The organism is Terasakiispira papahanaumokuakeensis, from assembly GCF_001709345.1.
Classification (GTDB): domain Bacteria; phylum Pseudomonadota; class Gammaproteobacteria; order Pseudomonadales; family Halomonadaceae; genus Terasakiispira; species Terasakiispira papahanaumokuakeensis.
Genome location: NZ_MDTQ01000001.1, coordinates 3,148,769 through 3,206,439 on the forward strand (window position 1 = coordinate 3,148,769; position 57,671 = coordinate 3,206,439).

The following is a 57,671-nucleotide window of genomic DNA, read 5'->3' on the forward strand; positions in this document are numbered from 1 at the left end:
GAGACCAAGATTCGCTCGGGTCTTGTTCGATCCGGTCCGGAGTTTCCCGCCATACTCAATGGCGACGTGGTTGGCATTGTGGATCAAGTCGGTGAAGGCGTCACCCACATCAATGTCGGAGAGGCAGTGATGGGCTGCGCAGGCGGCGTTAAAGGGTATCCGGGCGCACTGGCAGATTATATGATTGCCGATGGACGAACCATTTATGCTGCACCTTCTCGCTTACCCCTCAACGATGTTGCAGCGCTGCCGCTGGTTTTCATGACCGCCTGGACGGCTCTAGTTGAGCGGGCACAGATTCAAGCAGGTGAACACGTGCTGATCCATGCTGGTACGGGCGGTGTCGGGCACGTTGCCATTCAGATTGCCAAAGCGAAAGGCGCTCGTGTCGCGACCACGGTATCGAGCGATGAAAAGGCGGAGCTGGCCCGCTCGCTGGGTGCAGATGACATCATTTTTTACCGCGATGAAGCCGTCTCAGATTATGTTGAACGCCTGACTGAAGGCAAAGGTTTTCATCTAGTCTTTGATACTGTCGGCGGCGATAACTTGGATCGCAGTATTGAAGCCACCGGCGTCTCCGGGCGTCTCTGTTCCATTAATACGCGCTCCACACACGACTTATCACAACTGCATGCCAAAAACCTGACACTGCATGTCATCTTCCGGTCAGTGCCCTTACTACATGGTATCGGGATGGAAGGGCAAATCGATCAACTTCGAGCACTTTATGACCTGGTTGAAACCGGCAAGCTCAAGCCACTGATTGATGCCAAGCGCTTCAGCTACAACGACATTGCCGAAGCACATCGTTATCTCGAATCGGGCCAAGCCATCGGCAAGATCGTGCTCTATAACCCCCATTTTGAAACCTCGACGTCTTAAGTCATCAATGCCTTCGCGTTAACTCGCTGGCGTTGTCACAGCGTCCCCAAAGGCCTGTTGATGCTGCAATCTGCAGTATCAATGGGTCTTTTCATTGTGGAACAAGGTTTCTCCTCCATAAGACCTCATGTATCTAAAATGCGACGATTGGTTTACCTGACTGGACATGATGAGATGACGTCATTGCAGCATCTTATGTCAGCATTTTGGTTTATCAGAGCTTTGGTTTATTAGAGCTTTAGTTTATTAGAACTCTGGTTGAATTAGTAAGACGTCTCGCATATCGAGACGTTATTCATATGAAGTCGTTTGGAGGTCGCATCATGAAAAACATGACATCTACAAAGAAAACCCTGTTAGCTATGTCTCTGGTACTCGGTGGTGCCGCCTTCCTAGGTGGCTGTAGTGACGAAGGCCCTGCAGAAAAAGCAGGTGAAAAGCTCGATAATCAAGCTGAACAGGCGGGCGAAGCCATCGATAACACAATGGATAGCGCGGAAGATGCGCTCACCGATCAAGGCCCTGCTGAAAAAGCGGGTGAGGAAATCGATGAAGCGGCTGACTCAGTCAACGATGCTTTGAGCAACGACAAATAAAGCACGTTAACTTAGGGGACACTGCACATTCAAAGGCATCACAATGATCCTTTATAAGTGCGCTTCATCAGTCATCTCGCAAGCACATCATCACAGCGAGATAACGCGCGACAGCCGTACACGATGGTCGTGCAGAAGTGATAACGCCAAGTCCTCTCACCTGCGGCGCGGTCAGAACACTTATAACGTGTCTGGCCGCCGCCACCCCAGTAACCGAAAAAGATGTTCAATCATCCAAGCGGGCCCAATCAATAGCAGCCGAAGGTCTCTAGGTAATACGGGCTTACGCTTTTCAATCAATAACACACCGCACAAAGCCCCCAGCCAAAAGAGGCTGAATAAGCCTAATGCCCAGCTAACAAAAGCCCCATTCAGCTCTCGCTCAAGCATTAACGTGGCCACCCAAAATAATCCCCACACCATACCAATGCCCAGTGTAATCACATTATCTAAACGCCAATACCACAATAGTGCACAAGCAATCAGCGGCCAGAAAATATGATTCCAAGTGCCCTGAACACCAGGCACAACCGGCAGCCACCAGCTCAACATCGTCACCGTCAGCATAATGCCTGGAATGCAGACCCAATGTAGGGCTTGGTTGACCTTATGGCGATGGCTGGCTTCATACAGCATCAGCCATTTTTTTAATGATCGGGACATGGCGTTGCCCTCCCTGAGCTTATCATCAACAACCGTCATTATTTAAATATGACCGTCAGCTCAGGCCGGAGCAAGCTGCATTGCAGCACGATTCAGTGAAAATCAAGCGAAATCCCTGAGTGGATACTCGTCTGCTGACAGTGAGTCTCTCAGGCCGGTTTTAAAGCCGCGGGTTGGCGAACCCAGTGCTGGCAGAATGCCATAAATTCATCGGCGGGCATCGGTCGCGCATAATAAAAGCCCTGCCCCAATTCACACCCCATTGCCGCTAATAACTGAGCTTGGGCCTCATTTTCAATGCCTTCCGCGACCACTTGGCAACCAAAGTTATGGGCCATGTTCACCACAGTTTGAGCCAACCGCTGATCCTGCGGGTTATGCTCGATTTCCATGATAAAACTACGATCGATCTTCAACACCGAGACGGGCAAATGTTTTAGGTAAGCCAATGAAGAGTAACCTGTGCCGAAATCGTCAATTGCAGAAGTCACCCCGTTATGGTTCAAACGTATCAGTTGATCACGGGCCAACTCGACATCTCCCATCAAAGCCGACTCAGTCACTTCAACCTGTAGACGATGAGCCGGCACTTGAGCCAACTGGAGTGTTTCAAGCAACTGGTCGGAAAAATCAGTCTGCATCAGTTGTTGCCCGGAGACATTAATGGCCAGAACAAATGCATCAGTCAAAGCCCCCATCTCCAACCACTGCGCTAAAGACATAATCGCAGCCTCAACAACCCAATGCCCTAACACATTGATGGCGTCCGTTTGTTCCGCTACAGGAATAAAATCAGAGGGCGACACCGGCCCCATCTCAGGGTGCGTCCAACGTAATAGTGCTTCAGCCCCGACGATAAGACCGGTGCCGAGCTCAATCTTAGGTTGGAAGTACAAGGCGAGTTGACCTTGTTGTGGGGCATCCTTAAGCGCCAAGCGCAAACGATTACGGTACAAAAATTGGGCGGTCATGCTGGATCGGTAACGTAACAGCCGTGGCATGTCACGGCCTAAAGGCAATGCCATCACGGCATGGCGAATCAACGTCTCCGCGCTATCGTGCTCATCACTGCTATGACTAATGCCAATATCGACTAGCACATCCAGCATTAGATCACCCACTGGCATAGGTCCATTCATCAAACGCACAAGCCGTTCACCACAGGATTGCCACCGTTCAAGCGGTAACGGCTTAATCAATAAAAAATCCTCACTACTCCAAGCACCTAGAAAGCCGCCCTGAGCCACAGCACTGGATTCAAGCTGAGCCGCTAAGCCACACATCAGCGCATCGGACACGGCATACCCATGTAAACGTGCGATATCATTGAGCTGACGTACCCGCATAAAGAAAATACCGAGCGATGTTTGCGCCACCAAACGTCGACTTAAGTGATGCAGAATCGCACGCCGATTAGGGAGCCCCGTCACAGGATCTTGTAATGAGCGCGCTTTAAGCTCTGCCGTGCGTGCTTCAACCAGTGTTTGCAGCTCATAACTGCGTTCTCTTTCCTGCTTCCCTCGGTAATGATGCTGCAAAATATTGTGAACACGTTGACACAATTCTCGCTCATTAACCGGCTGGCTCAGCACACCCAAAGCACCGTAGAACAGCGCCTCTTGGCGATAGCGCGGCGTTGATGGATCGACAAGCACCAATACGGGTGGCATGGCGTCATGCCATTGCTGCTGCAATTGCTTCATCAACTTAACACCGCGAGCCCCTAAGACATCTAAGTCCAGCACGATCAAATCCGGTAACGTCTTGGCTAACGTCACCAATGCACTGGCCGTATCCGAAAAGTACGCGATGTTCTGATAGCCCGCTCCCGCTAACAAAGAGGGAAGCCGTTGAGACGTGATTCGGTCATCACCCACAACCACCAAATGAGCATGCGGATAGGCCAGCATCAATGTGAACTCCGGGCGTCCAGGCGCCATAACCAAGTATTCAACATATCCTGTGTTAACGGCCAGGGCAGCGTCTCAAAGCGCCCTTTATGCGCCGCCGAACCGTCATCAGCCACAGAGTCTTGACCACTCACCGAATTTTGATCGGCCATAGCGCTTTTATAAAAAAAGTCTTCTTTCAATGTTTCTTCTAGGCAATCGCTATCCAGTAGCACGCAAGCTTCCAAGCTAGAATAATCAAGGTCAGAAGGCAGTAAACTTTGATCCGCCACACTGACCAATAACACATCTAATGGCGCCACTCGGCGAGCGGTTAATGTCTCGACCGTTAAAAACTCCCATTGCAACTCAGGGAACTCACAAGCCAAATCCTCAATCAACCGACGATGAGCCGGATTGGTACTGAGATACCCCATCACCCGAGTTGTCTTATTCAGCAAGCCATGCGCCATCACCTCAGCGCTCGAAGCCCCCTCGGAGCGGCCATCATCAGAAGAGGTCTCCTCACGGCCAACCGCATCAGGCCCGCGTTCGATGCCCGCCCAGGCTAAACGACCGCCGGCAGAACTCAGCAGTGTCTGTTCATTAAGGCGACTCTGCTCCATCAATAAGGTCGAAGCTTCTTTTGTCGAAGTCTCTTTTAATGTTGCCCCGCCGCCCTGAGGAGCCTGCGTACTTAACTCCACCCAGAAGTCACAGCCTTGACCTGGAAGGCTATCCACACCGATATCGCCCTCCATACCCACGGCCATTTTTCTTGATAACGCCAAGCCGACGCCGCTGCCTTCGATCTGACCGGCGTCTTGATTTAAACGGTTAAAGGGCTGGAATAAATTGTCTTGCTCTTCCGGCTCAAGACCTGGCCCGTTATCACTGACGACAATACGGATGCGTGAAAATGACAGGGGGTGTACCGCCACTTTGACATCACCCCCAGGGCAATTATATTTAATCGCATTAGAGAGAAGGTTCACCATAATTTGCCTAAGCCGCCTTGGATCCGCATAAACCCCTAAGCGCTCGGGGCACACAGGAGGGCACAATTGCACTTGGTAGGACTTAGCAATACTGCTCATTCCAGCGGACACCGAATGAAGTAATGGAGCCAGCTCAAAATAGCGACAGTCAAAGCGCATACGCCCCGCTTCCACGCGGGACAAATCCAACACGTCGTTTATCTCGGTCAGTAACTGTTGGCCACTCTCTCGAATATGATCAATTTGTGTCTGCTGCGATGGTGTCAGCGTCTGCGGATCTTCCAGCAGCAGTTCAGAAAATCCGATGATCGCATTTAAGGGCGTCCGCAACTCGTGGCTCATCATCGAGAGGAAATCTGACTTGGCCTGACTGGTTCTGGCCTGCTCATCCCGAGCCGTTTTTAACGCCTGCATAAACTGCTCGCGCTCGGACATCTGACGATAAAGATTGATTAATAGTGCACAAGTGGCATTGAACGGCTCGAGCCAAGTCACCAGCGCCATATTTAATGGCTTACGGGAATTGGCGATGGCATACATGCCAATCACTTTACCTTTATCCAGAATCGGCACCCCCATATAGTTGCTCAATTGAGGATGCCCGTCTGGGAGGTGACAATGACGATCATCTTGTTGCATATCCGAGCTAATCACCGTTTCACCACCGGCAAATACACGCCCAAGCATGGTTGAAACATTTTCAAGCAGCATATCCCCAGCCTCGAGCTTATGCATAAGGCTGCGGGATTCCGGGCTCCAGGATAAATCCGTGATGGCATGCACCTTCAAAACCGGCCGGCCCAGCGGGGTCAGCACTTCGCCGATCAACGCATAATCACTATCCGTTAATGTCCTCAATGCATCCCGTAAAAAAGCCCACAACTGATTTTCCGACATTAGCCTTTGATAATCGGTTAACCCCTGATGTAATACGGTTAACAGCTGCTGCTCTTGGTGCAGCTGTTTGTACGCGGCTTCTGTTTCAGAAACGTCTTGTAGCACCACAATAAATTCCGGCTGCTCATACCCCGGAATGTCAATACGACTCAGGCTAATGAATAAAGGCCGACGCTCACCTTGAGTAGGCGAGGTATAGCACTGACAGCCCGCTTTCATGGCCGCCATATCCTGCAGATGTAAAGCGCGCCGCAACGGATGATCGGGGGCATCCACCTCAAGTAATGAAAGAAACGCTTGGCCCTGCAACTGTGGCTCAGCCACATTAAAAAATTGGCCAGCGGCGGGATTACAACCTCGAATATAGCCCTGATGATCCAAACGCATCACACCGGCCGACGTTTGTGACAACAGCCCCTGATAACGCGCAATCGTGTACTGATGCTGCTCTTGGGTGAATCGCAACTGCTGGAGATCATAATGATGCTTTAATAAGACTTCAGCTTGCGTTGCCAACACATTCAACAAGTCGCGTTGACTTTCATCCAGCTGATGAGGCTGTGAATGAAGTAAACAGAAAGTCCCCACTGGCTGTTGATTGAGGGGGCGAAGCGGCACCCCAAAATAAGCACGAATGAAAGGCGGCCCTGTCACCAGTGGGTTATCAAAAAAACGCTCATCCTGATGGGTATCGATCACTTCTAATGGAGCATTATGTGCAACGGCATGGCCACAAAATGAAATATCTCGACCTGTTTCAGTCACAGACAACCCAAAACGAGATTTAAACCACTGGCGATCACGATCAATCAACGACACCAGAGCAATATCAACCTTCAATAGCTCACAAGCCATTGCTGTCAGCTGATCAAGCAACTGATCTGGCGCCGTATCCAAAATGCCCAACTGATCTAAAGCCGCTTGCCGCGACGATTCATCTATAGGCATAGGGGGCATCAACATTGTTCAATCTCCCAAAGCACATCCAAGCGTGGATCTGCTAGACATACATCTCAACCAGATCAATAGCCCTTTTTAACGGGAACTCGCCCTTTTTAACTTAGGTTAGCGCTTTGTGAGGAAGGGGTCGACTCTGCAACGAGCTGGATAAAACTTCTCAAACGCTATCGATTATTGTTTAATTTTCATAGGCATCCGAGATGGATGAAATTGCTCATTGATTGACGTTGAAAACGCCATGACTCCAGCGACAGCAGCACCGACCTCTACACTTTCAACTCTGGACTTGCTGGGATTCGGGCAGCGTTTTGGTATTCGTTATCGATTTCCAGAGCAGAGCGCGCAACACACGCCGTCAAGCACCATTGCACAAGGCCAAACCCTTGCGACAGAAATCCGTGAAGGCTTGCATTTCACGGCATCAAATCTGACGATACTTCAACCGTACGAATCCATATCGTTAGCGCCCCTCCCCTTACTCATGGTGGTATTGCTGGAAGGCCAGTTACAAGGACAGCAATTCGGCCAACGCTTTCATTTAAGGCCGGGCGATCTGCTTTGCACCCATCTTCACCCAGAGACACCGTTACAAGTTCTTCACCAAAGGCAGCCACAACTGAAAACGCTGACACTCGCCATCACCTCATCTGGGGAAGGAGGCCTTGGGCTCAATCCACGACAAATGCCACAGCAACAATCTCAGAAAGCCCCCTATAACACTCACTTGCCTCTGAGTTTTATTGATCACCTAGAGAACAGTTTAGGTCGTTTATTTCATACCACTCATCAACCTTTACTACTGGAAGGACTCGCACTCCAATTATTAGCCTACGGCTTACCGCAAACGCCCCCCACGGCCTCAGCATCAAGACGCCCAACGGCCGATGTCCGTCTGACACGGGTTTATCGTTTTATTGAGCAACACGCCACAGATCCCTTAACACTGGCAGAACTCGCCCAAGTGGCCACAATGAGCAGCTCTCACTTACGCCAGCAATTCAAACGACAATTTGGTTGTTCACTATTTGATTTTCAGCGGCATTGCCGCCTTCGGCAGGCAAGACAGTGGCTTCATCAAGGTTATAGCGTGCAGCATGTCGCGCATTTATGTGGCTACCGTCATACCAGTAACTTTGTGACCGCCTATCGTCGACAATTTGGGGAGACACCAGGTCAGTATCGCGAATCAGCAGTGAGCATAACCAAAACATCACTCAGCAAAACTAAAACCCATCTCAAAAAGTAATAATTATTATTAACTTTTAATGCGCTACCGTGAGCTGTCGCGATAGCGCCTATTTCGAGTCTCCAACCGGTACGTCCCGGTGTACGCAATGACTCCCCCATCACTTTTTATTTTGCTGAGGTTTGCTGTTATGTTCGTCCCTCAACGTCTTCCTTTAGCACTGGCCGTTGCCGCGCTCACAGGCAGTGCTTCCACCTGGGCCGCTGAAAGCACAGGAACAAGTACCGAATTGGCACCCGTGACGGTGACAGGGCAAGCGGCAACCAAAACCGTGACCCCCTTTATCACCACCCCACAGGCGACCTCGCAAATAGGGTATGAGCAATGGGAGCAACGCGGGGCCGACTCAGTGCAACGTGCTTTGAACTACACGCCAGGGGTCTACACCAATCAAGTCGGCGCTTCCAACCGTTATGACTACATCGTATTAAGAGGCTTTTCAGACGGCAGCCTGAGCAATACCTTTCTGGATGGCCTCAAGCTGATGGGCGATACCAACAGCTATAGCTCATTGGTGATCGACCCTTGGTTCCTTGACAGCATTGAGGTGGTGAAAGGCCCCGCCTCAGTGTTGTATGGACGTGCCTCCCCCGGCGGAGTGGTGGCGCTCAATCGCAAGCGGCCTGAGTTCACGTCTAACCACCGTATTCGGTTGGGGATTGGGGATCATGATCGCCGAGCCGCCGCATTCGATTTCACCGGCGCGGTGACTGACAATGTCGCTTTCAGACTCAGTGGCATGATGGAGAAGCAGGACACCCAGTTTGGTCCAGTTGAGGAAGAGCGTCGTGCTATCGCACCGTCACTCACTTGGGATATCAGCGCGGATACACGCCTCACGGTCATGGCCTACTTACAAGATGACCCGGAAGGAGGTTATCACTCAGGCATGCCGTATGAAGGCACAGTCACTGATCACGCAGGCCGCAAAATTGATCACACCTTTTTTGAAGGTGAAACCGATTACGATCAATTTGAACGTGAGCAGCGCCTGTTCAGCTACGATCTAGAACATGATTTTAACGATCAATGGCGCCTGCGTCATACGCTGCGTTACCTCGAATCTGATGTCAAAATGGGCCAAGTCTATGGCTATGGCTGGGCTTCAGAGACTGACCTGAACCGTTACTATTCAGGCGGTGATGAAGAGATGAAAGCCTGGGCAATCGATAACCAACTATTAGGGCAGTTTGATACCGGTCCTATCCAGCACCGAGTGCTGATCGGTTTGGACTATCAACAACGCCGTAATGATGTCATCTGGACAGCCGGGAGCTTCCCGACCATCAATGCCTTTACCCCCCAGTATGGCGCTGATGCGGTGAGTATTGCGGTGAGTGCTGATCAAAGGCACAAGCTAGAACAAACAGGGGTCTACTTACAGGACCAGCTGACCTGGAACCAATGGTCACTGACATTAGGCGGACGTTATGATTCAGTCGATATCACTAATACCAGTCATTTACTGAATGATGAATCGACATTGGATGATACTCAGTTCAGTGGTCGAGCAGGGCTCTTGTATCGCTTCAATCCCAGCTGGTCAGCCTATGTCAGTTACTCAACCGCTTTCACGCCGACCAGCTTTGTTGATGCCAACAATGACCTACTCGAACCGATGGAAGGCCGTCAGATCGAAACTGGCTTGAAGTTTCAACCCGAGCACAGCTTAAGCCAGTACAGCATCGCCTTGTTTAAAATCAATCAGGAAAATGTCGCGACCAAGGAGCAGCCGACGGATGACTACCGCGCAGTCGGCGAAATTGAATCACAAGGGGTCGAGCTGGAAGCGAATACTCAGCTGACCGATCAATTAAGCCTACAGGCGAGTTACAGCTTTACTGACATTACCTATGCTAAAAGTGATGATGGCAATCAGGGTAACCGTGCGATTTATGCCCCGCGTCATCAAGCTTCAGCCTGGGCTCACTATGCGTTTGATAACGGCTTACTTACTGGTTTAGATGCCGGTGTGGGGGTACGTTACAGCGCCGATATTCCAACCGATCGGGCGAATACACATACATTGCCCCACTACACGCTGCTGGATGCCACACTGGGTTATGACTTGAGTGCGCTGGGTCTCGACGGTTTATCCACACGCTTGAATGTCACCAACCTACTGGACAAAGAGTACATCGCCTCATGTAATTCACTGGAATATTGCTACTTTGGCGCTGAGCGGAGTGTCAAGGCTGATCTGACTTATCAGTTTTAAGCCCAGACACTCGACATACTGGATACCATGAGGCCTCGATACCTCGCATCCTATTAAAATGATTCGCCCCTTTAGCTTCGGTCAACCCCATGCTAAAGGGGCTGTTTCTATACACCCGACGCCAGATTTACCTCCGATACCTTCAATCCGGCCGCTACTTTTTACTACGCCTTTCAACTGGCCACTGTTCGTCTTCGCTTGCTCGCCTTACCCGCTTCGACTTGATCGAGCACCGACATCGATGCATATCTCATCAAAAATTTTGATGTTGAACTGATAAAAACCACAACACTTTGAAAATGATAATGATAAAAATTACTATTAGCTGCGACTTTATCATGTCATCGTCAAACTACGCTGATGATCCCCACAGCGACCACGCACCATAACGCCCATTAAGAGCGCTTTTTATGTTTTCAACTGCCATGTCAAAAACAGAAGAATCCATAACGACAAGCCGACGTCGTTCATTCATCATTCCCTTACTGGCCGGTAGTAGTACCCTATTATCCTCTATGGCCATCGCCGCCGATCCTCAAACAACATCAGCGCATACCGATAGCTTGTCGCCGATGGTGATCACGGCCCTACGCAATGAAAGCGATGCCGACAAAACCCCTCGCCGCATCACCGTCATTGATCGCGCACAGATTCAGCAACAATTAAGTATTTCTCAAGATCCTGGGCAGGTGCTGAGCCAGCTGATTCCCTCTTATTCACCTTCGCGCCAGAAGCTCTCTAATGCAGGCGAAACTTTTCGTGGCCGTGATCCGCTGTACATGATTGATGGTGTACCTCAGTCAAATCCGCTACGCGATAGTTCGCGGGATAGTTACACCATCGATCTCGATATGGTTGAACGGATTGAGGTCATTCACGGGGCCAGCGCTGAACATGGCCTTGGTGCCACAGGCGGCATCATCAATTTTGTCACGCGTCGCGCCGAAAATGGCACTTTCAATCAACATGCGGGGGTGAGTGTTACAACCGATGACGGCGTCCACGGAGAAGGGCTAGGCCATAAGCTGAAATACCGGGCCAGTGGTCAGCAAGGCAGCTGGGATTACATGGCAGGCATCACGCGGCAACAGCGCGGCATCTTTTACGATGGCGACAATGAGCGCATTGGCCGCGCTTATCCCGGCGAGATCCAGGATTCCACCAGTTATGATGTGATGGGCCGATTAGGCTACTGGTTAGATGAGAACCAAAACATCGAATTATTCGTCAACCGGTTTGAGCTAGAAGGTGATGGCGATTATATCGCGGTCAGTGGCGATCGAGACGCGGGTATCCCGACCACCGCCGTCAAAGGCGATGACCTGGGAGAACCCAGCTATAATCGAGTCACGACAGCACGTCTGTCTTACCGGCACGACCAATGGTATGGCAACCAAGTGAAGGCACAGATCTATCAACAACGCTTTCGGGCCCGCTTTGGCACCACCACCTCTTTCCCTTATTTTGATCAAAATGGCACCACTCATTATGACCAAACGCGCAACGAGTCCGATAAAGTCGGCGCCAAGTTCTCGCTGACGCGCGCCGGGCTGTGGGAGAATCGATTAACCCTGACGACCGGCCTGGACCTGCTACAAGATGAAACCCAACAGGTGCTGGATCATACGGAACGTCAGTATGTCCCAGAAACGACGTACCAGAATGGTGCCGTCTTTCTGCAGGGAAGCCTGGAAGCCACGGAGAGCTTGACCCTACAAGCCGGGGTGCGTCACGAACGGGCTAAGCTTGACGTGGACACTTACGCCACCATTGATCGCAGCAATGTTCGCCAGGACAAGGTGACCGTGCAGGGCGGTGAACCCGACTTTGATGAAACCCTCTACAACGCAGGCTTGGTTTATCAAATCACCGGTTGGGCACAAGCTTACGCTAACTATTCTGAAGGGTTTGGCATGCCTGATGTCGGCCGAGTACTGCGTGGTATCAGCGCCACAGGTCAGGATGTCGACAATTTGCTTCAACTTAAACCGATCGTCACGGATAACCGGGAAGTCGGGATGCGCTTTAATTGGACCGATTACAACCTGGAAGTCAGCTACTACGAATCCGATTCGGATTATGGCCAGCGTTTATCCGAGGTCAACGGTACTTGGATTGCCAATCGAGAAAAAACGGAAATTAAAGGGATTGAGATCACAGGTGAAGCCAAGCTCAATGATGATCACCAATTCCAGGCCAGTTACACCCATTCGGAAGGGAAGTCAGACACGGATGGCAACGGCCGTGTCGATACCGATCTGACCGGCATCAATATTGCGCCAGACACGATCAAACTCGGTTGGGATGCCCGCTGGAGCCGTCATCTAACTAGCCGACTGCAATATACCCACTACCTGGACCGCGATATTGAGCAAGATAACCTGGACTTTGACGGCTTTGGCCTGATGGATGCTTCCCTGGCCTATCAACTGCCGAAAGGCCAAGTCACCCTTGGGGTCGAGAACCTGCTCGATAAACGCTACATCACTTATTACTCTCAAGCCGCTCGCGTCAGTGATGACTATTACTTTACCGGTCGCGGTCGAACTTGGACGGTCGGTTATCAGTTAGATTTCTAACCGCTTGGGTGAGTTGTGGCGGCAAACAATATTCGCCCCAACTCACCCGGTTCGCCGCTGGCGATAGAGCAGGTAAACAAAACAAGGAGCCCCCACAGCGGCGACAAAAATACCGGCGGGCAGATCTTGAGGCAAAAACATGACGCGCCCGATGGTATCGGCCAATAAGACCATTTCAGCACCAATCAACACGGTCGCAGTGGCTTGCCAGGCAAAGCCCGCACGCACACAACGTCGAGCGATATGAGGCGCAATCAATCCGACAAAGCTCAGCCCACCCGCATAAGCCACCGCTGAGCCGGCCAACATGGCACTGGTCAGCAAAAGTCCGAGACGACACTGACGCACTGCCGCCCCGAGCCCTTGAGCGGTCATCTCACCCAGCTGCATGACATCCAAGTGGGCCGCCATGAGCCAAGCCATCACCAAGCCCAATACAGTCCAAGGGAGCATTCCCCACACATCCACCATTTCAGCCGCATACAAGCTTCCCATCAGCCAAACATAAGCCTGTAGAGAAGACGTTTCTGAGCTCATCACCATTAACAAGGTCGTGATCGCCTGGGCGGCTGCCGCCAAGCCAATACCGATCAACACCAAGCGACCTGATGCCAGCTGAGTCGGCCCAGCCAACAGAGACAACAAGACCGTGGTCAGACCCGCACCCAACATCGACAGCAATGGGATATAAGCGCTCCAAGCACTGTTCAACAAAGTTAAAGCCATCACCGCCATCACCGCACCACCGCCGGTCACACCGATCACATCAGGCGACGCCAACGGATTACGCAGTAATGCCTGCAGCATTAACCCGGCCAATCCCAATGCCCCGCCCGTTAATATCGCCAAGGCGATACGAGGGACACGCACTTGGGTCAAAATAAACTGGAGGCGCTCATCCCCATGCCCTATCAGAACAGCCCAGAGTTGAGGCAGAGAAGTCGAATGACTCCCCGCAGCCAGCGCGATCAGCACGCTCAGCAATAACACACCGATCAGGCCCAGAACACCTCTCATGAGCGGCCTCCCCGTCGGGCCAGCATAATAAAGAAAGGCACACCGACCAGTGCGGTCATAATGCCGACGGGAATGTCCTGAGGCGGAATCACCAAACGCGCTAACGTATCCGCCAGCACTAATAGAGCGGCCCCCAATAGGGCGGACATCGGTAACACCCACCGATGATCCTGACCAAATAAGAGCCGTGTGAGGTGAGGGACAACTAAACCCACAAAACCGATCAACCCCGCCATCGCCACCGCGCTACCGGCTAACGCCACAACCAAAGTACTTAACCCCAAACGCAAACGCACAGGGGATTGCCCCAACCCTTGAATCACCGCATCATCCAATCCCAAAATATTAAGCCAGCGCCAGCTCAGCATCGACAGCAACAAAGCCCCGCCCCACCAAGGCCATAGCGGTATCATGACACCTATATCACGACCAGCGACAGAACCTGCCAGCCAGAACAGCAATTGATCCAGCCGCCCCTGATCCATGACCAGCAGCGCCTGACTAAAAGCCACAAACAATGCGGAAACCGCAACACCCGCCAAGACAATACTTAATTGACGTGTATCGCGTTGTTGACCCGCAAGCCACTGAACCAGCAGAGCCGCCATTGCGGCACCTAAAAATGAGGCCCAAACCATACTCTGAGCAGACTGCACCCAGCCAAGAACACCAGCGACCACCAGCGCGAACATGGCCCCAGCATTAATCCCCAGAAGGCCGGGCGAAGCCAAGGGGTTACGTGTCATGGCTTGCATTAACACTCCCGCCACCGCCAATGCAGACCCGACGCCCATCGCCATCAACGTTCGCGGTAAACGTTCACTGCGTACAATCAATTGAGGAATCGCACCGGGCTCAGGCGCCCAGAGTGCCAGCCACACTTGATCAACAGAAACAGCCAAAGCCCCGAAGGATAAGCTGGCCATCGCAGCCATTACGAAGACCCCGGCCACCGCACAAGCCATCAAGGCCCGAGGAGAATCAATGGGCCTCATGAACGCTCCCCTCAACAGCATAAGGGCAGGCTTCGAACGCGGGCTGATCTAGCCCATAAAGCCGGTATAAATCGGTCATCACCTGTTCGGCGGCTAACCAACCGCCTCCCAAACTCCAAGCCACTCGATCAACCGGCCAGACCGCCTGACGACGCACGGCAGTCAATTGCTGCCAAAGCGGGTGCTCTCGCCAACGCTGATAGGTTTGACGCACCTGCGGGTTTTGCTTATCCATAAAAAGGAAAATTACATCCGCTTCTAATGCAGGAATCGCTTCTCGGCTGGTCAACTTAATGCCCCAGCGTTCCCCTTCATCGGCGGCCGGGCGGCGAAACCCAACCTCGTCAAGAATAGCGCCAGCAAAACCATGGTAATAAAGCCGGACATGGTCCTGACGGATATTGACCACCGCCACTCGTGGCGGCCAAGCATCACCGAGGGTGCGCTTAAGTTGAGCCCGAAGATCCGCCACCTGATGATCCCACTGACACAACATGTGTTGGGCCTTCTTTTGCTGTCCGGTGGCACGCGCGACGGCTTGCAAGGTCGCTTTAAAGTCATACACATCAGCCACTGACTGTACGGGGGCAATGTCACCTAAAAGCCCCATGATCTGGGTGTGTCGAAAAGACGTTGCGATAATGTGATCGGGTTGCAACCAGGCAATCTCTTCCAGGTTGGGTTGGGTTTCTAACCCTAACCAATGTACCGGGGGCGCCCCTTTTAGGGCTTCGATTCGATCTCCCCAATAGGGATAAAGAGGCGGGTTCTCCCATGCCACCACCGATCCGACAGGCACCACACCTAAAGCCAACGCCGAATCCGTTGCGCCTTGGAATAAAGTTACGATTCGTGGAAAAGCCGCAGTTTGCGCAGGGGCCGCTTCAAGACTGCGGCCCCATGCCGCCAAAAACAGTATCCCCATCAATAGACACCAGCAGATCCTTGGCCGACGTTTATACGGCTCAATCACAGCAATCACCATCGCCTGAATAGACACAAGGGCGGGACAATGACACACTCTCAATCTCAATCACAACCCAATCTCAATTACGAATACAAACAAAGTTGTTAACTATAATCATTCATCTTTAAATTCAATAGAGTGACCTCACTGTGACCGCAGCACCGCGCCTGGTCGGCCAACAATTGGTGGTCGGCTACGAAGACCGACACATTCTGAATGGCATTGACCTTGAAGTGGCCCCTCAACAAGTCACCGCATTACTCGGACCTAACGGCTGCGGTAAATCAACCTTGTTAAAAACGCTGGCACGCACGCTAACACCGATGCAAGGGCAAGTGGTCTTGGATGGTGAAGCCATCAGTCATCAGTCCACTCGAAGTATTGCCCAACGCTTGGGGATTTTGCCGCAAAGCCCAACCGCCCCAGCAGGGCTGACGGTTAAGGAACTCGTTGCACTGGGACGGTTCCCTCACCGGCGCTTATGGCGCCATAATAGCCAGGCAGATCAAGCGGCCATTGATGAAGCGATGGCGATTACCCATGTGGATAGTCTCGCGGAGCGGAGCGTCGATACACTGTCTGGCGGCCAACGCCAGCGTTGCTGGATTGCCATGGTTCTGGCTCAACAAACCGACTTGGTACTTCTGGATGAGCCTACGACCTACCTAGATCTCAAAGTACAAGTCGATTTATTGTCGTTACTGACACAGCTGGCCCATGAGCAAAACCGCACGCTTTTAGTGGTCTTGCATGACTTGAACCTCGCCGCGGCCTATGCGGATCGACTGGTCATGATGCGCGATGGACAAATTCTACAACAAGGCACCCCGCAACAAGTCTTCACCGCCGACAACCTACGGCAAGTCTTCGACCTGGAAGCCCGCATCATTCACGACCCGCTCTCAGGCACCCCCATCTGTGTGCCTCAACCAATCGGCACGGATCCGCGGGGATAACGTATCGCCTGCTCACGTCGCGCAGCCAAGAAGTAACCAATCGATAGCGGGCCAACCCGGCCCAGCAACATCGTCACGACCAGTACTAATTGTCCGCCATGAGATAAATCGCCAGTAATCCCACGACTTAACCCCACCGTCGCAAATGCTGATACGGTCTCAAAGGCCAGATCTAAAAAATGCTTACCGGGTTCCGTAATGGTTAACACAAATAAGCAAGTGAAGATCAACGCGATCCCCGCCAACGCTACTGAAACCGCTTTCATTACCGTATCCTGAGCTAAAGCACGGCCCATTAAGTGGGGTTGTGCCTGGCCGCGAAGAAAAGCCCGAGCCACCATTAATAATACGACGAAAGTCGTCAGCTTAATGCCACTGGCGGTCGATCCAGAGCCACCTCCGATAAACATCAAGAACATGGTGACCAAGCTCATGGGATCACTCAACTGGCCGGTATCCAATGTATTAAAGCCCGCCGTGCGCGGTGTAAGCGACTGGAACAAAGCCGCCTGCAAACGTGCAGAGATCGAGGGCAAGCTACCTAAAGTTCGCGGGTTTTGCCACTCCAATAACAACATGGCGACAAATCCCAGCAGCGCCAGCCATAAAGTCGCACGCAATACGATCCGGGTGTTCAGTGACAGCGATTTCCCCGGCCGCCATTCCATCAACTCACCAATCACCGTGAATCCGAGCCCGCCCATCACAAACAAGACAATGATCACCGCATTAACCAAGCCCTGATCCACCGATCGCATCAGGCTATCCGGCCAAAGTGAAAAGCCTGCATTATTAAACGCCGAGACAGCATGAAAAAAACTGGCCCAAAGCCCTTGCCCCCAGCCATATTCCGGTACCCAAACCAGTGCTAGAAATGCCGCACCCGTCAACTCAGCGACAAGGCTGACGCGAACCACCAATTGGACCAACTGCTTTAATTCAGCAAAAGAGGTGTGGTTCAAACTCTCCTTCACCAAATTACGCTGATATAACGGCAACCGAATGCCCAGTAATGACAGAGTCAGGGCGGCGAAGGTCATAAACCCAATCCCCCCTAACTGAATCAGCCCTAAGACAACGACCTGCCCCCAAAGCGTCAACTCTGAGGTCGGAATCACCGACAGCCCCGTCACCGTAATCGCAGAAGTCGCCGTGAATAGGGCTTGCCATAATGACAAAGGCTCATGAGCGGCCAAAGGCCACCATAACAGCCCAGTGCCGAATAAACTCAAGGCACCAAAGCCCAGTAACAACAACACTGGCGGGGAAATTGCGATCACCCCACTGTCGATATGACGTGGATGAAAGCGGTGATGGCGGGAACGAAAAATCGGGCGACTGAAGCGCATCATCAGCTCCTTAAAGTTTCTTACCCAATTAAAGTTTCTTACCCAATTCCCGCATACTGTCGAGATCACCCATCAGAATCAGGTGGTCTTTTTCTTTTAAATCCGTACTGTCACTAGGATCTTTTACAACCTCATGACCCCGCTTGATCGCGATTAGGCTTAGATCACATTCATCCAGCTCCAGATCTCCCACGGTTTTACAATGCTGGCTGAGTCGCTCAGTCGTCTGCAATTCGACAATAAACTTACGGTTGCCTAACTGAATAAAATCCACCATCGCGCGATAGTGCATGCTCTCGGCCACCCTTAGGCCAGTGTCATATTCCGGGTAAACCACATGCTCTGCACCCAAACGTTTCAGTAACCGGTAATGCGTATCCGAATGCGCCTTAACCCAGCGTTCCTTGGCCCCTTGCTCATGGGCTAACAGCGTACAGATCAGGCTGGCTTCAATATTGTCATCCAAATCAATCACAACGGCGTCGTAATCCCCGAGCGATAACTCTTCCAGCACCTTCTCATTGGTGACATCGCCCACCACCGCATGACTCAAGAAGTCTGCCAGCGCATTGACCCGATCTTCATTCACATCAACACCGAGCACATCATCGCCCTGACGACGCAACTCCTGCGCCACGGTCAGCCCAAAATACCCTAACCCTAAAATCGCAAACTGTTGCGCCATGTTGGCCTCACTGAATCCAAACGATGGGCATCGCCATAGCGGCGACGCCCATCGCATAAGCAAAAAACCCGGCAACCCCGAGAAGACCTGTTTATCTTGCCGCAAAGCCATACAGATGTCGTGTTTGAATCTCGTGGGCTCAGCGACCAAGGATGTGCTTATTCCTGCCATGCACCACCCAACACGCCCTTCCAGACCAACACGCCCTTCCAGAAATAAAGCTTCAGAGCCTGGGTAGAGACAACCGATCAGGACTCACTCATTGCAGACCCTAAATACCGATCTTGAGTATCGCCGTCACATAAGCGACTGTGTTCATAGCAGCTGATAATCCGACCCTCGATACATTCAAACCGGGCCAAGACTTCAAGCCGGGCGGTAGTGCCCTGGTGACGAGTGACATCAACACGATGATGAGTCATGACGGTGTTGCCATTACTGGCAATCGCAAGTATTTGAAGGTGCATCTGCTGAACTTGTGACTTCAAGTAATCGAGATGGGCCAAAAACTCGGCATAGTTCAGTGTACGACCATCGACATGCTGTTGGTACTGGGGTGAAAAGAACTGAGCGGCAGTGTCGGCGTCCAAGGCTTCAGGCCGGAGGAGCTGAGAAAGCGCTTGCTGTACGAGCTGGCAGGGAGTTTTCATTTAAGAACACCTCTTGATGTCATGACCCAGCGAAGATCACTGAGTGGTTTGAGGTGGTTTAATTTAATACATCACGACATTGTCGGTTTAACGCTATTCAGACAACAAATAAGGCTGATCAGACATCTATGGAGATCCGTTCACTCACCCATGCCTCTCAACATCACACCCAACCCCACCAACATCATGAAGGGCAATTGATTTACTTGGAAAAGGGGTTGATCCAAATTAAAACGCCTGAAGTTGAACATATCGTCACGTCAGGCGCCTTAGGTTGGCTACCTCCTGGGACATTACATCAAGCTTTAACCTTCGTAAGCACACAGGGTTGGATTCTGTACCTTCCTCATGACGAGACTCAAGCGTCGTCGATATCAAAAGGCGCCCCCAACCAAAGCGAATGGGTTCAGGCTTCAAAGCTAAGTCAGGCACTGGTGATGTCCCTGATTCAACTGGCTTCAGAGGTGACCGATGCCGCTAAGCAGGCACGGCTACAACTGATTTGGGATGAATGGTCTCGCGCGCCAACAGCAATGCTAACCTTACCCATGCCACGAGACACACGCCTATGCAAGATCGCGCTAAATATTCAGGCGAACCCGGCCACTCCCCTGTCACAAGCCGACTGGGCCAACCGCACAGGCATCAGTCCACGCCATATGAGCCGCTTATTTCAGGCTGAAACGGGCTTTAATTTTATTCAATGGCGCCAGCAGGCCCGATTAATTCATGCTTTAGCGTTATTACAGCAACCGCTCCCCATAGCCGCGATAGCTGAAGCTTGCGGCTATGCTCACCCCAGTACATTGATTCAACAGTTCAAACAACGTTTTGGTCAAACCCCTGGGGACTACCGGGCCCAGCATGCTTAATCGTCTTGGGGGTGCGTTTACTTCCCGCCTTGATAACACGGAGATCGTTATACGCCTGATACATCTGAAGCATGACCGGTCTGAACACGCCACTGGCTAGCGTAACGACCATTCAAAGCAAGCAACGCCTGATGGTCCCCTTGCTCGACAATTTCACCGTGTTCCAGAACCACAATATTGTCCGCATTCACAATGGTCGAAAGCCGGTGCGCAATCACAATCACAGTCCGGCCATGGGCAATGTGAGCCAAAGAGCGTTGAATCGCCGCCTCGGTTTCGTTATCCACCGCGCTGGTGGCTTCATCAAGAATGAGCACCGGCGCATCTTTCAGTAAGGCGCGGGCCAACGATAACCGCTGGCGTTGCCCCCCCGAAAGACGGGCACCTCTTTCACCAATCAGGGTATCAAGGCCCTCAGGCAGCGCATTGATAAAGTCCCAGGCCTCGGCCTGACGAGCGGCGCGGATGATCTCCTCATCACTGGCCTCTGGACGACCATAAGCAATGTTATCGCGAATCCGCCCTTCGAATAGATAAACGTCCTGACTGACCAGAGCAAGATGACGCCGCAACTCATGCAGTGATAACTGATCAATGGGCACACCATCCAAATACAAGGCGCCCTTTTGAGGTTGAAGGAAGCGCAGTAATAGCTTGATTAAGGTCGACTTCCCAGCCCCCGTCGTGCCCACCAGCGCGACCATTTGTCCTGCCGGAATGGTCAAGCTCACTCCCTTGATGCCACCGTGTGTTCGGCTATAACGGAAATGAACATCGGACAAGATCACTTCACCCCGCACCGGGGCGGATAACGTCTGGGTGCCTTGATCCTGAGTCTGACAGGGGGTATCCAAGAGGTTAAACAGGCGTCGCGTACTGGCCATTGCCCGCTCAAACAAATCAACCACATTGGCCAGCCCCGTCATGGGCCAAAGCAATCGCTGTGTCAAAAACACCAACACACCATAAGCGCCCACATTCAGCTCACCGGAAAGGGCCTGAAGACCGCCCACAAGAAATGTCGCGAGAAAGCCGGTCAGAATCCCCATACGAATGACGGGAATAAATGCCGAGCTCATACGTATCGCTCGCCGGTTAGCCTCAACATAAGCTTCACTATCAGCTCTGACTCGCGCGGCTTCTCGCGCTTCAGCCGTGAAACTTTTAATGGTCGCGATCCCGGCGATGTTGTTCGCCAAGCGACCAGACAAAACACCGACCTTCTCGCGAACATCGGCATACAAGGGGCTCGCTTTACGTTGAAAATAAAAAGCCCCGGCAATAATTAAAGGAACGGGCACAAAAGCCAGCAGTGCAATCAGGGGCGATAGCACAAAAAAGACCGTACCAATGGCCAATACCGTGACTAACACTTGAACGATGGCATTGGCCCCACCATCCAAAAAGCGCTCTAGCTGGTTGACATCGTCATTTAATGTCGCCACCAATTGGCCTGAAGGGCGAGACTCAAAAAAGCTCATATCCAATTGCTGTACATGTTGATAAACATCCTGACGCAAATCAGATTGCAAGCGTTGAGACAAACCTCGCCACATTAATTGATAGAGATACTCAAACAGCGATTCACCAGCCCAGATCACAAAGGTCAGGATACCCAGCATCATGATCTGAGAGCGGGGGCTCTCAAATCCAAGCTGTGCCACAAAGCTGGTCTCCTGATTGACGACGACATCAATCGCCACACCAATCAATAATTCAGGCGCGATATCAAATAGCTTGTTGATGACAGAACAGGCGATGGCACCACTGATCGTACGACGATAGCCCCGGGCATAACGCAGTAAGCGCCCCAGAGCCTTAAAACTGCTAGACATGGAAGAAAACCCTTCATTGAACGCCAGTCACTGACACGGCGGAATACTCATGCCGGTGGCGGAATGATCTCACATTGTCTCGATCACTGCTTGCACCGATAACGGCACCACAAGCCATTACCGCTACAGTAAAATCAAAACATGAGAAACATTGAAAACAATTCTTATTTGTTTTACTTTTCTCGACCTCAGCGCAGCATACACGTATCGCACCATATCCAATACCTTGCGCGCAGGCTCGAACATCAAAGTATCGAACATCAAAGTATCGAACATCTTGGAGATCCGCATGTTCAATGTCCAAGCGGCCACTTTTGCGGTCGAGGAACGCTGCCTGCTTCAGCCCTTGGATCTGAATCTACAGGGCGGTCAGGTTCACGGGCTGATTGGTCATAATGGTTCGGGTAAATCCACGCTACTTAAATTACTGGCTCGTCAGCAGCCTCGCTCCAGTGGTGAGATCACTTTCGACGGTCGGAGCTTAGATGACTGGCGCCCGCGTGAATTTGCCCGCCAAGTGGCCTACCTCCCGCAACAACTGCCCGAAAGCGGTGCCCTCCTTGGCAAGGAACTGGTCGCCTTTGGTCGCTACCCCTGGCGGGGCCTACTCGGGCGACAAAATGCAGAAGATCGTCATCAAATCGAACGCGCCATGGCGCTTACGCATACCGAAGCCTTTGCCGATCGACCGGTAGGCTTATTATCCGGTGGTGAACGCCAACGATTATGGCTGGCGATGTTACTGGCTCAACAAAGTCGTTTCTTATTATTAGATGAGCCGTTATCAGCACTGGATATTGCACACCAGGTGGACGTATTAAAACTGATCCAAAAGCTCACCCGTGAACTCGATTTAGGCGTCGTGATTGTGCTCCATGATATCAATATGGCCGCGCGCTATTGCGATAACCTAGTGGCCCTGCATCAAGGGCGCTTGCTGGAACAAGGCCCCCCCGCCACATTGATGACCAATGAAGTGCTGGCTCGTATCTATGGTTTGCCCCTCCAGGTTGTCCCCCATCCTCAGGATGCCTGCCCGGTTGCATTGGTCCCGGCATGACATACCGCTCATATCGTTTCATCACCAGGCTTCTGTGCTTGCTCATATTCAGTCTGCCGATCAACGCGGTCGCAGCAGAAGCGCCCGCCCCGACAGACACCACAAATACCCGACTCAAACCCACCCGTTTGGTGGCCTTGAACTGGACATTGGCAGAAACCATGGTGGGACTGGGCTATCAGCCGCTAGGCGTGGGCAACCTACGAGGCTATCAACAGTGGGTGGCGGAACCTCGAATGCCGGATCAGGTACACGATTTAGGCCTGCGCATTCAGCCTAACCTAGAGCTGCTCGCGACACTAAACCCAGACGCTATCCTGATGCCAGCGTTCTATGAGCCCATGCTTGACCGCCTCCGTCCAGTGGCTCCATTTAAAGTCTACAAACTCTACTCGACTGAAACCGATCTTTGGCACCGATTACAAGCCGTCACACGTGATGTGGCCCAGCGACTACATGACCCCAGCGCAGCTGATCAACTGATCCATCAAACCGATGCCACCTTTAAATATTGGCGCCAGCAACTGGCACAAGCCGCTTCAGAGCCCCCTCCGGTCCTGATTGTCCAATTTATGGATGCGCGACATATGCGCGTATTTGCCAAGCATGGTCTCTATCAACTGGTCTTGGATCAACTCGGGCTACGCAATGTATGGGATATCCCCACCAATGGCTGGGGGTTTTCGATGGCGTCTATTGATGAACTCGCCCAAAAATCACTCCCGGCAGAAACTCGACTGATTATTGTCGACCCCATGCCGCTGGGTGTGAAAGAACGCCTCCAACACAGCGGCTTATGGCAGTTATTACGCCCCGTACAACAGCAACATGTATTGAATATTCCAGCCGTTTGGAGTTTTGGCAGCTTGCCTTCAGTACAACGATTTACCCGTTTATTAGGGGCCGCGTTAGTCAACGACTTAGCTGCAACAAATCCTCCAAAGACCGCCGCAAGGCCTCAGCCCGATAATGCGATCAGCCCATGAATAACACCATGAAACGTCACCGCTGGTTACTGAATGGGGGCTTACTGCTGTCACTGATAGTGCTGGTCGCCCAGACATTGGCCCCCAGTCAGGCCCCATTGACGAGTCTATGGTCTGCCCAGGCGGCACCGTTGCTGCACTATAGCTGGTGGCCACGCCTGTTCATGGCCTTATTAGTTGGCGCGAGCTTGGGGGTTGCGGGGGTATTGATGCAGCAAGTGCTGCGTAACCCACTCGCCACACCGTTAACGTTGGGGGTCTCCAGTGGCGCCAGCCTTGCACTGATGAGCGCCACACTCATGGCCCCCAGTGTGCTTTTAATTGGCCGTGAATGGATTGCAACCCTGGGCGGTTTTGCCGCAATGGGGCTGGTGCTGATGCTCGCCTGGCGACGTCAACTCGCACCGGTTGTCGTGGTATTAGCGGGGCTGGTGATTAACCTATATGCCGGGGCCTTGAGTTTGGTGCTGCTGCTGTTCAACCAGGAAGCCCTCAGTGGCATGATGGTCTGGGGCGCAGGCTCCATGGCTCAAAATGGTTGGCATGACCTCAACTTTCTCTGGCCTCGCTTACTCGGGTCCGTCTTGGTGTTGCTACTGCTTTATCGAGCCTTGAACCTGCTAGAACTGGATGACGCCAGTATCAAAAGCCTCGGGGTGCCGGTACGCCCTTTGCGTTTAGCGGGTCTGGGGCTGGCCGTCTTCATCACTGCATGTTCAGTCAGTGTCGTTGGAGTGATCGGATTTGTCGGGCTTGCTGCACCGGCACTGGCACGTCTGACCGGTGCCCGAACATTAGGCCAGCGACTGTGGCAAGCGCCATTGCTGGGCGCACTGCTACTGGCCGTGACCGATCAACTGCTACAAGCTTTGGGCCATCTGACAGGGCAGCTCATGGCCACTGGCGCCATCACCGCCATGATTGGCGCACCGTTGTTACTGTGGTTATTGCCTCGTTTATCGTTACCCGCCTCTCGCCCTTCCAGCGGCGATGCCAGTGAATATCGGCATCGACATCCACGTCGTCTCCACTTACTGATTTTGATCCTACTGATCATCGCCATGGTATTAGCGTTGGGCTGGGGGCAATTGACGGCGGGTTGGCAATGGAGCCTAGCACCGGAGGCACTGACTTGGCGCTGGCCGCGCATGTTAGGCGCGGCTGCGGGTGGCATTCTATTGGCCTTAGCGGGCACCGTCATTCAACGAATGACCGCCAACCCCATGGCCAGCCCAGAAGTGCTAGGCATTAGCAGTGGCAGTGCCATGGGCTTAATGCTCACCCTTCTCTTCTGGCGTGGCGCCACCACCAGTAGCCTGATCATTGCCGGAACCTTAGGGGCCCTGATCGCGCTGGGGCTTTTAGTGGCCCTCAATCGACGCCATGATTTTCAACCTGCTCGGCTACTGCTGACAGGGGTGGCCATGGCCGCCCTGTTTGATGGACTTCGTACCCTGGTGCTGGCCAATGGTGATCCGCGTGGTCAGCAGATTCTGGCCTGGATATCCGGTTCCACTTATTACTTGAGCCCCACCAGCGCCATCACCGCGATGATGTTGGCGCTCTTGATGCTGGGCATCACGCTATTGCTAGCTCGCTGGCTCGACATCATGCCGCTGGGCAGTGCAACGGCGAGCGCCCTAGGCCTAGGCATGACGCAGGCACGACTGACGTTGTTGTTACTGGTCGCATTACTGACGGCCGTCGCCACCTTAATGGTGGGTCCACTCTCCTTTGTCGGCTTACTGGCGCCCCATATGGCCCGACTGATGGGCTGGAGCCGTGGGCGCGACCACCTGCTGGGTGCCGCTTTAATGGGGGCCGTGTTGATGGTGGTCGCCGACTGGCTAGGCCGACAACTGTTGTTTCCCCAAGAGCTTCCCGCTGGCATTGTCGCCACGCTCATCGGCGGCCTTTATTTCATGTGGGGGCTGAAGCGCAGCCAATAACCACACAAACCATCTCGCTTTTAACCACAAAAAAACTATCTCACTTTGTTCAAACTCATCGCGTCAATATACTGATAATAGGAAGTATGACATGTCATTCCAGACGACAGTACGCTATACCCCACTGGCCCTGGCAACGCTCACCTTAAGCGCAGCTCCACAGCTATATGCCGCTCAACCGCAAGCCGAAAAACTCGACAAGCTCGTTGTGACGGCCACCCGAACGCCCGAAACCATCAGCCAAATTCCGGGCTCGGTCTGGGTGATTGAAGGGGAAACCTTGCGGACTCAGTTAGATGCGGGTGCCGACCTGAAAACCGCATTAGGCAAGCTGGTGCCGGGTCTTGATCTGGCGCCCCAGAGTCGGACGAATTACGGACAAAATTTGCGCGGGCGGAGTGTACAAGTCCTGATTGATGGCGTGTCGATGAATAGTTCTCGTGGGCTTTCACGTCAGTTTGATTCCATTGATCCTTTTAATATCGCTCGCGTAGAAGTGCTCTCTGGCGCCAGCAGCCTTTATGGCGGCGGTGCCACCGGGGGGATCATCAATATCATTACTCAAGCGCCTGAAGAAGGACCGGCCCGCTTCCGCAGTCAGGGCGGTGTCACCACAGGCTTTAATAACAGTAATGACCTCAGTTACCGGCTGGCCCAATCAGTCACGGGAGGCACTCGAACCGTACAGGGGCGATTGTCACTCGCTTACCAAGAGGAAGGGCGCCACTACGACGCCAATGGCGATGAGATCTTTCCCGATATTGCGCAAACGGATATGCAGGATAACCGTAGCCTTGATGTGATGGGGAATTTGCGTATTCAACTCAGTGCTGATCAAACCCTAGCACTGATGCTGCAACGTTATGACTCCAAGTATGAGGGGGATCGAGGCGTCTATTTCCCTCACCTGAACGATGAGAACCCCGATCTGAGCGACGCCGAAATTCGTGACGGCTTTAGCGCAGACCGAGAACCTGCGACGGAAAGAACGCTGATCAACGCCCAGTATCATCACGCCAACCTGCTGGACCAAGACTTTTATCTACAAGCTTACTATCGCAAAGAAGAGGCCAAGTTTCAGGCCTTTCCTTATCCCAGCAATGGCAGCTATCAATTCCGGGCATCCAAACAAAATACTAAGCTCAGTGGTATCAAAGGCTTGTTCAAGGCATCACTCACGGACACGATCAGCCTGACATATGGCTTGGATTTTGATCACGAAGAATTCGATGCGACCCAGATGAGTTTCGACACTGCCGTCTCCAGTGCCACGGGAGGATTAAAGCTACGCGAAAGCAGCCTGGTGGATCGTTACCCCAGTTACGACATTGATAACCTAGCGGCCTTTGCTCAAGCCGACTGGCAATTCACAGAGCAACTCAAATTATCCGGCGGTATACGTCAACGAGAAACAGACGTTGACGTTGATGACTTCAAGAATGTGCCAGGTGGCAGTAACGATTACGATGCCACTCTCGTCAATGCGAGCTTGTTATACGACTTCAACAACGGACAGCAAACCTGGTTACGTTATAGCCAAGGGTTTGAGTTGCCTGATCCAGCCAAATATTACGGTAAAAGCGCTGAAGTCAGTGTCAGTCAAAACCCGTTATCCGCCATCAAAACCGATCAGGTTGAACTGGGCTGGCGTTTAATGGACGCGCGCTGGGATATGCAAGCGGCGATTTACTACGCTTGGTCCGATAAGGCCGTGGAAAATGCAGAGGATCTCACGGTTGAAGTCGTCGATGAAGACAAGCGTGACTATGGTTTAGAAGCTGCAGTCACACGCTACTTTGATCAAGGTTTGGAAAGCGGCGCCACCTTACACTTGGTGCGTTCAGAACAGAAAGATGCTGACAATGATTGGCAAAAGCGTGATGCCCGCTACGCCTCGTTATCATCAGCGACCGCTTACGTCGGCTGGCATGATGAAGACCGTTCTGCACGATTACAGGCCAACCATGCTTTTGATCTAGACGACGACAGTGACCACGAGATTGACGGCTACACCACTTTTGACTTGACGCTGGCTCAAACTATCGGGCCGGGCCGCGCCAGCTTAGGGGTACAAAACCTGCTCGACAAAGACTACTCAACGGTCTGGGGACAGCGGGCGAGCATGTTCTACTCGCCTTACTATGGCCCGGCCTATCTGTATGACTATAAAGGCCGCGGTCGTACCTATACGCTGAGCTATACCCTTGAGTATTAAGGTATGTTAAGCAGCGAGCGATTCAATCACTCGTCTTCACGTCGTTGATCACTCAATCTGAAAGTCGCCCCTGCACAACTCGGGCGACTTTCCAAGACCGCGGAACAAGCGCGGTCGGGAGCATTCATGACACCGCAATGGCTGACATTGACCCCAGCAGAAACCACTCACCTACAGCAGGCGCTGACAAGCCTTCAACAAGTACTGAGCCATAACGCTGATCGCCTGGATCTCACACAACTTGCCCATGTATTACCGCTGACAACATCGTCTCACGCCAGTGAACGCCTCACTTATGGCGCGTTATTGGCACGTGACTTATTGTTGAAATGGCTAGGCCCTCTCACCATAAGGCAAATATTAGACCAACAGGCCCCGGCACCAGATAGTACTCCCCTGAATATCGAATGGCGCCCTGACTCATTGGGGTTTGTACTCGCGCCCAGTATACTCAGCACACCCAGTTTAGAGTTAGATCGATGGATCCCGTCTGTTCGTAATTGGCTGACCCAATTAGAAGAAGCGTTTCGGACTCAATTACGCGTCGGGAAAGGGGCTTTCTGGAGTAGCGCCGCACTGGCCTTGGCAATGCCTTGGACACAGCTACAGAGCTTTCGACCCGCAGATGAACTGGAATCAGGCAGCCATGCTTGGCTGACCTATCTAGATGACCGGCTGCCCCGCTACTTACGCTGGCGTGAAGCCCATGCTGAGGGTCAAGCTCGAAAACTCCCTAATCGACGAGGTTGTTGCCTACGTTACCGGTTGCCTGAGCAACCCCATCTATGTGGCACCTGTGGCAGGCGTAAGCAAGCAGACCTGGACCAAATGTTCGCCAATCGACTGCGTTTAGCACGAGAGGCTGCCTTAAATTAAGGCAGCCGTTTTAGCTTTTAATCAACTGGGCCTTAAGCCAGCTCAGTCGGCGAAGCAAGAGCGGGGTGATCAGTCATCGCCGTCATATCGGAAGCGTTGAGGATATAAGCCACCAAATCCTCAATGGACAGCACCGGCATATGATGCCGTTGACCAAAGTCTAAAATCTCAGGCAATCGCGCCATGGTGCCATCATCTAATGTCACCTCGCAAAGTACCCCGGCAGACTTCAGCCCAGCCAAACGCATCAGATCAATGGTGCCTTCGGTATGCCCACGGCGGGTCAAGACCCCCCCTTCACGAGCCCGTAGCGGGAACATATGTCCAGGACTCGCCAAATCACTCGGTTGGGCATGATCGGCAATCGCTGCCTTCACCGTGGTCACACGATCCGCTGCCGATACGCCGGTGGTCACCCCTTCACGGGCCTCAATGGAAACCGTGAATCCAGTGCCATAACGGCTCTTGTTATCAGACACCATCATGGGCAACTGTAATTGTGCGATTTTGGCCTCAGTCAGACATAAGCAGACAATGCCACTGCCATGACGAATCATCAGCGCCATCTGCTCAGACGTGATCGACTCGGCGGCAAAAATCATATCGCCTTCATTTTCGCGGTCGGCATCATCGACCAGTAAAACACCATGGCCATCACGCAGTGCCGCTAGCGCTCGCTCAACACGCGTATGAGGGTCGCCCGGTAACGTATCTTGAGCGGTGGATTCAGTGGTCATCGAAGAGAACTGATTCATTTCACATTCCTAGAAATACCGATGCGGAGCATCGTTGAATGGATGAATCAGGGCATGAGGAGACACCGTCACCCGCCTATAGGGTCGACGGCAATGAGCCCGCCCTATTGCGCTGACAACGGTAAAAGGACAGCATCGGCATCGCCGCGGCTATCGATCATTTATTCTCTCTCATCCGGACTGTTACCGTCGGCTCCGGTTTCTCACCGGATCTGCTGGACCCTGCAACATAGTGAACTCTACAACATAGATTGCAAGCGCTCGCGGGCTTAGTGAGACATCACTCACTTTACCGCCGGTCGGGAATTGCACCCTGCCCTGAGAATAAGCTTCATGAATTGATTAAGAAGCCTGATCACTTTAGCGCGGACCGATATATAGCGCAAATCGATACGGGTTCACTGAATGATATAAAAGACGCTATACCGCTAGGTTTTCAGGGCCAATAACGGTGCATCCGCATGATGAGACCATTCAAGATCCGCATGATAGATCTGTGATAAACGCTCCACATCCAGGACCTCTGCGGGTGATCCCATGGCTAAGCACTGGCCTTGATCCAACAGCCAGACCTGATCCGCATAACGCGCCGCCAAGTTAAGATCATGCAATACACACACGACAGCCAACGGCTGCGCTTGGGAGAGCTGGCGCAAACAACGCATTAAACGCTGTTGTTGACCCAAATCTAATGCACTGGTCGGTTCATCCAGCAACAAAAGGCCAGACAACGCCAGCATTGACGATGCACAGGGCGTCACAGGCGCAGTCACCAACTGCCCTAACGCACGGGCAATCATCACCCGCTGACGCTCGCCTCCTGAAAGACGTTGCACCCCACGTTGTTGGAGGTGGGCAATATCCAGCCAGTGTAAAATAGTGAGCATCACCTCGCGGGGGACAGCATGGCCCAGGCTCACGAGATCCATGACAGACCAATCAAACACGGGCGCACTCTGCTGTGAGACTAACGCTCGCTGTGTCGCCAGTTCGGCAGAAGACCATGCCGCCAAAGGCCGCCCTTGAAAATCAACATCACCTTGCTCAGGCGCTCGAAAGCCCGACAGCATTTGCAGCAACGTACTTTTACCCGCACCGTTGGGGCCCACAATCGCCACTAATTGATGGGGCTGAATCGAGCCAGACAACGGCTGTATCTGCGGCGGCTGAACAAATCCCGCCTGATTAAGCTTGAGCATGCCGTTGCCCTCGCACCAGTAACCACAAGAAGTAAGGTCCTCCGATCAAACTGGTCAATACGCCAACCGGTAACTCTGCCGGAGGCGCTAAGCTACGCGCTAGCATATCGGCACAAACCAATAAGGCCGCGCCCCCTAACATAGATGCCGGCAGTAACAAACGATGACCAGGCCCCAACCATAAGCGCAAAGCATGAGGGACCAACAAGCCGACAAATCCAATAATGCCGCTCAAGGCCACGCATAGACCGACCCCTAAGGCGCTCCACAACACCACTGAACGCCGTAACCGTGGAATATCGAGGCCCGCACCATGAGCCGTTAAATCACCCAACTGAAGTAAATCCAAATCACCAGCACGGCGCCATAACCCCCAGGCCGCCACTGGCATCAGTACCAAACCGACCACCACAGGAGGCCACAAGGACTGAGTCAGGCTCCCCATGCCCCAAAGGCTTAACTGCCGTAGTTGCTCATCATTGGCTAGAAAGGCCAGCAGCCCACCTCCTGCTGACGCCAGTGCCGTAATCGCTAAACCAGCCAATAACAACGTCAACAAACTATCACCACTGGCGCGCCCTTGGCCCAGGGTAAAAACCAACAAGCTCACCACCAAAGCGCCTAGAAAACCAGCGCCGAACTGACCATAAAGACCCCAGTCGCCGACAAAGCCTTGAAAAAACACGATCCAAATCGCAACAGCCAGACCCGCCCCACTGGCCATCCCCAATAACGTCGGATCAGCTAACGGATTACGAAACAGCCCTTGCATGGCCGTCCCACTCGCAGCCAACATCGCCCCGACCATCAGCCCCAGTAATAATCTCGGCAAGCGTAGCGCAGCCCAAATCGTCAAGACCTGGTCCATCGGAGCTGAACCGTTTGTCAACGCCTGTAAACCAATACCGCCCTGATAAGCCGCCCAAGCCAAGATCAAACAGAGGCCAATGAATAAACTCCATAGCGGCGCACCTTTTAGCGACAAACGCGGCCCGAATCGAATCACGGCGCTCATGGCACGGCGCTCGCTGGCGCCTCATCCACAGGTTGAAGCGGACGATCAAATGAGCGTTGAATGGCCTGTCGCAATGCCAGCAATGCCTTAGGCGTTCGCGGCCCGGATGTGAGCAAGGCAGTTTCATCCAGCACCATCACCTGCGCGGTCTGACCCGCCGGTGTCATGCTTAACCCGGGAATACGCCACAACCCCGCTTCCCCGCCCAACGACTTTAAGCCCGCCGCAGAGACCAATACGAGATTAGGCTGCGCCTGTAACAAGCCATCAGCCCCAATCCGTTGATAGCCCTGCATATCATGAAACGCATTGCTCACTCCCAGAGATTGCATCATCAGGTCTGCACTGGTGCCACTGCCGGCCACCATCGGGGCCATCCCCGCATGACTGAGTATCAGCATGGCCTTCACATGGGCGAGATCTGGAATGTCTTCAACCTCATGCAGCGCGGGAGTCAACTCACGATTCAATTGCTGAGCAGCTTGGGACCTCCCCAGTGCCGCCCCCACCTGACGGACCTTTTCAGGAAGATCCGACACACGATCTGAAGCTTGAACCCAATGCACTTCAACACCGGTTGCGGCCACTTGTTCAACCACTTCACGAGGAGACGCTTTATGGCTGACGATCAGACGCTGAGGGTGTAGCGTCATTAAACTCTCGGCACTGAGTCGACGTAAATAACCCACAGAGGGCAACGATTGAATGCGCGGCGGGGCAAGGCTGGTATCGTCGCGCCCGACCAATTGAGATTCCGCCCCCAAGGCCACGGCAATCTCGGTCACATCCCCGCCAATGGTCAAAGTCGGAAGCGCTTTAGCCTGCACCGTATGCCCCCAACTCAGAGCGCCTAAACTCAACAGGCCCAACCCTAGCCATTTCACAAAATGACCGTTGGTCGCCCACTGCCTGATCCTCATCATAATCCCCTTGTCATCATGGCTCATCCCATCAGCCCGTGTTCATCCATCCTGCGTTCACCTATCCTACGGACATGACAGAATACCGAATCAATCCCATCCAATTATGATAATCATTATCAATGAATGGCAAGAGTCATCACATGAAAATATCTTTAAGGACCGATAACAAAAAAGCCCATCCACAAGGGATGGGCCGATCATACAAAACGGATGATCACATTGGATCAGGCACTCAACTTGGGGGCAATTTAAAACCCTTTGGCTGGACCATCCAATAATTCCGGCAGAAACAGACTGATTTCCGGGATATAAGTAATCAACATCAAGAAGCCTAATAAGAGCACCAGCCAAGGCAAGGCGGCACGAATCGCCCAGCCGATACTTTCCCCGGTAATCCCCGCTGTCACAAAGAGGTTCAACCCAACAGGCGGTGTCAGCATCCCGATCTCCATATTCACCACCATGATCACGCCGAGGTGAACCGGATCAATCCCCAGCTGCATGGCAATCGGGAACAAAATCGGCGCCATGATCAAGATAATCGCAGACGGCTCCATAAAGTTACCGGCGATCAACAGCAGAATATTCACCACAATCAAGAAGCCCCAAGCAGGCAGCCCCCACCCGGTGATGGTTTCGGCAATGGCATGCGGGATACGTTCATTGGTCAACACATAAGCGAACAGCATGGCGTTGGCAATGATGAACAACAGCATCAAAGAGACTTTGGCCGCATCCATCACCACTTGGCGCACTTCCGGGTGCCAGAAACTGCGCACAAAGCCCGTTGGCACTTCAAGAATGGCACGGGCAATCGCTTGGCCCACAGATTCACCCTCACGCACCCAAGGGCTATTCTTCAACGGCCCCATATCCCGGTAACCAATCACCGCCACCAAGAATGCATACACAGCCGCCACAGACGCCGCCTCTGTTGGGCTGGCGACCCCGCCATAAATCGAGCCTAAAACCAATACAATCAAAAACAGCCCCGCAGCCGCATGACTCCCTGAAATCACTAACTTACCAAGACCGGGGAAAGGGACTGGCTGCAATTTCATCCGGCGGGCGACAATATAAATCGCCACCATCAGGATGGTCCCCATCATCAGGCCAGGAATCATCCCCGCCATAAACATTCGGGCCGCGGAGACCTCTGTTGCCGCAGAGTAAACCAACATCACGATAGACGGCGGAATCAGAATCCCCAAAGTCCCCGCATTGGCGATGACCCCCGCGGCCATGGCTTTGGGATAACCTTGACGGACCATACCGGCAATCACAATCGAACCAATCGCGGCGACCGTCGCCGGTGAAGACCCCGAGACAGCGGCAAAAATCATACACGCCAATACCGACGCCATGGCCAAACCACCCCGGATATGACCGACGCAGTCCACAGCAAAATCAATAATACGGCGGGCAACGCCCCCGGTAGACAAAAACGCGGAAGACAGTACAAAAAACGGAATCGCCAACAACGTATAGTGACTACCCGCATCGCTGTAGAGCTTCACCGCGACAGAGCCTAAAGAGTCACTGGTAAAAAATAATATCACCGAAAGGCTGGATAGCCCCAAGGCAAAAGCAATCGGCATGCCAATCAGCATGCAGCCGAACAAAACGGCGAAGAGCGTTAAAGTTGCCATTAGTTATTTTTCTCCCCATTTTGGCCTTGGGCTTCTTCAGCCAAGCGCATACTTTCGCTGGCTTCATCGACCATGTGGAAACTGCTCTGCTGATTGCTCAGAACACGCCAAGCGATATAAAGGAAGTTCAAACTTAATAAGGAGAAAGCGACCAACAAAATCGATAAGGCATGCCAACGTTTAAACGGCAAATCTTCCATATCGACATTAATCAATTGCATCAGCTTGATATATTCCCAAGACCCCATCAGGAAAATAGCGCAGTAAATCAAGCAGCCGATAATCGCGACCCCCGTCAGTAAACGCTGCAACGGGTTAGGAAAAAGCTTAATCAAGGCATCAACACTGATATGAGCCCCTTGTCTCAATGCCCAGGATGCGCCGAACAAGACAAACCAAGACGCCATCGTCAGGACCAACTCTTCGGCCCAGAGCACACCATGGTCAAAGCCATAGCGCAGAACCACTTCTACAAACACAATACCGGTCATCAAGGCCAGCAACAGGCCAATGATGGTGCGCTCAACACGCTCAAGCAGGCTGAACAAGGCGGTCATGAATCTTCTCCAACATTGGCCCCAAACAGGGGCCTGGACTGATGACTAAGGCATCAAAAGTGGCCGGGCCTACTCTCAAGCGCTCAACGATACCGCGTCGCAGAGCAAAGCCCAGCCAATGCCTCTATACCCGGGGCGTTACTGATTAGCTTTCAATGCGGCATCAATCAGATCACGACCAATGTCATCTTCAAATTCAGACCAAACCGGCTTTTCTGCTTCAACCCAAGCTTGACGCTGCTCAGCTGACATTTGAACGACTTTGGTGCCCTCATCATCGATAATGGCCTGACGATCACGGGCAGCCAGATCAGCAGATTGCTCGTTGCCGTATGCAATGGCTTCATTCATGGCTTTGTTTAACTTGTCACGCACATCGGGCTCTAAACCGTTCCAGAAAGAAGCCGATGTAACGACCAGATAATCCAACACCCCATGATTGGACTCAGTCACATAGTCCTGCACTTCAAAGAACTTCTTCGAGTAAAGGTTCGACCAAGGATTCTCGGCGCCATCAATCGCTTTGGTTTGCAGCAGCGTAAAGACTTCAGAGAAGGGTTTTTTTACCGGAATCGCATCAACGGCCTCAAACTGAGCAGCCAGGATGTCGGATGTTTGAATACGGAATTTTTTCCCCGCCGCATCTTCCGGTGTCAAAATTGGTTCATTGGCTGAAAACTGCTTCATACCGTTATGCAGATAGCCCAAGCCGATCAGGCCTTTATCTTCCATTGAGTTCAGCAAAGACTGACCCGCTTCGCTTTGTTGGAAACGGTCTACAGCGGCCATATCGTCAAACAGGAAAGGCAGATCAAAGACCTGGAGCTTATTGGTAAAACGTTGGAACTTAGACAGAGAGGGCGCTGCGATCTGCACATCACCCAGCAGCATCGCCTCTAGGACACGGCTGTCATCATACAGCTGAGAGTTTGGGAACACCTGAACGTCCAACCCGGGCACGGCCGCCTCTGCTAACTCTTCAAATTTACGTGCCATTTTGCCTTTAGGCGTATTCTCAGCCACCACGTGGGAGAACTTGATCGTCATATCGGCTGCTTGCGCGCCACCAGCAAGAATTCCCACCGCAGCGACAGCAGATGCCAATACCGTTTTCATCAATTTCATGGGTGTTCCTCTTCGTCGTTAGCTGCGCTGCTTAATCGATAGCCACTGATAAAAATCGAATACAGGCAGCGGTTTATTGTAATAACGCTTTATTGAGATGACGGCCTTATCGAACGACCTGCCCCGGTGATCAGCCCTGATGATCAACCGCTGACGAGGTGGTCCGGTCATAAAGCAATCCGCGACTTTCAACACCCTACCAAGCAAAACCAATGCCAATTTATTTTTATCGTTAAAAAACAATTAAATACATTAAAAATTAGACTAAAGTCATGACCATCTAAAGTCTAAACTTGAATGCCATTCGTGCGGGTTTCCACACACCGCCAAATAACGCTCGTGCGGACTTCCGCACAGGCCACCATTTCTGAAATGACATCGGTATTGACGCATCACAACGTCACATTTAATGCCATACCCCCATCGATATTCACGGAACAAGATCATCTGGTTAAAGAAGCGGCGTTCGATAAGTCATTTTTAAGCCATTCAGACCAGACCATCCGCCCATAAAAAGTGGACGATTACGCTAACGTCAAACGGGATGTGCGGATATCCGCACATCCCGTCATATTCATGGTGAGATCAGTGAATTAGCTGAGGATCAGCAGTACACAAGCGGCCGTCATCGCCCCCATCACGCCATTGAAACAACGCCAATGCCATGCTTTCTTCAACAACCGACCGATCGCCACACCAAATCCTGCCCACATGGCAATAGACGGGAGATTAGTCAAACCACATAGCACTGTGACAAACGCCGCCGACAACCAAAACTCATCACCCGTCCAGGTAAAAGAAGCAATGGCAGAAATCGCCATGACCCAACACTTAGGGTTCACAAACTGAAAACTGAGCGCCTGCCAGAAAGAAAAAGGACGCCCGGACACCCCCTCTTCAGTCGACACCGCAAGTTCGGGGGCTGGCGCTTTTGCAATTTTCCAAGCCAGCCAGAGTAAATAAGCACTACCGATCACCTTTAGCCCTTGCTGCAATATCGGCCACTGCTGGAACAAGCTGCCCAGACCTAACGCGACCGCCACCATCAACACCATAAACCCGATGGAAATCCCTAACATATGGGGCAAGGTGCGATAAAAGCCATACTGCGCACCTGATGCTGTCAACATCATGTTATTAGGCCCAGGTGTTGCCGACATCGTTAATGCAAACATCACAACAGGGCCCGCCAGCCCCCACCAAGACAATATCTCCATCACCATTCCCTCACTCAACTCGCATGCACCAATCCTGGCTGATCTGCCGCACTGAGCGTGACTGACGACAATATTCATCAGGTTCAAATGATCAGCGCCCCTCAAATCATAAAAATTGTATGCACACAATTAGAAAATAAATCATGACAATCGTGGCATTGGGTGAGTATGCTGGGCTTTCAGAAGAGTGCAATCAGGAAGTTGTGATCCATACAATAGATTGTGCCCCTAACAATTCGGCCCCTAGCTCTTGGTGCCACCAACAGCCGAGGAAACCGCATGCCATCAGCACCTTCTATTCAGGAAAAAGCGCGTCAACGTTGCCACTGGTTGCCAGATCTTTCCCAACACCGAGGCGCTCGCTACCAAGGCATTGTGGATGCATTGGCTCATGCCATTACACAAGGGACCTTGGCGCCGGGCGAACGGCTCCCGCCGCAACGGTTAATGGCCGATGCTTTAGGCGTCACGGTGGGTACGATCACCCGAGCTTATCGGGAGGCTGAACGGCGAGGATTAGTCGAAGCGAAGGTGGGCAGCGGCACTCGAATCAAAAGCGCTTTATCAGAATCAGACAAACCCTCTTTCTCCCATTTGTCTCAAGCGGCGGCCGACAGTATCGACCTCTCACTCTCAATACAGACCCCTCATCCGGGTCGGCACACTTTATGGACTTCTCTGATCCATGAGTTTGGCGATCAAACCCACGCCTCAACCTTGGCATTGGATTACCAAACGGAGCAGGGCGCCCTGGCGCATCGCCAACAATTGGCGGATTGGTTGAACCAACAGTCTCTGCATGTCGATGCCAATGAGTTAATTCTCACTACGGGCGGTCAACATGCCGACTATCTCGCACTGCAAGCGTTGGTCCGCCCAGGAGAGGCCGTTGCTTCAGCGGCATTGACTTACCCAGGCATGATTGCCGCCAGCCGACAGCTGGGTTTCAAGCATATTGCGGTGCCCATGGATGCCGAGGGCATTCAGCCTGAAGCGTTGGAAAGGCTCTGTCAGCAACAACGCATTCGAATGCTGTATGTCATGCCTGAACATAACAATCCAACCGGTGCTCACATGAGCGAGACACGGCGCCAAGCCATTGTCGATGTGGCACGTCGGCATGATATGTTCTTGCTGGAAGACGGCGTTCAGTTTGTCCCCGCCGCTTATCGAGGCCGACCTTTTTTTGAACTCGCCCCAGAGCGTTCACTCTATATTTTCAGTATTTCCAAGTTGCTCTCTGGGGGCTTAAGATTTGGTGCTTTAAGAGCCCCAGCAGCATTAGTCAGCCGACTGACAGCGGCTTTAAGAGCTCAATGCTGGTCATTGCCAGGCATTGTTCCCTGCTTGGCCCTGGCTTGGCTCACCTCGCCCCAAGGCAATGCCATCATTGATTGGCAATGGCAGGAAGTTATCGCGCGCCACCAACTTCTGGACCAATACCTCGCAGGCTATACCCTTAGCACTCACCCTTGCAGCTTCCATGCTTGGTTGAAATTACCCGAGCCTTGGCGAGCCCATGAATTTGTTCAACAAGCCGCCTCCGTCGGTGTCACCCTGATCAATCCTGACCCCTTCTGCGTGGGCAGCCAACCCGCGCCCCAATCCGTCCGTATCTGTTTAACACCACCGGAGCAACGGGAACGTTTAGCATTAGGGCTGGAACGGCTGGCGCGCTTACTGCATACAGGGCCGCCTTTACGGATGCCGCTGGTGTAGAGACTCACGCTAAAGCAATGCGCTGAATTTGAAAGGAGCATGTCAAGAAGCTCGCCCCAACCCACAAACATCGGTAAACTGTATTCATATACAGCCTTCTAGCCTGACATTATGACCCGCAAAATCATTCATTGTGACTGTGACTGCTTTTATGCGGCCGTAGAAATGCGGGATAACCCCGCGCTTAGAGATATTCCCATTGCCATTGGTGGGCGTGTCGAAAATCGTGGCGTGATTGCAACGTGTAACTACCCCGCTCGCCGTTATGGGATTCATTCGGCGATGCCGACAGCTCAGGCGCTTAAACGCTGCCCCGAGTTGACGCTGATTCATGGCAATATGAATCAATATAAAGCCGTGTCACAGCAAATTTTTGCGATTTATCGAGAACTAACCCCTTGGGTCGAGCCTCTTTCACTGGATGAGGCTTATCTCGATGTCAGCGACGTTTTAGCCTGCCAAGGCAGTGCGACTCGCATGGCGGAATGGATACGACAACGCGTTCGTACCGAGGTCGGCATTACGGTCTCCGCAGGCGTAGCCCCCAATAAATTCCTTGCCAAGATTGCCAGCGATTGGCAAAAACCCGACGGGCTTTTTGTCATCACGCCGGACCAAGTAGAGACTTTTGTCACCGACTTGCCGGTTGAACGCATCAGCGGGGTCGGCCCACAAACCACGAAGCGTCTCCACCAGTGGGGCCTGAAAACGTGTGGCGATATCCGACAATGGCCCCAAAGTGAACTCTTACGCCATTTTGGACGCTTTGGGCAACGCCTCTATGCCTTTAGCCGCGGGGAAGATCATCGTCCTGTAAAAGTCAGCCGTGAACGAAAGTCAGTCAGTACGGAACACACTTATGCGGAAGACCTCCCTGATCTCGCCCATTGTCAGGCACGGCTGCCAGAGCTGATCACTGACTTACAACAGCGCTATGATCGTTTGACACCGGCCCCGCCCATTCGGGGGCTTGTGGTCAAACTCAAATTCAATGATTTTACGCAGACCACCGTTGAACAGACCTGCTTTGGTCTAGATGAATCCTTAGTGGCACAACTGTTACGGACAGGCTGGGAACGTGGAGAAGGCAAACCGGTGAGGCTCATGGGCATCGGCTTTCGCTTGCGCCATGAGCAAGGCCCAATGCCGACACAGCTGCCCTTATTTTGAACGGCTCGTATGCTGTTGACGCCATTCGAGGAAATCTTCTGGCGCTAAAGGAGGTGCAAACAAGAATCCCTGTAATTGTTGGCACCCCGCTTCCAAAAGAAAGACACGCTGATCTTCCTTTTCAACGCCTTCGGCAATCGTTTCCAAATTCAGATGACGAGCAATATCAATAATCAGGCGCACTAAAGCAATATCATCGCCATCATCAGGGAGGCCATCGATAAAAGCGCGATCAATTTTTAATTTATCAATGGGGAAGCGTTTGAGGTAAGCCAAGCTGGAGTAGCCCGTGCCAAAATCATCCAGCGCGACTCGAATACCGAGGGCCTTCATGGCCTGCAGCATAACCACAGCATGCTCAGGGTCTTCCATTAATACACTTTCCGTCACTTCCACTTCAAGCCAACGGGCCGGATATCCTGTTTCAGCGAGCACCTGCTCAACCCAATCGACCAAACCTGAGCGGAACTGAAGCGCGGATAAATTCACCGATAGCATCAAAGGGGGTAACCCGCGATCCAACCAGCGCCGCGCTTCCAAACAGGACTCACGCAAAACCCACAGGCCAATAGATTGAATGAGTCCGGTTTCTTCGGCTAATGGAATAAACTGGTCTGGCGGTACCAGCCCCCATTCCGGATGATGCCACCGGATCAGCACTTCGCAACCACACAGCTGGCTATCCTCCAGCCGCACCTGGGGCTGAATCATTAACCGAAACTCATTGCGACTGAGCGCCTGGCGCAATGCATTTTCTTTCGTTAACCGCGCTAATACCTGAGCATTCATGCTCGGCGTAAAAAACTGGAAATTATCCCGCCCAGCCCTTTTTGCATGGTTCAAAGCCGCATCGGCATTACGTAACAGAAGATCAAAGTCGTGACCATCCATCGGATACAAGGCAATACCGACACTGGAGGTCATCAGTAACGAATGATCGCCCAGCACAAAGGGCGTTGAAACGGCGGTCTGAAGTTGGCGCGTCATATCCGCCGCCTGGTTGGGGCTATCGACAACCGGCATCAAGATCACAAAGTCATCGCCACCTAAACGCGCCACCATGCCAGCAGGCCCGAGCGTCTCTTGTAAACGCAAGGCCATTTGCTGCAACAGCTGATCGCCAACGCGGTGCCCTAATGAATCATTGATCGTCTGAAAACGATCCAGATCCATAAACATCAAGGCCAGTGAATGCCCCTTCCACTCAGCAATACGTAGATCCTGACGGACCTGCTCCGCTAAGCCATGGCGATTCGCCAACCCCGTCAACACATCATGATCGGCGAGATAACGTACTCGAGCTTCTGCTTCTTTACGTTCTGTGAGATCAGAGAAGGTGGCGATGTAATGCTGGAGACGATGCTGGTCATCACGATCTTCGGTGATCGACAACCACTCAGGAAAGAAAGAGCCATCTTGTCGACGATTCCATACCTCACCTTGCCAGCAACCATGTTCAGCTAATGCGGCCCACATCTGGGCGTAAAAATGAGCATCATGTCGACCCGAAGACAGCATTTCTGGATCACGACCGATCACCGCTTCCGGCGTATATCCGGTGATCCGAGTAAACGCCTGGTTCACTGCAACGATACGGTTATTTGCATCAGTGATCATGATGCCTTCATTGGCACATTCAAAGACACGACTGGCCAACTGAAGCTGGCGGTGTTGTCGATAATAAGCCCCACTGATAGGAAAATAGGGGGCTTGACGGCCTCGAATAGCGAAACAGATTGCCCCCGCCACGAGCACACCGCCGACCCCCCCCATCAGAGAGATCACAGCAAACGACGCTAAGTTAGATTCGAGGCCATAGCGTGCCGCGAGCTCGGATGAATGGCCCCACCAGCGCGCCAATATTCCCCCGACAGCCCCAGAGAGCAGCCCCGTGATGAGCCAACGTAGCAGCCGATGAGCCTTATCGTTCACACCCATACCTCTCTCTCACCCCATATCAAGGGAGACTCTCGCGATAAGGTCAATCAGCACCATGGTTCAACCGTTGGCGCAATGCCTTGATGACCGCGTCCGTCTGCGGGCGTTGATGTCGCCAAAGGAAAAAAGACTCGGCCGCCTGTTCAACCAGCATCCCCAGCCCATCGGCCGTGATGGCCCCTTGCGAGGAAGCCCACTGCAGGAAAATTGTTGGCATCGCACCGTACATCATATCGTAGGCCATCGCCTCGGGCGTAAACAGCGTATCGGGGAGTGGCGGTAACTCGCCCGACAAACTCGCAGCCGTTGCATTAATCACGACATCATAGCGGGCCGCTGCTTGTACGTCACAATCACTCAGCGATGACCACCCGCCACCAGAGACAGACCCAAGCGATTCAAAATGAGCTGCGAGCGCCTCAGCTTTAGCCGCCGTACGGTTCGCAATATGCAGTTGCGCCGGCTGCTCGGCTAATAAGGGGGCAATCACACCTCTTGAAGCTCCTCCTGCGCCCAAAACCAAAAGCCGCTTCCCGGCCAGTGTTTGGCCATGGTTCTGAGTCAAATCTCGAACCAGGCCAACACCATCCGTATTATCACCATAAAGCTGACCGTTTTTGCCCAGCTGAAGCGTATTCACCGCGCCCGCCTGACGCGCCCGAGGCGACAGGACATCACACAAAGCATAGGCCTCTTCTTTAAAAGGCACGGTGACATTGGCTCCGCGCCCCCCTTGGGCAATGAAAGCACGGAGCACCCCAGCAAAATCATCCAAAGGCGCCTCACAAGTTTCATAGACCAGTGTTTGCCCGGTCTCACGGGCAAATGCCTGGTGAATCCAAGGGGATTGACTATGGTGCACCGGATTACCGAATACTCGATAGAGATCAACGGGTTGGGCAGGATCCGTCATCAAGAGAAGCTTCTCCTTATCATCATATCTTCAAACTTACATTATCGGCCAGCCACGCCAGGCTCACAACGTTTGAGGCGTCATTCAACTCAGGTTTCACAAAGTACATAAAACAGACACTTTTCATCATCAAGTCGCTCAGAATCGGGCAAAACCTATGATATAGTCTCAAGTTGTCATTGAGTGTCTTCGATTTGTCACCATCCGGTCTTAGCAACATCGAGCTTGGGCCTGGCCAGGACTACGTTCGTAGGGCACGGATAAAGCTCTGATCTTAGAAAAATTGACCTTAAGAACATTGACCTTAAGAACATTGACCTTAAGAACATTGGCCTTAAAAGCATGAACCTTTTAAACAGGGCGCCCTTTTAACAATCGCTTAAAGGGTTTGGCTTACGCGCACCATGACGCATCATCATGAATGCCCATACCTAAGGGCAGATGTTATTAGGATTTTAAGGAAAGCGACTGAAGGGATGGTACTGTGGAGTTCAGATTCAATATTCACCATCAGGCCCAATGGTCTTCTAAGCTGCATGATACCCCCGAGCTCCCCGAAGTTCCTGCGATGCAACGGCGACGTCTCAGTCGTTTAACCAAAATGGCGCTCAGGGTTTGCTTCGATATGCCCGGCACCTCAGTGCTTCCCAGCGTCTTTGCTTCTCGTCACGGTGAAATCAGTCGCACACTGACCCTATTGAATCAAATGATTGCAGGAGAGCCATTATCCCCGGCTGCATTTTCACAGTCCGTTCATAATACCGCATCCGGCACCTATGCCATTCAGGCACACAATACACAATCATCCAGCGCACTCTGTGCCGGTGCGGAAACACTGCCAATGGCACTGCTTGAAGCCTGGAGTATCAGCCAATATCGACAAACGCCAGTACTCCTTGTCTATGTCGATGAGCCCCAAGCGGTTTGCTATCAATTATTCCAGGATGAGCTCGGCGACGCACTCGCACTGGGTTGGATCATCGACGCCCATCCGCAAGGCCAAATTCTCAGTGAATGGCGACCCAATACCGTGACGACGCCCTCCACTTCACCGTCCACGTCGCTGCCCATGTCATTGGCTTGGCAGTGGTGGCAACAACAGGTGCAGTCTGAGTCCACGATGAAATCGATCATCTGTCGACACCCTAAAGGCGAATGGCACTGGCATGTGGCGTAAGCTCGAATACTACTGGCGGCTAGCGGCGACAGGATTGTCTTTTGCCATTTTTGGGCTCGGTGGGCTAAGTGCATCGCTCACGCTGTTTAACCTCATTCGCTTGCTCCCCTGTTCGCGCCAATCCAAACGCGTTATCAGTCAGCGCTGGGTACACCAGTTGTTTCGCTTTTATATCGGCCTGATGAAAGCAATGGGGGTGCTGACGCTCGATGTGAGGGGCAAAGAGCAGCTGGCCGCAAGCCAAGGACAGATCATTCTGGCTAATCATCCTTCATTGCTGGATGTAGTGATTCTGATCAGTCTGGTGCCACGAGCGAACTGTCTCATCAAAGAAAGCTTACAGCAAAATATCTTTATGCGTGGCATCATTGCCGCTGCCGGCTATATCGGTAATGGTACTGATAGCACTCTGGTGTTAAAGCACTGTCAACAAGTGCTGAATGAAGGCGATAACTTGATCATTTTTCCTGAAGGCACCCGCTCGACACCCGGCCAGCCCATTTCATTACGGCGCGGCGCCGCTCAAATTGCCGTACGTAGTCAAGCAACGGTGATACCCATTCATATGCAATGCCACCCCACGACACTGACTAAGTCCGAACGCTGGTATCAAATTCCAGAACAGCGCGCTCACTTTTCAGTCGCAGTGATGGCACCTATTTCGTCGACGACCTATCAGGTAGAGGCGAGTGAAAGTCGACAAGCCAGACGCTTAACACAATACCTACAAGACCTTTTTAACAAGGCGCAGGGACCCTTATGAACGAACTGAACCTCCGTATAAAACAACTCATTATCGATGCTTTAGAACTTGAAGACATCAGCCCTAATGATATTGAAGATGATGCACCCTTGTTTGGCGACGGCCTGGGACTGGACTCCATTGATGCACTCGAGCTGGGGATGGCATTGAAAAAACAATTCGGCATTACGCTAGATGCTAAATCAGACGCCACCAAAGCGCATTTTGCCAGTGTTAACGCTTTAGCTCACTTAGTCAGCCAACAGCAGGACACGAATAACCCGCAGGAGTCACACCGTGCATAATCGCGATGCCATTCTCACTCAACTGAAAGATATTCTGGCTGAAGACTTTGAGATTGATCCACAACAGGTACACCCAGAGACCAACCTTTATGTTGACCTGGATCTCGACAGTATTGATGCGGTTGACCTGGTGGTTAAGTTACAGCAACTGACCGGTAAAAAAATCCAGGCCGAAGAGTTCAAATCCGTCCGTACGGTTGAACAACTCGTGACCACTATTGATCAGCTGGTTAATCAACCGACATCGGCTTGAGCATGAGTTTTGTGAAAAGCTTAGGCGTCATCGCCACACTGATGATGGTCGCCTATCCCTTGCTGGTCTATGGCGCCATACAGACAGGGCAGCTGTCAGCACTGCTCCCAGTGCTGGCGCTGCTGTTGATCTTTAGAGCATTACGTTGTGCTCAACAGCGTCAGTACCTGATGCTGTGTGTCGCGCTGGCGGGCGTGGGGCTACTCGGCGTCGCCCAGCAACTGGATCAGCATCAATGGGTATTATGGTATCCGGTGATGATGAATGTTGGCATGCTCAGTGTATTCGGGTATTCATTGCAACAATCACAGCCATTGATTGAACGGTTTGCCCGCCTACGCCAACCCGACATTCCTGAGTCAGCACGCCCTTATTTACGCCGAGTCACTCAGACCTGGTGTCTCTTTTTTATGCTCAACGGCGGCATCGCCACAATCACGATTCTATTGGGGAATCTCGATTGGTGGGCACTGTATAACGGCTTATTGGCTTATATCGGTATTGCTTTAATGATCGTGGGTGAATGGCTATACCGATACTTTTTTATTCAACCTCACCGCCAGGCCTAATGCCATGTCCATGACTCCTGCTCTGAATCAGTCCTATTTTTGGCCCATGAATACGCCGGTGAGCATACAAAGCAGCCGAGCCTTAAACGCGAATGACTTAAACGCTGAGGCACAGACACTGGCGGAGACACTCAAGGCACATCCCGGTCAACGCTGGTTACTGATCGCTCAAGAGATCGAACAATTTCTACTCGGTTGGCTGGCCCTTTGTTTTGCGGGCAAAACCATCATTTTGCCGCCTAACAGCCAACCCGCCACTTTGAATCAACTGGCCGGGAATATTGAGGGCTGGTTAAGCGATCAAACGTTATCGCTCAACTGTCACGGCCATGTGCTGAACACTCGATCGCTTTGGCATACGGTTTCGCCTGAAGCACTGAAAAACCGTTTAGACACGCAGAACGTGTCTTCCAGCACTCTTCAATGGCACTTTCCTTATGATGTCGCCGTTGAAATGTTCACCTCTGGAAGTACTGGACAACCGAAGGCGATACATAAACGGCTAAGTCATTTTTTGAGGGAAGTCGACACCCTTGAGACCACCTTTGGCTCATTGGATGGCGCCCCGATTCGCCATGTCTGGCTTGCCGTCTCACATCAACATATTTACGGCATATTATTTGGCTTACTGTGGCCACTCTGTACCGGCCGCAGCCAAATTCGGCCGACGTTACATTATGGCGAACAGCTGGTCGAACAACTCCACCTGACGCCTGAAACCGCGATTATCGGCTCTCCCGCTTTACTTCGTTTGTTGGCCGAAGACAGTGCCTCCTTGTCAAACGACCGTCCCAGCATTGTCTTCAGTTCAGGCGGTGCGCTATCTGCCAACGATGCCGCCACTGTTCACAAGCACTGGGGGCAAGCCCCTTATGAGATTTATGGCAGCACAGAAACCGGGGGCATGGCCTGGCGCCAGCAGCAACCTCAGAAGTCACAACAACCGTATCCACCACAGCAAGGTACTGAAACCGCTTGGACACCTTTTGCCGGTGTGCAATGGCAACTCGATGATCAACAAGCCCTAAAGGTTCGCTCTCCATTACTAAACAAGCCCGATCAATGGTGGTCCACTGGCGATTGTGCGAGACCTTCAGGGTCAGGGTTTATCCTCACCGGCCGGCTGGATCGCATGATTAAGTTAGCCGAAAAGCGCATTTCACTCGACCAGATGGAACAGCATCTGAAGGCACACCCGGAGGTTGAGGACGCGGCGTTGATCGTACTGAACAAACACCGCCAACAATTAGGCGCGATTATTCAGCTCACTGAAAGCGCTGCCCAGCAATGGGCACAGTCAGGCAGAAAAATAGGCATTGCGCACCTTAAATCACATTTAAACCAATGGTATGAAGCGGTCACCCTGCCGCGCTATTGGCGCCTGGTTGAACATATCCCTTGTAACCCCCAGGGCAAAAGGGTTCACGCCCAGTTGAAGGAGCTATTCGATGAGCGTTAATCACCCGCCGCAGGTCAGGCTTTTAGCACAACAACCGCATACGGTCTCATTGGAAGCGACCCTATCGCCTGACTTACCCTGCTTCGCAGGCCACTTCCCAGGTCATCCGGTCTTGCCTGGCGTGATCATGATGCATTGGGTGATGTGTTGGGCGCAGGAGTACCTGGCAATCCAGCAGCCGGCTCAGCAGCTGGAAGCCATTAAGTATCAAAAAATAGTGCAACCGGGCATGTCCATTCAGATCGAGCTGCATTATCAAGCCGATAAACACAAACTTTCCTTTGCCGTGACCCACGCAGGGGCTCCCTGTAGCTCGGGGCGGATCGCGTTAACAGGCGCCGTATAATGCAGGTGTGTGCCCTGATTCCTTGCTATCGCCATCGTCATCGGTTGGCGCAAACGCTGATGCAGTTGCGTCAGTACGATCTGCCTTGTCTGGTGATTGACGATGGTTCAGAGCCTGATGACGCAGCGGCTATTGCCCATATATGCGAGCAAGCGGGCGACGGCGTGCAGTTGATTCGTCACAATCGCAACCGGGGGAAGGGTGCTGCCGTGATGACCGGCTTTCAAGCTGCGGCAACACAAGGCTTCAGCCATGCACTACAAATTGATGCAGACGGCCAACACAATACGCAGGATATTCCACGCTTTCTAAACCAGGCGCAGGCCTCTCCCGAAGCCGTCATCACGGGAATCCCCCAGTATGATCAAAGTGTTCCTCGCCACCGTTTGTATGCGCGTTACCTCACCCATGCCTGGGTCTGGATCGAGACGCTCAGTCTTGAATTGAAAGACACCATGTGCGGATTCCGACTGTATCCGCTGTCAGCCGTGATGGCCTTAATACAACAGGTTAATATCGGCCAGAGAATGGATTTTGACACCGACATACTGGTGCGACTGTATTGGCAAGGAGTGCCAGTCATTCAACAGCCCACCCGAGTCATTTACCCACAGGACGGTCGATCCAATTTCCGTCCCTGGCAAGACAACCTCTTGATTTCCTGGATGCATACCCGATTGGTCTGCGGCATGTTAAAGCGCCAGGGGTTACGGTTGTGGCCTAAGCGGAGGCAAACCGTTGATCCTCAACAGGGATGCCCCTCCCAACCCACGACCCCCAGCATTCATTGGGCGAAAACTCGCGAGAGGGGCAGCCTCAAAGGGCTCATGCTGATGTCCTGGCTATATCGTCACGGCGGGCGCCCCCTTTTCAAAGCAGTGCTTTATTTTGTCGTGGCTTATTTTTTTCTCACCGGACGCAATGCTCGCCAAGCCTCCGCGGATTATCTACAGCGCTTATATCAGTTCACCGGCGGCACGAGCCCTAAACCCAGCCTCAAGCATAACTGGCAACACTTTCTCAACTTCAGTCAGGCCATTATCACGCGCTTGGATGCCTGGCATCAGCACGGGCAGATCACTCCCCAAGTCGATACCCAGGCACCGGATACGCTCAAACAGCATCTCAGTACAGGGAAAGGCATATTTATCCTCGTCTCCCACATGGGCAATATTGAGCTATGTCGTGCGCTGGCTGAACATAAATCGCTCCGACTCAATATTCTGCTGCACTCCCGTAATGCTGAAAAAATTAATCAGGTGGTGCGATCCCTTCAACTGGATACACCAATTCGATTAATACAAGTCGATGACATTGACCCCAGCACATCCATTGACTTAGCCCAACGCATCGAAGCCGGTGAATGGGTCATCATGGCCGCCGACAGAACCCCTGTCTCAGGGGCAACCCGGACCTTTGAAATACCGTTTCTGGGCCAACCGGCACTGTTTCCTCAAGGCCCCTTTATATTAGCCAGTTTGATGCGCTGCCCGGTCTATAGCATGTTTTGTCTCAAAACAAGCGCTCATCAATGGCAGGTCCATTGGCACGAGATTGCGGATCACCTGAATGGGCCTCGCAAAACGCGTTGGCCAAGATTACAGCACGCCTGTGAAACCTATGTGGCGCAATTAGAGCAAGCCTGTCAGCGCCAACCATTGCAATGGTTTAATTTTTACGACTTCTGGGCTCGACCTCACAGCATGTCGCCCACCCAGCCAACCGCCAAGCAGGATCACACCTTATGACATCAATGGCTCCCGTGACCGCCAGCGTGCAGGTCGAAGTTCCTTTTCACGACATTGATCCCATGGGGGTGGCCTGGCATGGCCATTACTTCAAGTATTTTGAAATTGCGCGTTGTGCCCTACTCGACAAGATTGACTATAACTACCCACAAATGAAGGCATCGGGCTATATGTGGCCGATTGTCGATACTCGGGTCAAATACGTCGGATCAGCCCTTTTCCAGCAAACACTCAATGTTACTGCCACCTTGCTGGAGTATGAAAATAGGCTCAAAATCGGCTATGACATCGCTGAAGCCCAGAGCGGTCAGCGCCTCACCAAGGGCTATACCATCCAGGTCGCGGTGGATATCAACAGCCGAGAAATGTGCTATGCCTCACCGGCCATACTGCTGGAGAAGCTGGGGATATCGGCATGAGTGGAGATACCTGCACGCCCGGCAAACAGCGACGAGGGTTGTTCGTCTTGAGCCTATGCGCTGCTATTTTGTGCCTACAGGTATTGATGAGCTCACAGGTCAACGCCGAAACGACTCAAGTGACAGCACTGCAACAGCTGGCCAAGACACTGACGGCACCAGAACGCGTCCGAGCAGATTTTACTCAGAAACGCCATTTAAAAGCCTTCAATCAGCCACTGATCACTCAAGGGCACATGCTGTTATTACCGCAGCGAGCCCTCATCTGGCAACAGCAATCACCGGTGCCTCAAATACTGGTTCTGACCTCTGCACAAGGCTGGACGATTGATCAGGGTGAGGCCTCCGCACTCTCCGCTCAGGCACAGGCATCAATCGCCCCCCTGTTGTTGGCGGCGTTAAGCGGTGACTGGCCCTCATTACAGACGCAATTCACACTGGATTATCAGTCTGCTCAGAATGTCACAGCGCCCTGGCAGCTATGGCTCGACCCTAAGCCCGAGACGCCTCTGCACGCGGTTTTTGAACAGATTAAGCTCCAAGGCCATCACACCATCGAGCAGATCACTTTACGTGGCCGTGAAGGCGATCTGACTGAATTAACACTCACCCCTCAAGCGGCTACGCCGCTGACAGCACAGGAGCGGGATTGGTTAACACCTCCTGCGTCTTTATCCGATGCCCCCGTAGTCGAGAACCCGCCTCAACCATGAAGCGTTTAGATTTCCGCCCCTTCATTCAGTGGCATAGCCTATTGTGGATAGGATTAGTCATCATATGTCTACTGGCGCTCAGCCTAAGAGACGATTATCCCGTCAGCGAGGATATCGCCAGCCTGATTCCTCATGCGGATCAAGATAAACAGCGAGACATTATTCAGCGGATGGCCAAACCCTTTGATCAGCAAATCCTGATCTTACTCGGGGGGCCAACGCCCGATTCAGTCACTCAAGCGGCTCAGCAATTAGCACAGCAATTGCGATCAGAGCATGGGCAACCAGAACAAGGGCAAACAGAACCCGCCTTTGAGCAAGTCCAGCTCAATAACACCCAACAGGGCCAGCAGTTAGCCCGTCTGTATTTTCCTTATCGCTTTATGCTGCTGACGGATCAACAACAACAGGCGCTGGCCAGCCCGAATTCTCTTGCGGAGCAACAGCAACGACTATGGCAACAACTCAATAGCCCCACCAGTCCGGTGTCATCATCGCTCCTAAGTCGTGACCCTTGGCTGCTGTTTCCTGAATGGCTGAGTCAGCACAATACTCAACACTGGCAACTGTATAAGGGCATCGCATTACATCAAAACTCGGATGGTTTTTGGACATTAATCCGTGCACGTTTCAATGGCAGCGCCTTTGACCCTGGTTTGCAACAACGCTTGATGCCGCTCATTAACACCAGCCTGGACAAGCTGCCCGACAATATCACCGCCGCACGCGCGGGATTGCTGTTTCATGCCGCAGCAGCCACCCAGCAAGCACAGCACGAAGTCACCCTGATTGGTGGCCTATCGATCATGGGCATCATTACCTTGGTCCTACTAGCGTTCGCCTCTCTACGCCCACTCTTACTAATCTTACTCAGCCTAAGCACGGGATTATTAGCCGCCCTGACTTTCTGCTGGTGGTGGTTTGGTAGCTTACAGTTGCTCACACTGGTGTTTGGCACTAGCTTAATCGGCATTGCGGTGGACTACAGTTTTCATTGGTGTTGTGAGCGGCAGAGTTCAACAGACTCCGCCATGCAGACATTGCGCCACTTAGCACCCGCATTAACTTTGAGCGCCGCCAGTAGTTTGTTGGCGTATCTGACCATGACATTGATGCCACTGCCAGCCATTCAACAAATGGCCACCTTCTGCGCGATCGGTCTGGCAATAGCCGCCTTGACACTGTGGCTGCTCGCCCCCAGTCTAGCGCCAGACATTAAGACGCCGCGTTTCAGTCGCTGGTTGTGGCGTCACCTGCCATTGCCGGGTCACCGAGTGCTCTGGTTACTCTTAGTCATCCTGCTCATGGGGCTCACTCAAGTCTCGTTGAATGATGATATCCGAGCCCTGAGAGGCGGAGATCCCACATTACGACAACAAGAGCAGCAAGTTCGCCAACTGGTTCAGCTGCAAGACAATCAGTTTTTTATCATCAGCGGTACGGATCAAGAACAGCTGTTACAACGAGACGAGGCTTTACGTCAGCAACTGGCTCATTTCAGTGGTATCGACAGCCAGCAAGGAGTGAGCGAATGGTTGCCATCTCAACAGCGCCAGCAACGCAATTATCACCTTCAGGCCCCGCTGTTCGCTGATCAAGGGCTCGGATCGTTAGCTCAATTAGGCTTTGACATCACGCCATTAAAACAACTTCAAAGCGTTTATCAGCAGGCTGATGGACACTGGCTGACAGCCGCGGTCTTGACGGATCAGCTCCCGATGATCGCCGGGCTCTATGACTTCCAAGGCCCCCACCCTTATGTGATTCGGCGTGTGCAGGGCATTCAGGATCTCGCGGGTCTCGAACATCTTGCCGACACCTTGCCGGGCGTTGCCTGGGTTGACCCTGTCGCAGAGATATCTCAGCAGTTAGGCCATCTCCGTTTATTAACCTGGGGGGTCATTTTAACCACCTTAGCGATAGCTGCCGCGCTACTCAGCTGGCGCTTATCTTGGCCCATCGCCTGGCGGCTATTAGCCGTTCCAACCCTAGGCGGGCTGTCGGCCATTGGCGGTATCAGTTGGCTAGGCCAGCCCCTGACACTGTTCCACAGCTTGGCTTTGTTATTGGTATTAGGGATTGGGATTGATTACGCCCTATTCCATCAATTTGCCCGACAACATCGGCCACAAGTCGGTTTAGCCACGACCTTGGCGGGACTATCAACATTATTAGCCTTCGGCACGCTGGCCTTCAGCCATACCCCTGCGTTGGCGGGCTTTGGCCTACTGCTGAGTATTGGCATTGTCGTCTGTTACAGCTTGGCCCCCGCATTATGCCGCCCAGAGTTCAGGACGCCACAGTCTTCTGTTACTGAAATTCAAACACACGATTAAACAACACGAGGCATCACGACAGCTCATGGATAGCTCAACATCAAACACGGCTCACGCGCAGACCCGGCAACACACTCAGGTTGCCATTATTGGCGCAGGTCCTTCAGGCTCAGTGGCTGGAGCGCTACTCAAACGTGCCGGCATTGATGTCACCGTGCTGGAGCGTAGTCGCTTCCCTCGTTTTAGTATCGGTGAAAGCTTGCTACCTCAAAGCATGGAGATGTTAGAGGAGGCAGGCCTGTTAGAAGCGATTGAGCAGGCAGGCTTTCAATACAAGAATGGCGCAGCCTTTCGCTGTGCAGATCGTTACTGCGAGTTTGATTTTCGAGAAAAAAGCAGTGCAGGGCCTGGAACGACGTTTCAAGTTCAGCGCGCCAATTTTGATCAGTTGCTGGCCGATGCGGCGGCACAACAAGGTGTGCCAGTCCATTTTGAACATACCGTCAATGCCATTGAGTTCAACAATGAGCAAGCCGAGCTTGAGATCAGTACACCTGAAAGCGCTTACACACTGACTGCAGATTTCATTCTGGATGCTTCGGGCTATGGACGTGTACTACCCCGATTATTAGATTTAGAGCAGCCCAGCCCATTGCCCCACCGCTCGGCGTTGTTTACGCATATTGAAGACCGAATCACTGACCCAACTTATGATCGTAATAAGATTTTGATCAGTGTGCATCCGACCATGCCGGATATCTGGTATTGGCTCATCCCCTTCAGCAATGGCCGCTGTTCTCTGGGTGTCGTTGGGTTGGATAGCCAACTCGAACTGGATCAATCCCAACACCATGACCCGGCAGATTCTACAGTACTGCAATCCTGGGTCGCGCAAGAGCCGAAACTCAAAGCGCTACTCGAACAGGCCCAGTATGATCATCCAGTACAGACCATTCGAGGGTATTCCTGTGGGGTGTCACAACTGGCAGGAGACCGCTTTGCGCTGCTCGGCAATGCGGGAGAATTTCTTGATCCGGTCTTTTCATCTGGAGTGACGATCGCGTTAAAATCTGCCAGCCTCGCAGCTCATGCCTTAATTCGTCGATATCAGGGAGAAACAGTGGACTGGGCGACAGCATATACCGTACCGCTGATGCAAGGAGTCAACACTTTCCGAACCTACGTGGAAGCGTGGTATGACGGTCGTTTTCAGGATGTCATTTTCTACCCAGACCCAGAACCGACGATCAAAGCTCATATTTCCTCAATCCTGGCGGGGTATGCCTGGGATAAAAGCAATCCTTATGTTGTAGAGTCCGAACGTCGACTAAACACGCTCGCGACCCTATGCCGAGAGACTGTTTAATGCGTTGTTTCAGCTTAATGGGCTTTCGTTTAATGATATCGTTTCTTGATCGAACGTCTTTGCAAGCCGTCATCTATCTATTGATGGGCCTGCTTCTACTAGGCTGTGCTCACGAAACGCAAAAACCTCAGGAGTCTGTTCAAAAGCCCATTGAGCCTTCAGAGCAACAGTCTCCTGCTCAGGCCCCCACGCCTCGCTTTAACTTACTGGCCCCCACACAGTTAGGGGATACGCCATTACGTTTACAACGTTTAGCCGTGTCACGCCCAGACCAGAAGCACACCCTACTGGCTCAATGGCAAGTTCACACCGGCCACTTATCACTGGAAGCCCTGACACCGTTAGGGCTGCCCTTGCTCAGTCTGACGTATACGGATCACCAGCAACTGTCCACGAAGACTTATATTCCCATTCCAGAAGGCCTATCCGCCGAACGCGTGATCGCCGACCTACAGTGGGCTTATTGGCCGATACCGGCACTGAGTGAAGCGCTGCAAGCGGGCTATCACATTCGCCAGGCGCAAAAGACATGTGCCCAAGGTCACCATTGCCGACAATTATGGTATGGCCAGCAGCTCATCAGTGAAGTCGACTACTTGGACCAAGTGCACAACACACTTGTGATTGTTGATCATCAATATGGCTATCAACTGCATATTTCGACCCTTACGGTGACCCCATGAATCACGGCTCCGTCGGCTTGCCCCATATGGCCATGATCTCTAGCCTCGGCACCCACTTGGATGAAGTGTGGCAACACTGGGCTTATGGTGAACAGGATCATTACCTCAGTTCATGGGCCTCGGCTTTGAACCCCGAACGCGACTGGCTCACCGGGCAAGTACGCGCCTCCCTCCCCGCGATAGGGCCGGAATATCAACGCTTAGCCTCCCGCTGTACTGCCATGTTAGAGCATTGTATTCAACAGCTGCTCGACCCCATAGAAGCCCTCATTGAGCAATATGGGCGAGACCGAATGGCGGTCATCATCGGCTCCAGCACCTCAGGCATTAGCCAAGGCGAGCAAGCCTGGAGGCACCAACAACAGCACCCGGATTTCCCTCCTGGCTATCATTACGACCAGCAGGCCTTGAGCAGCCCTGCCCACTATATCCAACAACGTCTACGCCTTAGCGGCCCTTGCTATACACTCTCAACCGCCTGCAGCTCCAGCGGTAAAGCCTTTGCAACGGCCCAACGGTTAATCCTTAATGGCATTGTCGACGTTGCCTTGGTCGGAGGGGCCGATGAGTTATGCGACCTGACGACTCAAGGGTTCCATGCGCTAGCGTCTGTATCTGATCATCCCTGCCAACCCTTTGGCGCTGAGCGCGAGGGCATTAACATTGGCGAAGGCGCGGCGCTCTTCGTGATGACGAAGACTCAAGCAGAGGTCAATTTACAGGGCGTTGGCGAGTCATCCGATGCCCATCATATGTCAGCGCCGGATCCCTCTGGCGCTGGCGCCTTAGAGGCTATGCATCAGGCCTTGAAGATTGCCGCATTATCACCTTCAGAACTGGGCTATGTGAATTTACATGGGACGGGCACCCCCCTGAATGATGCGATGGAGAGCTTGGCCTTTCGGACCCTTTTCGCCGAACACACCTCATCCGTTTGCTGTAGTGCGACGAAACGCCTCACAGGCCATACGCTAGGTGCTTCAGGTGCGCTGGAACTGGCGCTGTGCTGGTTACTTTTAAAGACGGATTACAACCGTGAAGGCATTATTCCGCCGATGCGAGGCGATTATGCTTTAGACGAAATGCTGCAACCTCTCCCTTTGGTTTGGCAAACAGCACGCGTATTATCCACCCCCACGATTTTAAGTAACTCTTTTGCCTTTGGCGGCAGTAATGTCGCCGTCTGTATCGGTAGACACGACTGACGACGATTATGCAGAAACTTGATCCCCCTATTACTGACTTACTGCCCCACGCAGCCCCGATGGTCTTACTTGATCGCTTATGCCATTACACAGCGAATAAAGTGCAGTGTGAGCTGACAATCCAACCGGATAGCTACCTGTACGACCCGCAACAACAAGGCGTGCCTAATTATGTTGCGCTTGAGTATATGGCACAGACTATCGGCGTTATTGCTGGGCTGGAAGCTAAAGCGCGAGCAGATAAAGTTAAACTGGGCTTTCTGCTGGGCACTCGACGCTGCCAGCTACATACAGCACTATTTTCATGTGGTGAAGTATTACAAATCACCGCTGAGCGGGTTTGGCAAGAAGATGAATCGGGACTGGCCGTTTTTGCTTGTCAGGTCACCGGGCGTCATCAGCAATGTTTGGCAGAAGCTCAATTGAATGTGTACCAGCCACACGATATCGACGCTTTTTTTCAAGAGGGAGCGGCATGAGCACTGAACATCAAGCGCTTTTAGTCACCGGCGCCAGCCGTGGTATCGGCCGAGCCATTGCACTATATCTCGCCCGTAAGGGGCACCCCATCACCTTGCACTATCGAGGTAACCATGAGGCAGCCAAAGCCGTCCAGCAGCAGATAGAAGCCGAAGGCGGCCAAGCGCAGCGATTGGCTTTTGATGTCAGTGATCGTGAGGCGGCCCATACTGCCTTAAGCCAGCACATCGAACAATATGGCCCTTTCTACGGCATTGTATTGAATGCCGGAATTGCACGGGATAACGCCTTTCCTGCTTTGCTGGATGAAGAATGGGATCAGGTCATCCACACCAACCTTGACGGCTTTTATAATGTGCTCAAGCCCTGCGTCATGCCAATGGTGCAAGCCCGCAAAGGAGGCCGTA

General features: G+C 52.5%; 50 protein-coding genes and 1 riboswitch (1 of these 51 cut by a window edge). Of the genes, 30 read left to right on the forward strand and 20 right to left on the reverse strand.

The window, feature by feature from the left end:
- Positions 1 to 885, forward strand: an 885-nt coding sequence (locus BFW38_RS13705) for a zinc-binding dehydrogenase (protein ID WP_068999412.1), incomplete at its 5' end; no start/stop codon positions are given.
- Between the two features lie 323 nt (positions 886 to 1,208).
- Positions 1,209 to 1,481 (forward strand): hypothetical protein, encoded by a 273-nt coding sequence (locus BFW38_RS13710; protein ID WP_218186427.1) that lies wholly within the window; start codon positions 1,209 to 1,211, stop codon positions 1,479 to 1,481.
- Positions 1,482 to 1,661: 180 nt separating this feature from the next.
- Here BFW38_RS13710 and BFW38_RS13715 read toward each other — a convergent pair whose 3' ends face one another.
- The 3 genes from BFW38_RS13715 to BFW38_RS13725 form a co-directional block, all read right to left on the reverse strand.
- Complete coding sequence (locus tag BFW38_RS13715; RefSeq protein ID WP_068999413.1) at positions 1,662 to 2,144, reverse strand: Mpo1 family 2-hydroxy fatty acid dioxygenase; 483 nt, start codon at positions 2,142 to 2,144, stop codon at positions 1,662 to 1,664.
- A 149-nt stretch (positions 2,145 to 2,293) separates the two neighbouring features.
- Entirely contained in the window at positions 2,294 to 4,054 is a 1,761-nt protein-coding gene (locus BFW38_RS13720; protein WP_069000489.1) for a putative bifunctional diguanylate cyclase/phosphodiesterase, read from the reverse strand.
- Positions 4,054 to 6,891: a sensor histidine kinase gene (locus BFW38_RS13725; RefSeq protein ID WP_068999414.1), complete on the reverse strand. Its 2,838-nt coding sequence runs from the start codon at positions 6,889 to 6,891 to the stop codon at positions 4,054 to 4,056. Before BFW38_RS13725 ends, BFW38_RS13720 begins: the two co-directional genes overlap by 1 nt.
- A gap of 235 nt (positions 6,892 to 7,126) precedes the next feature.
- Here BFW38_RS13725 and BFW38_RS13730 point away from each other — a divergent pair, with 235 nt between their 5' ends.
- The 3 genes from BFW38_RS13730 (at position 7,127) to BFW38_RS13740 (ending at position 12,931) form a co-directional block, all read left to right on the forward strand.
- Entirely contained in the window at positions 7,127 to 8,134 is a 1,008-nt protein-coding gene (locus BFW38_RS13730; protein ID WP_068999415.1) for a helix-turn-helix transcriptional regulator, read from the forward strand.
- A gap of 130 nt (positions 8,135 to 8,264) precedes the next feature.
- On the forward strand, positions 8,265 to 10,352 hold the full coding sequence (locus BFW38_RS13735; protein ID WP_068999416.1) for a TonB-dependent siderophore receptor: 2,088 nt from the start codon (positions 8,265 to 8,267) through the stop codon (positions 10,350 to 10,352).
- A gap of 410 nt (positions 10,353 to 10,762) precedes the next feature.
- Positions 10,763 to 12,931: a TonB-dependent receptor gene (locus BFW38_RS13740; RefSeq protein WP_425427913.1), complete on the forward strand. Its 2,169-nt coding sequence runs from the start codon at positions 10,763 to 10,765 to the stop codon at positions 12,929 to 12,931.
- A 42-nt stretch (positions 12,932 to 12,973) separates the two neighbouring features.
- Here BFW38_RS13740 and BFW38_RS13745 read toward each other — a convergent pair whose 3' ends face one another.
- From BFW38_RS13745 to BFW38_RS13755, 3 genes are read right to left on the reverse strand one after another with little or no spacing between them, the layout of a single operon-like run.
- Positions 12,974 to 13,948, reverse strand: a complete 975-nt coding sequence (locus BFW38_RS13745) for a FecCD family ABC transporter permease (RefSeq protein ID WP_068999417.1) — start codon at positions 13,946 to 13,948, stop codon at positions 12,974 to 12,976.
- Positions 13,945 to 14,943 carry a FecCD family ABC transporter permease gene (locus BFW38_RS13750; RefSeq protein WP_068999418.1) on the reverse strand — a complete coding sequence of 333 codons (999 nt, stop codon included), beginning with the start codon at positions 14,941 to 14,943 and terminating at the stop codon, positions 13,945 to 13,947. Before BFW38_RS13750 ends, BFW38_RS13745 begins: the two co-directional genes overlap by 4 nt.
- Positions 14,930 to 15,868 carry an ABC transporter substrate-binding protein gene (locus BFW38_RS13755; RefSeq protein ID WP_068999419.1) on the reverse strand — a complete coding sequence of 313 codons (939 nt, stop codon included), beginning with the start codon at positions 15,866 to 15,868 and terminating at the stop codon, positions 14,930 to 14,932. The genes BFW38_RS13750 and BFW38_RS13755 overlap by 14 nt, the downstream gene beginning before the upstream one ends.
- 191 nt (positions 15,869 to 16,059) lie before the next feature.
- On the opposite strand from BFW38_RS13755, the gene BFW38_RS13760 reads away from it, so the two are divergent.
- Entirely contained in the window at positions 16,060 to 16,866 is an 807-nt protein-coding gene (locus BFW38_RS13760) for an ABC transporter ATP-binding protein (RefSeq protein WP_068999420.1), read from the forward strand.
- Here BFW38_RS13760 and BFW38_RS13765 read toward each other — a convergent pair.
- The 3 genes from BFW38_RS13765 to BFW38_RS13775 form a co-directional block, all read right to left on the reverse strand.
- Positions 16,836 to 18,218 carry a TrkH family potassium uptake protein gene (locus BFW38_RS13765; RefSeq protein ID WP_245686164.1) on the reverse strand — a complete coding sequence of 461 codons (1,383 nt, stop codon included), beginning with the start codon at positions 18,216 to 18,218 and terminating at the stop codon, positions 16,836 to 16,838. The genes BFW38_RS13760 and BFW38_RS13765 overlap by 31 nt on opposite strands.
- A 25-nt stretch (positions 18,219 to 18,243) precedes the next feature.
- On the reverse strand, positions 18,244 to 18,900 hold the full coding sequence (locus tag BFW38_RS13770; RefSeq protein ID WP_068999422.1) for a potassium channel family protein: 657 nt from the start codon (positions 18,898 to 18,900) through the stop codon (positions 18,244 to 18,246).
- 248 nt (positions 18,901 to 19,148) lie between these two features.
- Positions 19,149 to 19,550, reverse strand: coding sequence for a nuclear transport factor 2 family protein (locus tag BFW38_RS13775; RefSeq protein WP_068999423.1), 402 nt, complete (start codon positions 19,548 to 19,550; stop codon positions 19,149 to 19,151).
- 128 nt (positions 19,551 to 19,678) lie between these two features.
- On the opposite strand from BFW38_RS13775, the gene BFW38_RS13780 reads away from it, so the two are divergent.
- Entirely contained in the window at positions 19,679 to 20,422 is a 744-nt protein-coding gene (locus BFW38_RS13780) for a helix-turn-helix domain-containing protein (protein WP_068999424.1), read from the forward strand.
- A 47-nt stretch (positions 20,423 to 20,469) separates the two neighbouring features.
- Here the strand turns inward: BFW38_RS13780 and BFW38_RS13785 are convergent, their stop codons facing one another.
- Positions 20,470 to 22,257 (reverse strand): ABC transporter ATP-binding protein, encoded by a 1,788-nt coding sequence (locus BFW38_RS13785; protein ID WP_068999425.1) that lies wholly within the window; start codon positions 22,255 to 22,257, stop codon positions 20,470 to 20,472.
- Positions 22,258 to 22,546: 289 nt separating this feature from the next.
- Here BFW38_RS13785 and BFW38_RS13790 point away from each other — a divergent pair, with 289 nt between their 5' ends.
- The 5 genes from BFW38_RS13790 (at position 22,547) to BFW38_RS13810 (ending at position 29,343) form a co-directional block, all read left to right on the forward strand.
- Complete coding sequence (locus tag BFW38_RS13790; RefSeq protein ID WP_068999426.1) at positions 22,547 to 23,317, forward strand: ABC transporter ATP-binding protein; 771 nt, start codon at positions 22,547 to 22,549, stop codon at positions 23,315 to 23,317.
- Positions 23,318 to 23,355: 38 nt separating this feature from the next.
- Positions 23,356 to 24,303, forward strand: coding sequence for an ABC transporter substrate-binding protein (locus tag BFW38_RS13795; RefSeq protein WP_175400987.1), 948 nt, complete (start codon positions 23,356 to 23,358; stop codon positions 24,301 to 24,303).
- 8 nt (positions 24,304 to 24,311) lie between these two features.
- Positions 24,312 to 26,252 carry a Fe(3+)-hydroxamate ABC transporter permease FhuB gene (gene fhuB / locus BFW38_RS13800; protein ID WP_069000491.1) on the forward strand — a complete coding sequence of 647 codons (1,941 nt, stop codon included), beginning with the start codon at positions 24,312 to 24,314 and terminating at the stop codon, positions 26,250 to 26,252.
- A gap of 91 nt (positions 26,253 to 26,343) precedes the next feature.
- Positions 26,344 to 28,467 (forward strand): TonB-dependent receptor, encoded by a 2,124-nt coding sequence (locus BFW38_RS13805; protein ID WP_068999428.1) that lies wholly within the window; start codon positions 26,344 to 26,346, stop codon positions 28,465 to 28,467.
- Positions 28,468 to 28,593: 126 nt separating this feature from the next.
- Positions 28,594 to 29,343 carry a (2Fe-2S)-binding protein gene (locus BFW38_RS13810; RefSeq protein WP_068999429.1) on the forward strand — a complete coding sequence of 250 codons (750 nt, stop codon included), beginning with the start codon at positions 28,594 to 28,596 and terminating at the stop codon, positions 29,341 to 29,343.
- A 32-nt stretch (positions 29,344 to 29,375) separates the two neighbouring features.
- Here BFW38_RS13810 and ribB read toward each other — a convergent pair whose 3' ends face one another.
- The 8 genes from ribB to BFW38_RS13850 all read right to left on the reverse strand — a co-directional run bounded on the left by ribB (position 29,376) and on the right by BFW38_RS13850 (position 37,783).
- Entirely contained in the window at positions 29,376 to 30,098 is a 723-nt protein-coding gene (gene ribB, locus BFW38_RS13815) for a 3,4-dihydroxy-2-butanone-4-phosphate synthase (protein ID WP_084004666.1), read from the reverse strand.
- A 159-nt stretch (positions 30,099 to 30,257) separates the two neighbouring features.
- A riboswitch (FMN riboswitch) is annotated at positions 30,258 to 30,428 on the reverse strand.
- 98 nt (positions 30,429 to 30,526) lie between these two features.
- Complete coding sequence (locus BFW38_RS13820; RefSeq protein ID WP_068999430.1) at positions 30,527 to 31,297, reverse strand: ATP-binding cassette domain-containing protein; 771 nt, start codon at positions 31,295 to 31,297, stop codon at positions 30,527 to 30,529.
- A complete protein-coding gene (locus BFW38_RS13825; protein ID WP_068999431.1) occupies positions 31,284 to 32,312 on the reverse strand; it encodes a FecCD family ABC transporter permease in 1,029 nt (342 codons plus the stop codon). The genes BFW38_RS13820 and BFW38_RS13825 overlap by 14 nt, the downstream gene beginning before the upstream one ends.
- Positions 32,309 to 33,235 carry a heme/hemin ABC transporter substrate-binding protein gene (locus tag BFW38_RS13830; protein WP_175400988.1) on the reverse strand — a complete coding sequence of 309 codons (927 nt, stop codon included), beginning with the start codon at positions 33,233 to 33,235 and terminating at the stop codon, positions 32,309 to 32,311. The genes BFW38_RS13825 and BFW38_RS13830 overlap by 4 nt, the downstream gene beginning before the upstream one ends.
- Positions 33,236 to 33,483: 248 nt before the next feature.
- On the reverse strand, positions 33,484 to 34,884 hold the full coding sequence (locus tag BFW38_RS13835) for a TRAP transporter large permease (RefSeq protein WP_068999432.1): 1,401 nt from the start codon (positions 34,882 to 34,884) through the stop codon (positions 33,484 to 33,486).
- A complete protein-coding gene (locus BFW38_RS13840) occupies positions 34,884 to 35,441 on the reverse strand; it encodes a TRAP transporter small permease (RefSeq protein WP_068999433.1) in 558 nt (185 codons plus the stop codon). Before BFW38_RS13840 ends, BFW38_RS13835 begins: the two co-directional genes overlap by 1 nt.
- A 138-nt stretch (positions 35,442 to 35,579) precedes the next feature.
- Positions 35,580 to 36,566 (reverse strand): TRAP transporter substrate-binding protein, encoded by a 987-nt coding sequence (locus tag BFW38_RS13845; protein WP_068999434.1) that lies wholly within the window; start codon positions 36,564 to 36,566, stop codon positions 35,580 to 35,582.
- A gap of 593 nt (positions 36,567 to 37,159) precedes the next feature.
- On the reverse strand, positions 37,160 to 37,783 hold the full coding sequence (locus BFW38_RS13850; RefSeq protein WP_069000493.1) for a LysE family translocator: 624 nt from the start codon (positions 37,781 to 37,783) through the stop codon (positions 37,160 to 37,162).
- 279 nt (positions 37,784 to 38,062) lie between these two features.
- Here BFW38_RS13850 and BFW38_RS13855 point away from each other — a divergent pair, with 279 nt between their 5' ends.
- Both BFW38_RS13855 and dinB read left to right on the forward strand, forming a co-directional pair.
- Positions 38,063 to 39,502, forward strand: coding sequence for an aminotransferase-like domain-containing protein (locus BFW38_RS13855; protein ID WP_068999435.1), 1,440 nt, complete (start codon positions 38,063 to 38,065; stop codon positions 39,500 to 39,502).
- A gap of 111 nt (positions 39,503 to 39,613) precedes the next feature.
- Complete coding sequence (dinB, locus tag BFW38_RS13860; RefSeq protein WP_068999436.1) at positions 39,614 to 40,672, forward strand: DNA polymerase IV; 1,059 nt, start codon at positions 39,614 to 39,616, stop codon at positions 40,670 to 40,672.
- Here dinB and BFW38_RS13865 read toward each other — a convergent pair.
- The gene (locus tag BFW38_RS13865; protein WP_068999437.1) at positions 40,664 to 42,610 is read right to left on the reverse strand and encodes a putative bifunctional diguanylate cyclase/phosphodiesterase; all 1,947 of its coding nucleotides are present in this window, start codon (positions 42,608 to 42,610) and stop codon (positions 40,664 to 40,666) included. The two genes, dinB and BFW38_RS13865, sit on opposite strands and share 9 nt — an antisense overlap.
- 43 nt (positions 42,611 to 42,653) lie before the next feature.
- Positions 42,654 to 43,523, reverse strand: coding sequence for a shikimate dehydrogenase (aroE, locus tag BFW38_RS13870; protein ID WP_068999438.1), 870 nt, complete (start codon positions 43,521 to 43,523; stop codon positions 42,654 to 42,656).
- Positions 43,524 to 44,007: 484 nt separating this feature from the next.
- On the opposite strand from aroE, the gene BFW38_RS13880 reads away from it, so the two are divergent.
- The 16 genes in view from BFW38_RS13880 to BFW38_RS13955 are tightly spaced (at most 32 nt apart) and all read left to right on the forward strand, a layout consistent with a single transcriptional unit that may run on beyond the window.
- Positions 44,008 to 44,700, forward strand: a complete 693-nt coding sequence (locus tag BFW38_RS13880; RefSeq protein WP_068999440.1) for a beta-ketoacyl synthase chain length factor — start codon at positions 44,008 to 44,010, stop codon at positions 44,698 to 44,700.
- Positions 44,690 to 45,463 carry a lysophospholipid acyltransferase family protein gene (locus BFW38_RS13885; RefSeq protein ID WP_068999441.1) on the forward strand — a complete coding sequence of 258 codons (774 nt, stop codon included), beginning with the start codon at positions 44,690 to 44,692 and terminating at the stop codon, positions 45,461 to 45,463. Before BFW38_RS13880 ends, BFW38_RS13885 begins: the two co-directional genes overlap by 11 nt.
- A complete protein-coding gene (locus tag BFW38_RS13890) occupies positions 45,460 to 45,747 on the forward strand; it encodes a phosphopantetheine-binding protein (protein WP_068999442.1) in 288 nt (95 codons plus the stop codon). The genes BFW38_RS13885 and BFW38_RS13890 overlap by 4 nt, the downstream gene beginning before the upstream one ends.
- The gene (locus tag BFW38_RS13895; RefSeq protein ID WP_068999443.1) at positions 45,740 to 46,000 is read left to right on the forward strand and encodes an acyl carrier protein; all 261 of its coding nucleotides are present in this window, start codon (positions 45,740 to 45,742) and stop codon (positions 45,998 to 46,000) included. Before BFW38_RS13890 ends, BFW38_RS13895 begins: the two co-directional genes overlap by 8 nt.
- A 2-nt stretch (positions 46,001 to 46,002) precedes the next feature.
- Entirely contained in the window at positions 46,003 to 46,569 is a 567-nt protein-coding gene (locus BFW38_RS13900; RefSeq protein ID WP_068999444.1) for a COG4648 family protein, read from the forward strand.
- 4 nt (positions 46,570 to 46,573) lie between these two features.
- Positions 46,574 to 48,028, forward strand: a complete 1,455-nt coding sequence (locus tag BFW38_RS13905; protein WP_068999445.1) for a class I adenylate-forming enzyme family protein — start codon at positions 46,574 to 46,576, stop codon at positions 48,026 to 48,028.
- Positions 48,018 to 48,374 (forward strand): ApeI family dehydratase, encoded by a 357-nt coding sequence (locus tag BFW38_RS13910; RefSeq protein ID WP_068999446.1) that lies wholly within the window; start codon positions 48,018 to 48,020, stop codon positions 48,372 to 48,374. The genes BFW38_RS13905 and BFW38_RS13910 overlap by 11 nt, the downstream gene beginning before the upstream one ends.
- A complete protein-coding gene (locus BFW38_RS13915; protein WP_068999447.1) occupies positions 48,374 to 50,122 on the forward strand; it encodes a glycosyltransferase family 2 protein in 1,749 nt (582 codons plus the stop codon). The genes BFW38_RS13910 and BFW38_RS13915 overlap by 1 nt, the downstream gene beginning before the upstream one ends.
- Positions 50,119 to 50,541 (forward strand): acyl-CoA thioesterase, encoded by a 423-nt coding sequence (locus BFW38_RS13920; RefSeq protein WP_068999448.1) that lies wholly within the window; start codon positions 50,119 to 50,121, stop codon positions 50,539 to 50,541. The genes BFW38_RS13915 and BFW38_RS13920 overlap by 4 nt, the downstream gene beginning before the upstream one ends.
- Complete coding sequence (locus BFW38_RS13925) at positions 50,538 to 51,254, forward strand: outer membrane lipoprotein carrier protein LolA (RefSeq protein ID WP_068999449.1); 717 nt, start codon at positions 50,538 to 50,540, stop codon at positions 51,252 to 51,254. The genes BFW38_RS13920 and BFW38_RS13925 overlap by 4 nt, the downstream gene beginning before the upstream one ends.
- Positions 51,251 to 53,590 (forward strand): MMPL family transporter, encoded by a 2,340-nt coding sequence (locus tag BFW38_RS13930; RefSeq protein ID WP_068999450.1) that lies wholly within the window; start codon positions 51,251 to 51,253, stop codon positions 53,588 to 53,590. Before BFW38_RS13925 ends, BFW38_RS13930 begins: the two co-directional genes overlap by 4 nt.
- Before the next feature lie 25 nt (positions 53,591 to 53,615).
- The gene (locus tag BFW38_RS13935; protein ID WP_068999451.1) at positions 53,616 to 54,896 is read left to right on the forward strand and encodes an NAD(P)/FAD-dependent oxidoreductase; all 1,281 of its coding nucleotides are present in this window, start codon (positions 53,616 to 53,618) and stop codon (positions 54,894 to 54,896) included.
- 32 nt (positions 54,897 to 54,928) lie between these two features.
- Positions 54,929 to 55,579: a DUF3261 domain-containing protein gene (locus tag BFW38_RS13940; RefSeq protein WP_175400989.1), complete on the forward strand. Its 651-nt coding sequence runs from the start codon at positions 54,929 to 54,931 to the stop codon at positions 55,577 to 55,579.
- Entirely contained in the window at positions 55,576 to 56,784 is a 1,209-nt protein-coding gene (locus BFW38_RS13945) for a beta-ketoacyl-ACP synthase (RefSeq protein ID WP_068999453.1), read from the forward strand. The genes BFW38_RS13940 and BFW38_RS13945 overlap by 4 nt, the downstream gene beginning before the upstream one ends.
- 8 nt (positions 56,785 to 56,792) lie before the next feature.
- Positions 56,793 to 57,263: a hotdog family protein gene (locus BFW38_RS13950; protein ID WP_068999454.1), complete on the forward strand. Its 471-nt coding sequence runs from the start codon at positions 56,793 to 56,795 to the stop codon at positions 57,261 to 57,263.
- Positions 57,260 to 57,671, forward strand: partial view of a 3-ketoacyl-ACP reductase FabG2 gene (locus BFW38_RS13955; RefSeq protein ID WP_068999455.1) — the 5' portion only. It continues 323 nt past the right edge of the window; 412 of the gene's 735 nt are visible here — the first part of the coding sequence; its start codon is at positions 57,260 to 57,262; its stop codon lies off the right edge, out of view. Before BFW38_RS13950 ends, BFW38_RS13955 begins: the two co-directional genes overlap by 4 nt.

What these genes read in the sequence shown, in the direction of transcription:
- BFW38_RS13710 (WP_218186427.1), top strand. Translation starts at nt 1,209, where the DNA reads ATGAAAAACATGACATCTACAAAGAAAACCCTGTTAGCTATGTCTCTG.
- BFW38_RS13715 (WP_068999413.1), bottom strand. Translation starts at nt 2,144, where the DNA reads ATGTCCCGATCATTAAAAAAATGGCTGATGCTGTATGAAGCCAGCCAT.
- BFW38_RS13720 (WP_069000489.1), bottom strand. Translation starts at nt 4,054, where the DNA reads ATGCTGGCCTATCCGCATGCTCATTTGGTGGTTGTGGGTGATGACCGA.
- BFW38_RS13725 (WP_068999414.1), bottom strand. Translation starts at nt 6,891, where the DNA reads ATGTTGATGCCCCCTATGCCTATAGATGAATCGTCGCGGCAAGCGGCT.
- BFW38_RS13730 (WP_068999415.1), top strand. Translation starts at nt 7,127, where the DNA reads ATGACTCCAGCGACAGCAGCACCGACCTCTACACTTTCAACTCTGGAC.
- BFW38_RS13735 (WP_068999416.1), top strand. Translation starts at nt 8,265, where the DNA reads ATGTTCGTCCCTCAACGTCTTCCTTTAGCACTGGCCGTTGCCGCGCTC.
- BFW38_RS13740 (WP_425427913.1), top strand. Translation starts at nt 10,763, where the DNA reads ATGTTTTCAACTGCCATGTCAAAAACAGAAGAATCCATAACGACAAGC.
- BFW38_RS13745 (WP_068999417.1), bottom strand. Translation starts at nt 13,948, where the DNA reads ATGAGAGGTGTTCTGGGCCTGATCGGTGTGTTATTGCTGAGCGTGCTG.
- BFW38_RS13750 (WP_068999418.1), bottom strand. Translation starts at nt 14,943, where the DNA reads ATGAGGCCCATTGATTCTCCTCGGGCCTTGATGGCTTGTGCGGTGGCC.
- BFW38_RS13755 (WP_068999419.1), bottom strand. Translation starts at nt 15,868, where the DNA reads ATGGGGATACTGTTTTTGGCGGCATGGGGCCGCAGTCTTGAAGCGGCC.
- BFW38_RS13765 (WP_245686164.1), bottom strand. Translation starts at nt 18,218, where the DNA reads ATGATGCGCTTCAGTCGCCCGATTTTTCGTTCCCGCCATCACCGCTTT.
- BFW38_RS13770 (WP_068999422.1), bottom strand. Translation starts at nt 18,900, where the DNA reads ATGGCGCAACAGTTTGCGATTTTAGGGTTAGGGTATTTTGGGCTGACC.
- BFW38_RS13775 (WP_068999423.1), bottom strand. Translation starts at nt 19,550, where the DNA reads ATGAAAACTCCCTGCCAGCTCGTACAGCAAGCGCTTTCTCAGCTCCTC.
- BFW38_RS13780 (WP_068999424.1), top strand. Translation starts at nt 19,679, where the DNA reads ATGGAGATCCGTTCACTCACCCATGCCTCTCAACATCACACCCAACCC.
- BFW38_RS13785 (WP_068999425.1), bottom strand. Translation starts at nt 22,257, where the DNA reads ATGTCTAGCAGTTTTAAGGCTCTGGGGCGCTTACTGCGTTATGCCCGG.
- BFW38_RS13790 (WP_068999426.1), top strand. Translation starts at nt 22,547, where the DNA reads ATGTTCAATGTCCAAGCGGCCACTTTTGCGGTCGAGGAACGCTGCCTG.
- fhuB (WP_069000491.1), top strand. Translation starts at nt 24,312, where the DNA reads ATGAAACGTCACCGCTGGTTACTGAATGGGGGCTTACTGCTGTCACTG.
- BFW38_RS13805 (WP_068999428.1), top strand. Translation starts at nt 26,344, where the DNA reads ATGTCATTCCAGACGACAGTACGCTATACCCCACTGGCCCTGGCAACG.
- BFW38_RS13810 (WP_068999429.1), top strand. Translation starts at nt 28,594, where the DNA reads ATGACACCGCAATGGCTGACATTGACCCCAGCAGAAACCACTCACCTA.
- ribB (WP_084004666.1), bottom strand. Translation starts at nt 30,098, where the DNA reads ATGAATCAGTTCTCTTCGATGACCACTGAATCCACCGCTCAAGATACG.
- BFW38_RS13820 (WP_068999430.1), bottom strand. Translation starts at nt 31,297, where the DNA reads ATGCTCAAGCTTAATCAGGCGGGATTTGTTCAGCCGCCGCAGATACAG.
- BFW38_RS13825 (WP_068999431.1), bottom strand. Translation starts at nt 32,312, where the DNA reads ATGAGCGCCGTGATTCGATTCGGGCCGCGTTTGTCGCTAAAAGGTGCG.
- BFW38_RS13830 (WP_175400988.1), bottom strand. Translation starts at nt 33,235, where the DNA reads ATGATGAGGATCAGGCAGTGGGCGACCAACGGTCATTTTGTGAAATGG.
- BFW38_RS13835 (WP_068999432.1), bottom strand. Translation starts at nt 34,884, where the DNA reads ATGGCAACTTTAACGCTCTTCGCCGTTTTGTTCGGCTGCATGCTGATT.
- BFW38_RS13840 (WP_068999433.1), bottom strand. Translation starts at nt 35,441, where the DNA reads ATGACCGCCTTGTTCAGCCTGCTTGAGCGTGTTGAGCGCACCATCATT.
- BFW38_RS13845 (WP_068999434.1), bottom strand. Translation starts at nt 36,566, where the DNA reads ATGAAATTGATGAAAACGGTATTGGCATCTGCTGTCGCTGCGGTGGGA.
- BFW38_RS13850 (WP_069000493.1), bottom strand. Translation starts at nt 37,783, where the DNA reads ATGGAGATATTGTCTTGGTGGGGGCTGGCGGGCCCTGTTGTGATGTTT.
- BFW38_RS13855 (WP_068999435.1), top strand. Translation starts at nt 38,063, where the DNA reads ATGCCATCAGCACCTTCTATTCAGGAAAAAGCGCGTCAACGTTGCCAC.
- dinB (WP_068999436.1), top strand. Translation starts at nt 39,614, where the DNA reads ATGACCCGCAAAATCATTCATTGTGACTGTGACTGCTTTTATGCGGCC.
- BFW38_RS13865 (WP_068999437.1), bottom strand. Translation starts at nt 42,610, where the DNA reads ATGGGTGTGAACGATAAGGCTCATCGGCTGCTACGTTGGCTCATCACG.
- aroE (WP_068999438.1), bottom strand. Translation starts at nt 43,523, where the DNA reads ATGACGGATCCTGCCCAACCCGTTGATCTCTATCGAGTATTCGGTAAT.
- BFW38_RS13885 (WP_068999441.1), top strand. Translation starts at nt 44,690, where the DNA reads ATGTGGCGTAAGCTCGAATACTACTGGCGGCTAGCGGCGACAGGATTG.
- BFW38_RS13890 (WP_068999442.1), top strand. Translation starts at nt 45,460, where the DNA reads ATGAACGAACTGAACCTCCGTATAAAACAACTCATTATCGATGCTTTA.
- BFW38_RS13900 (WP_068999444.1), top strand. Translation starts at nt 46,003, where the DNA reads ATGAGTTTTGTGAAAAGCTTAGGCGTCATCGCCACACTGATGATGGTC.
- BFW38_RS13905 (WP_068999445.1), top strand. Translation starts at nt 46,574, where the DNA reads ATGTCCATGACTCCTGCTCTGAATCAGTCCTATTTTTGGCCCATGAAT.
- BFW38_RS13910 (WP_068999446.1), top strand. Translation starts at nt 48,018, where the DNA reads ATGAGCGTTAATCACCCGCCGCAGGTCAGGCTTTTAGCACAACAACCG.
- BFW38_RS13915 (WP_068999447.1), top strand. Translation starts at nt 48,374, where the DNA reads ATGCAGGTGTGTGCCCTGATTCCTTGCTATCGCCATCGTCATCGGTTG.
- BFW38_RS13920 (WP_068999448.1), top strand. Translation starts at nt 50,119, where the DNA reads ATGACATCAATGGCTCCCGTGACCGCCAGCGTGCAGGTCGAAGTTCCT.
- BFW38_RS13925 (WP_068999449.1), top strand. Translation starts at nt 50,538, where the DNA reads ATGAGTGGAGATACCTGCACGCCCGGCAAACAGCGACGAGGGTTGTTC.
- BFW38_RS13930 (WP_068999450.1), top strand. Translation starts at nt 51,251, where the DNA reads ATGAAGCGTTTAGATTTCCGCCCCTTCATTCAGTGGCATAGCCTATTG.
- BFW38_RS13935 (WP_068999451.1), top strand. Translation starts at nt 53,616, where the DNA reads ATGGATAGCTCAACATCAAACACGGCTCACGCGCAGACCCGGCAACAC.
- BFW38_RS13940 (WP_175400989.1), top strand. Translation starts at nt 54,929, where the DNA reads ATGATATCGTTTCTTGATCGAACGTCTTTGCAAGCCGTCATCTATCTA.
- BFW38_RS13945 (WP_068999453.1), top strand. Translation starts at nt 55,576, where the DNA reads ATGAATCACGGCTCCGTCGGCTTGCCCCATATGGCCATGATCTCTAGC.
- BFW38_RS13950 (WP_068999454.1), top strand. Translation starts at nt 56,793, where the DNA reads ATGCAGAAACTTGATCCCCCTATTACTGACTTACTGCCCCACGCAGCC.